Source organism: Paenibacillus sp. NPDC101420, from assembly GCF_050277435.1.
Taxonomy (GTDB): domain Bacteria; phylum Bacillota; class Bacilli; order Paenibacillales; family Paenibacillaceae; genus Paenibacillus_AQ.
Genome location: NZ_JBNNSE010000001.1, coordinates 288358 through 346028 on the forward strand (window position 1 = coordinate 288358; position 57671 = coordinate 346028).

General features: G+C 41.0%; 66 protein-coding genes and 1 pseudogene (2 of these 67 only partly in view). 8 read left to right on the plus strand and 59 right to left on the minus strand.

Features of this window, described 5'->3' with window-relative positions; all coding sequences use genetic code 11:
- From ACQKMP_RS01230 to ACQKMP_RS01270, 9 genes are all read right to left on the minus strand, one after another.
- Window positions 1–102 carry the 5' end (the start) of a hypothetical protein gene (locus ACQKMP_RS01230; RefSeq protein ID WP_427468682.1) on the minus strand. It extends 282 nt beyond the left edge of the window, so only the first 102 of its 384 coding nucleotides appear in the window; its start codon is at window positions 100–102; its stop codon lies beyond the left edge, outside the window.
- On the minus strand, window positions 69–506 hold the full coding sequence (locus tag ACQKMP_RS01235; RefSeq protein ID WP_427468683.1) for an LPXTG cell wall anchor domain-containing protein: 438 nt from the start codon (window positions 504–506) through the stop codon (window positions 69–71). The genes ACQKMP_RS01230 and ACQKMP_RS01235 overlap by 34 nt, the downstream gene beginning before the upstream one ends.
- 11 nt (window positions 507–517) lie before the next feature.
- The gene (locus tag ACQKMP_RS01240) at window positions 518–1234 is read right to left on the minus strand and encodes a hypothetical protein (protein ID WP_427468684.1); all 717 of its coding nucleotides are present in this window, start codon (window positions 1232–1234) and stop codon (window positions 518–520) included.
- 22 nt (window positions 1235–1256) lie between these two features.
- A complete protein-coding gene (locus ACQKMP_RS01245; protein ID WP_427468685.1) occupies window positions 1257–1769 on the minus strand; it encodes a TlpA family protein disulfide reductase in 513 nt (170 codons plus the stop codon).
- Between the two features lie 159 nt (window positions 1770–1928).
- Entirely contained in the window at window positions 1929–2456 is a 528-nt protein-coding gene (locus ACQKMP_RS01250; protein WP_427469197.1) for a ClbS/DfsB family four-helix bundle protein, read from the minus strand.
- A gap of 69 nt (window positions 2457–2525) precedes the next feature.
- On the minus strand, window positions 2526–3383 hold the full coding sequence (locus ACQKMP_RS01255) for a S66 peptidase family protein (protein WP_339247809.1): 858 nt from the start codon (window positions 3381–3383) through the stop codon (window positions 2526–2528).
- Between the two features lie 20 nt (window positions 3384–3403).
- Window positions 3404–4039, minus strand: coding sequence for a pyridoxamine 5'-phosphate oxidase family protein (locus ACQKMP_RS01260; RefSeq protein WP_042187839.1), 636 nt, complete (start codon window positions 4037–4039; stop codon window positions 3404–3406).
- Window positions 4040–4050: 11 nt separating this feature from the next.
- On the minus strand, window positions 4051–4812 hold the full coding sequence (locus ACQKMP_RS01265) for a class I SAM-dependent methyltransferase (RefSeq protein ID WP_427468686.1): 762 nt from the start codon (window positions 4810–4812) through the stop codon (window positions 4051–4053).
- Complete coding sequence (locus tag ACQKMP_RS01270) at window positions 4809–5795, minus strand: phosphotransferase enzyme family protein (RefSeq protein WP_427468687.1); 987 nt, start codon at window positions 5793–5795, stop codon at window positions 4809–4811. Before ACQKMP_RS01270 ends, ACQKMP_RS01265 begins: the two co-directional genes overlap by 4 nt.
- A gap of 147 nt (window positions 5796–5942) precedes the next feature.
- Between ACQKMP_RS01270 and ACQKMP_RS01275 the strand changes: the two genes are divergently transcribed.
- Window positions 5943–6437 (plus strand): hypothetical protein, encoded by a 495-nt coding sequence (locus tag ACQKMP_RS01275; protein ID WP_341125325.1) that lies wholly within the window; start codon window positions 5943–5945, stop codon window positions 6435–6437.
- A 97-nt stretch (window positions 6438–6534) separates the two neighbouring features.
- On the plus strand, window positions 6535–7293 hold the full coding sequence (locus ACQKMP_RS01280; RefSeq protein ID WP_341125326.1) for a hypothetical protein: 759 nt from the start codon (window positions 6535–6537) through the stop codon (window positions 7291–7293).
- Window positions 7294–7364: 71 nt separating this feature from the next.
- On the opposite strand, the gene ACQKMP_RS01285 is transcribed toward ACQKMP_RS01280, so the two are convergent.
- From ACQKMP_RS01285 to ACQKMP_RS01300, 4 genes are all read right to left on the minus strand, one after another.
- Window positions 7365–7838, minus strand: coding sequence for a GNAT family N-acetyltransferase (locus tag ACQKMP_RS01285; protein ID WP_341125327.1), 474 nt, complete (start codon window positions 7836–7838; stop codon window positions 7365–7367).
- A 24-nt stretch (window positions 7839–7862) separates the two neighbouring features.
- Window positions 7863–8558, minus strand: a complete 696-nt coding sequence (locus ACQKMP_RS01290) for an HAD-IA family hydrolase (RefSeq protein ID WP_341125328.1) — start codon at window positions 8556–8558, stop codon at window positions 7863–7865.
- A 78-nt stretch (window positions 8559–8636) separates the two neighbouring features.
- Window positions 8637–9683, minus strand: a complete 1047-nt coding sequence (locus ACQKMP_RS01295) for a Gfo/Idh/MocA family oxidoreductase (protein ID WP_341126763.1) — start codon at window positions 9681–9683, stop codon at window positions 8637–8639.
- Between the two features lie 18 nt (window positions 9684–9701).
- Window positions 9702–10589, minus strand: coding sequence for a sugar phosphate isomerase/epimerase family protein (locus ACQKMP_RS01300; RefSeq protein ID WP_042127341.1), 888 nt, complete (start codon window positions 10587–10589; stop codon window positions 9702–9704).
- A gap of 123 nt (window positions 10590–10712) precedes the next feature.
- Here ACQKMP_RS01300 and ACQKMP_RS01305 point away from each other — a divergent pair, with 123 nt between their 5' ends.
- Window positions 10713–11597, plus strand: coding sequence for an AraC family transcriptional regulator (locus ACQKMP_RS01305; RefSeq protein ID WP_341125330.1), 885 nt, complete (start codon window positions 10713–10715; stop codon window positions 11595–11597).
- A gap of 64 nt (window positions 11598–11661) precedes the next feature.
- On the opposite strand, the gene ACQKMP_RS01310 is transcribed toward ACQKMP_RS01305, so the two are convergent.
- The 6 genes and pseudogenes from ACQKMP_RS01310 to ACQKMP_RS01335 all read right to left on the minus strand — a co-directional run bounded on the left by ACQKMP_RS01310 (window position 11662) and on the right by ACQKMP_RS01335 (window position 17708).
- Window positions 11662–12489, minus strand: coding sequence for a hypothetical protein (locus ACQKMP_RS01310; protein WP_341125331.1), 828 nt, complete (start codon window positions 12487–12489; stop codon window positions 11662–11664).
- Window positions 12490–12564: 75 nt separating this feature from the next.
- Window positions 12565–13667, minus strand: a pseudogene (locus tag ACQKMP_RS01315) (Gfo/Idh/MocA family protein).
- Window positions 13668–13687: 20 nt separating this feature from the next.
- Window positions 13688–14410 (minus strand): ThuA domain-containing protein, encoded by a 723-nt coding sequence (locus ACQKMP_RS01320; protein ID WP_427468688.1) that lies wholly within the window; start codon window positions 14408–14410, stop codon window positions 13688–13690.
- Window positions 14411–14459: 49 nt separating this feature from the next.
- Window positions 14460–15620, minus strand: coding sequence for a Gfo/Idh/MocA family protein (locus tag ACQKMP_RS01325; RefSeq protein ID WP_427468689.1), 1161 nt, complete (start codon window positions 15618–15620; stop codon window positions 14460–14462).
- A gap of 1 nt (window position 15621) precedes the next feature.
- Window positions 15622–16722 carry a LacI family DNA-binding transcriptional regulator gene (locus tag ACQKMP_RS01330; protein ID WP_427469198.1) on the minus strand — a complete coding sequence of 367 codons (1101 nt, stop codon included), beginning with the start codon at window positions 16720–16722 and terminating at the stop codon, window positions 15622–15624.
- Window positions 16723–16832: 110 nt separating this feature from the next.
- Complete coding sequence (locus ACQKMP_RS01335; protein ID WP_427468690.1) at window positions 16833–17708, minus strand: LysR family transcriptional regulator; 876 nt, start codon at window positions 17706–17708, stop codon at window positions 16833–16835.
- A gap of 129 nt (window positions 17709–17837) precedes the next feature.
- Between ACQKMP_RS01335 and ACQKMP_RS01340 the strand changes: the two genes are divergently transcribed.
- Window positions 17838–18731, plus strand: a complete 894-nt coding sequence (locus tag ACQKMP_RS01340) for a DMT family transporter (RefSeq protein ID WP_427468691.1) — start codon at window positions 17838–17840, stop codon at window positions 18729–18731.
- Between the two features lie 84 nt (window positions 18732–18815).
- Here the strand turns inward: ACQKMP_RS01340 and ACQKMP_RS01345 are convergent, their stop codons facing one another.
- From ACQKMP_RS01345 to ACQKMP_RS01360, 4 genes are all read right to left on the minus strand, one after another.
- A complete protein-coding gene (locus tag ACQKMP_RS01345; protein ID WP_042187809.1) occupies window positions 18816–20315 on the minus strand; it encodes a DHA2 family efflux MFS transporter permease subunit in 1500 nt (499 codons plus the stop codon).
- Between the two features lie 244 nt (window positions 20316–20559).
- The gene (locus ACQKMP_RS01350) at window positions 20560–21309 is read right to left on the minus strand and encodes a stalk domain-containing protein (RefSeq protein ID WP_042187807.1); all 750 of its coding nucleotides are present in this window, start codon (window positions 21307–21309) and stop codon (window positions 20560–20562) included.
- Between the two features lie 126 nt (window positions 21310–21435).
- Entirely contained in the window at window positions 21436–22200 is a 765-nt protein-coding gene (locus ACQKMP_RS01355; protein ID WP_427468692.1) for a M15 family metallopeptidase, read from the minus strand.
- A 45-nt stretch (window positions 22201–22245) separates the two neighbouring features.
- A complete protein-coding gene (locus tag ACQKMP_RS01360; protein WP_379421730.1) occupies window positions 22246–23151 on the minus strand; it encodes a hypothetical protein in 906 nt (301 codons plus the stop codon).
- A gap of 234 nt (window positions 23152–23385) precedes the next feature.
- Between ACQKMP_RS01360 and ACQKMP_RS01365 the strand changes: the two genes are divergently transcribed.
- Window positions 23386–23919 carry a PadR family transcriptional regulator gene (locus ACQKMP_RS01365; RefSeq protein ID WP_427468693.1) on the plus strand — a complete coding sequence of 178 codons (534 nt, stop codon included), beginning with the start codon at window positions 23386–23388 and terminating at the stop codon, window positions 23917–23919.
- A 58-nt stretch (window positions 23920–23977) separates the two neighbouring features.
- Window positions 23978–24796, plus strand: coding sequence for an SDR family oxidoreductase (locus ACQKMP_RS01370; protein ID WP_427468694.1), 819 nt, complete (start codon window positions 23978–23980; stop codon window positions 24794–24796).
- 159 nt (window positions 24797–24955) lie between these two features.
- Here the strand turns inward: ACQKMP_RS01370 and ACQKMP_RS01375 are convergent, their stop codons facing one another.
- Together ACQKMP_RS01375 and ACQKMP_RS01380 are read right to left on the minus strand one after the other, a co-directional pair.
- Window positions 24956–26410: a DHA2 family efflux MFS transporter permease subunit gene (locus tag ACQKMP_RS01375; RefSeq protein WP_042193817.1), complete on the minus strand. Its 1455-nt coding sequence runs from the start codon at window positions 26408–26410 to the stop codon at window positions 24956–24958.
- A 49-nt stretch (window positions 26411–26459) separates the two neighbouring features.
- Window positions 26460–27029 carry a TetR/AcrR family transcriptional regulator gene (locus tag ACQKMP_RS01380; RefSeq protein ID WP_042187803.1) on the minus strand — a complete coding sequence of 190 codons (570 nt, stop codon included), beginning with the start codon at window positions 27027–27029 and terminating at the stop codon, window positions 26460–26462.
- Window positions 27030–27191: 162 nt separating this feature from the next.
- On the opposite strand from ACQKMP_RS01380, the gene ACQKMP_RS01385 reads away from it, so the two are divergent.
- Window positions 27192–27626, plus strand: a complete 435-nt coding sequence (locus ACQKMP_RS01385) for a DUF4395 domain-containing protein (protein WP_427469199.1) — start codon at window positions 27192–27194, stop codon at window positions 27624–27626.
- Window positions 27627–27629: 3 nt separating this feature from the next.
- Here ACQKMP_RS01385 and ACQKMP_RS01390 read toward each other — a convergent pair whose 3' ends face one another.
- The 19 genes from ACQKMP_RS01390 to ACQKMP_RS01480 form a co-directional block, all read right to left on the minus strand.
- Window positions 27630–28163 (minus strand): hypothetical protein, encoded by a 534-nt coding sequence (locus ACQKMP_RS01390; protein ID WP_042187799.1) that lies wholly within the window; start codon window positions 28161–28163, stop codon window positions 27630–27632.
- Window positions 28164–28266: 103 nt separating this feature from the next.
- Window positions 28267–29142: a serine/threonine protein kinase gene (locus ACQKMP_RS01395; protein WP_427468695.1), complete on the minus strand. Its 876-nt coding sequence runs from the start codon at window positions 29140–29142 to the stop codon at window positions 28267–28269.
- A gap of 22 nt (window positions 29143–29164) precedes the next feature.
- Window positions 29165–29401: a GNAT family N-acetyltransferase gene (locus ACQKMP_RS01400; RefSeq protein WP_379423465.1), complete on the minus strand. Its 237-nt coding sequence runs from the start codon at window positions 29399–29401 to the stop codon at window positions 29165–29167.
- Window positions 29402–29511: 110 nt separating this feature from the next.
- Window positions 29512–29781, minus strand: coding sequence for a PQ-loop domain-containing transporter (locus ACQKMP_RS01405; RefSeq protein WP_076286400.1), 270 nt, complete (start codon window positions 29779–29781; stop codon window positions 29512–29514).
- An 87-nt stretch (window positions 29782–29868) separates the two neighbouring features.
- Complete coding sequence (locus tag ACQKMP_RS01410) at window positions 29869–30843, minus strand: ROK family protein (RefSeq protein ID WP_427468696.1); 975 nt, start codon at window positions 30841–30843, stop codon at window positions 29869–29871.
- Between the two features lie 106 nt (window positions 30844–30949).
- A complete protein-coding gene (locus tag ACQKMP_RS01415) occupies window positions 30950–32458 on the minus strand; it encodes a PLP-dependent aminotransferase family protein (RefSeq protein ID WP_427468697.1) in 1509 nt (502 codons plus the stop codon).
- A 33-nt stretch (window positions 32459–32491) separates the two neighbouring features.
- A complete protein-coding gene (locus ACQKMP_RS01420; protein WP_042187788.1) occupies window positions 32492–32803 on the minus strand; it encodes an AzlD domain-containing protein in 312 nt (103 codons plus the stop codon).
- Window positions 32800–33543 carry an AzlC family ABC transporter permease gene (locus ACQKMP_RS01425; protein WP_149644341.1) on the minus strand — a complete coding sequence of 248 codons (744 nt, stop codon included), beginning with the start codon at window positions 33541–33543 and terminating at the stop codon, window positions 32800–32802. Before ACQKMP_RS01425 ends, ACQKMP_RS01420 begins: the two co-directional genes overlap by 4 nt.
- Before the next feature lie 147 nt (window positions 33544–33690).
- Complete coding sequence (locus tag ACQKMP_RS01430) at window positions 33691–34794, minus strand: PRK06851 family protein (protein ID WP_427468698.1); 1104 nt, start codon at window positions 34792–34794, stop codon at window positions 33691–33693.
- A gap of 91 nt (window positions 34795–34885) precedes the next feature.
- The gene (locus ACQKMP_RS01435) at window positions 34886–35341 is read right to left on the minus strand and encodes an NUDIX hydrolase (protein ID WP_427468699.1); all 456 of its coding nucleotides are present in this window, start codon (window positions 35339–35341) and stop codon (window positions 34886–34888) included.
- A 150-nt stretch (window positions 35342–35491) separates the two neighbouring features.
- Window positions 35492–36118, minus strand: a complete 627-nt coding sequence (locus ACQKMP_RS01440; protein ID WP_427468700.1) for a thermonuclease family protein — start codon at window positions 36116–36118, stop codon at window positions 35492–35494.
- A 171-nt stretch (window positions 36119–36289) separates the two neighbouring features.
- Window positions 36290–37468, minus strand: coding sequence for an MFS transporter (locus tag ACQKMP_RS01445; RefSeq protein WP_427468701.1), 1179 nt, complete (start codon window positions 37466–37468; stop codon window positions 36290–36292).
- An 82-nt stretch (window positions 37469–37550) separates the two neighbouring features.
- Window positions 37551–37862 (minus strand): ArsR/SmtB family transcription factor, encoded by a 312-nt coding sequence (locus tag ACQKMP_RS01450; RefSeq protein WP_060624147.1) that lies wholly within the window; start codon window positions 37860–37862, stop codon window positions 37551–37553.
- A gap of 47 nt (window positions 37863–37909) precedes the next feature.
- Complete coding sequence (gene mraY, locus ACQKMP_RS01455; protein ID WP_427468702.1) at window positions 37910–38863, minus strand: phospho-N-acetylmuramoyl-pentapeptide-transferase; 954 nt, start codon at window positions 38861–38863, stop codon at window positions 37910–37912.
- A 321-nt stretch (window positions 38864–39184) separates the two neighbouring features.
- On the minus strand, window positions 39185–39814 hold the full coding sequence (locus tag ACQKMP_RS01460) for a hypothetical protein (RefSeq protein ID WP_427468703.1): 630 nt from the start codon (window positions 39812–39814) through the stop codon (window positions 39185–39187).
- A 114-nt stretch (window positions 39815–39928) separates the two neighbouring features.
- The gene (locus tag ACQKMP_RS01465) at window positions 39929–40672 is read right to left on the minus strand and encodes an ABC transporter permease (protein ID WP_179085851.1); all 744 of its coding nucleotides are present in this window, start codon (window positions 40670–40672) and stop codon (window positions 39929–39931) included.
- Window positions 40673–40720: 48 nt separating this feature from the next.
- Window positions 40721–41470 (minus strand): ABC transporter permease, encoded by a 750-nt coding sequence (locus ACQKMP_RS01470; protein ID WP_042193809.1) that lies wholly within the window; start codon window positions 41468–41470, stop codon window positions 40721–40723.
- 127 nt (window positions 41471–41597) lie between these two features.
- Window positions 41598–42653 carry an ABC transporter ATP-binding protein gene (locus ACQKMP_RS01475; RefSeq protein WP_042187774.1) on the minus strand — a complete coding sequence of 352 codons (1056 nt, stop codon included), beginning with the start codon at window positions 42651–42653 and terminating at the stop codon, window positions 41598–41600.
- A 78-nt stretch (window positions 42654–42731) separates the two neighbouring features.
- A complete protein-coding gene (locus tag ACQKMP_RS01480) occupies window positions 42732–43511 on the minus strand; it encodes a GTP cyclohydrolase II (RefSeq protein ID WP_042187772.1) in 780 nt (259 codons plus the stop codon).
- A 193-nt stretch (window positions 43512–43704) separates the two neighbouring features.
- Here ACQKMP_RS01480 and ACQKMP_RS01485 point away from each other — a divergent pair, with 193 nt between their 5' ends.
- Window positions 43705–44031 carry a winged helix-turn-helix transcriptional regulator gene (locus ACQKMP_RS01485; RefSeq protein ID WP_042127276.1) on the plus strand — a complete coding sequence of 109 codons (327 nt, stop codon included), beginning with the start codon at window positions 43705–43707 and terminating at the stop codon, window positions 44029–44031.
- Window positions 44032–44122: 91 nt separating this feature from the next.
- Here the strand turns inward: ACQKMP_RS01485 and ACQKMP_RS01490 are convergent, their stop codons facing one another.
- From ACQKMP_RS01490 to ACQKMP_RS01560, 15 genes are all read right to left on the minus strand, one after another.
- A complete protein-coding gene (locus ACQKMP_RS01490; protein ID WP_076298894.1) occupies window positions 44123–45007 on the minus strand; it encodes an ABC transporter permease subunit in 885 nt (294 codons plus the stop codon).
- A complete protein-coding gene (locus tag ACQKMP_RS01495) occupies window positions 45004–45966 on the minus strand; it encodes an ABC transporter ATP-binding protein (protein WP_042187768.1) in 963 nt (320 codons plus the stop codon). Before ACQKMP_RS01495 ends, ACQKMP_RS01490 begins: the two co-directional genes overlap by 4 nt.
- Window positions 45963–47084, minus strand: a complete 1122-nt coding sequence (locus tag ACQKMP_RS01500; RefSeq protein WP_427468705.1) for a hypothetical protein — start codon at window positions 47082–47084, stop codon at window positions 45963–45965. Before ACQKMP_RS01500 ends, ACQKMP_RS01495 begins: the two co-directional genes overlap by 4 nt.
- Before the next feature lie 53 nt (window positions 47085–47137).
- Complete coding sequence (locus ACQKMP_RS01505) at window positions 47138–47656, minus strand: sigma-70 family RNA polymerase sigma factor (RefSeq protein ID WP_427468706.1); 519 nt, start codon at window positions 47654–47656, stop codon at window positions 47138–47140.
- Between the two features lie 173 nt (window positions 47657–47829).
- Window positions 47830–48147 carry a hypothetical protein gene (locus ACQKMP_RS01510; protein ID WP_427468707.1) on the minus strand — a complete coding sequence of 106 codons (318 nt, stop codon included), beginning with the start codon at window positions 48145–48147 and terminating at the stop codon, window positions 47830–47832.
- Between the two features lie 147 nt (window positions 48148–48294).
- The gene (nagE, locus tag ACQKMP_RS01515) at window positions 48295–49749 is read right to left on the minus strand and encodes an N-acetylglucosamine-specific PTS transporter subunit IIBC (protein WP_042187760.1); all 1455 of its coding nucleotides are present in this window, start codon (window positions 49747–49749) and stop codon (window positions 48295–48297) included.
- Window positions 49750–49796: 47 nt separating this feature from the next.
- Window positions 49797–50303, minus strand: coding sequence for a PTS sugar transporter subunit IIA (locus ACQKMP_RS01520; protein ID WP_042187759.1), 507 nt, complete (start codon window positions 50301–50303; stop codon window positions 49797–49799).
- A gap of 22 nt (window positions 50304–50325) precedes the next feature.
- Window positions 50326–51192: a PRD domain-containing protein gene (locus tag ACQKMP_RS01525; RefSeq protein WP_371916535.1), complete on the minus strand. Its 867-nt coding sequence runs from the start codon at window positions 51190–51192 to the stop codon at window positions 50326–50328.
- A gap of 221 nt (window positions 51193–51413) precedes the next feature.
- Window positions 51414–51800, minus strand: coding sequence for a DivIVA domain-containing protein (locus ACQKMP_RS01530; RefSeq protein WP_042187755.1), 387 nt, complete (start codon window positions 51798–51800; stop codon window positions 51414–51416).
- Between the two features lie 93 nt (window positions 51801–51893).
- Window positions 51894–52253: a helix-turn-helix transcriptional regulator gene (locus ACQKMP_RS01535; RefSeq protein ID WP_042187753.1), complete on the minus strand. Its 360-nt coding sequence runs from the start codon at window positions 52251–52253 to the stop codon at window positions 51894–51896.
- 308 nt (window positions 52254–52561) lie between these two features.
- Entirely contained in the window at window positions 52562–53578 is a 1017-nt protein-coding gene (locus ACQKMP_RS01540; RefSeq protein ID WP_042187750.1) for an extracellular solute-binding protein, read from the minus strand.
- 109 nt (window positions 53579–53687) lie between these two features.
- On the minus strand, window positions 53688–54770 hold the full coding sequence (locus ACQKMP_RS01545) for an ABC transporter ATP-binding protein (RefSeq protein WP_042187748.1): 1083 nt from the start codon (window positions 54768–54770) through the stop codon (window positions 53688–53690).
- Between the two features lie 23 nt (window positions 54771–54793).
- Complete coding sequence (locus tag ACQKMP_RS01550; protein WP_042187746.1) at window positions 54794–56449, minus strand: ABC transporter permease; 1656 nt, start codon at window positions 56447–56449, stop codon at window positions 54794–54796.
- Window positions 56450–56540: 91 nt separating this feature from the next.
- Window positions 56541–57578, minus strand: a complete 1038-nt coding sequence (locus ACQKMP_RS01555; protein ID WP_042187745.1) for an ABC transporter substrate-binding protein — start codon at window positions 57576–57578, stop codon at window positions 56541–56543.
- A gap of 22 nt (window positions 57579–57600) precedes the next feature.
- Window positions 57601–57671, minus strand: partial view of a DUF3919 family protein gene (locus tag ACQKMP_RS01560; RefSeq protein WP_042187743.1) — the 3' portion only. Its footprint extends 718 nt past the window's final position; the window shows 71 of its 789 coding nt (coding positions 719–789); its start codon lies beyond the right edge, outside the window — the gene reads right to left on this strand; its stop codon occupies window positions 57601–57603.

Sequence of the window (57671 nt, forward strand, 5' to 3'; positions counted from 1 at the left end):
TTTCCCTAAAGTAATTATTCCATCAGGCAAATGGTAAACTTCTTTTAGTCCCATTTCACCAATCCTTTCTACACCATTGATTTCTTTCGTTTCATTATCCATATTATTAATAACACAATAATTAAAGACCCTAGTATAGAAATCCAGATCGTTTTACTTTCCAATTGACCATTGGCATATTGACCTTTATTAATAGCTTTGACAAATTCAGCTTCGTGGGTCTTAATGGCAATGATTTCTTTTGGATCGATATTCTTTATTGAATAATATGGCGTGCCCTTAGGGTAAATATTTGAAAAGTTCCCGCTATACGTTCCTTCGTGGTCTGAATATCGTGTTACTTGCCCTATCTTCTTGTCAATGTCATTCGATGGGATGAGATCGTCGTCGGATATTTCATAAATATCACCTGAGTAAACAACAAAAGAATAAGCCCAGTCCGCATTCATTGAGCGCATTGGCATTAAAGCAACAATGGCTAGAATTACAATAATAAACTTCTTCATTACAACCTCCTCTATCTACGAGATTCTATTGCTTTATACAGTTCATTAAATGCTCCACCTTTATTTAATCCTTCAATAAGTTCTGCTAAGCCAGATTTTCCTACGATCCCAAACCATCTAGTAACTTCTGAATGGGCGATCTCATAATTTTCTTTTACTTGTGAGGGTTCATAAAAAGCATCTCTACTACTTAAGTCATTAATATGATCTAAGCTTAAATTTTCATTTCTTATATATCTATGATCAACTACGGTTGCTAACCCTTCATCAAACCATACAGGTACCTTGTCCTTATTCTTTAATCTCGTTCTTAATTCACTATGCAGCAGTTCATGAGCTATTACATCTTCATTAAATCCATCAGGACCAATAACGATGTAATGCCCCCAATATGTATAATAAGTCTGTCCCGTTCGATTCTTTTGAGCATACTTCTTCAGGGCTTGAGGAGATTGAACAAATAGCATGGTTGGAGTAGAATGTAATCCGTCAAAGATCTCTGAAATTCTTTCTTTCGATTGTTCGAGATTGTTTATAATCAAATACTCAATATTCTCAGAGATGTCAGGTTCTAGATAAACTTGTTCATCCTGTTCCTCCATACTAGAAAAGTCTACCATCATCGCATGAACGGGTTGAGGATTTAACATATAGCTAGCTATTAGTAACATTATAAAGATGGATAGGAATGCGGCGATGATGAATGTCTTTTTCCTTTTTTTTATCATACCAGTAGCTCCTTTTAGATTATCAAAAATACTCTATAAGAATATTTATCGAACTCTCAATAACCTCAAGATCAGATGAGCCTATAATTTGATCAAGCACTTCCCCTTCAGAATCTATAAAGTACAATGTAGGAAAACCTGGTTCCCCATAATGTTTATAGAAAGCTCCTGTTTCATCTAGAAGTACGGGATAATCAATTTTGTATTTCTTAACATACTGTTCAACTTCTGAAACATCATCACGATAAATTGGATTAATGCCGTAGATGTTCACTTTATCCTTATATTTTTCATACAAAGAAACAATCTTTGGAGCATCTTCATTACAATACGGACACCAAGAGGTGAAAAATACTAATACCGTTGGTTTTTCCGAAAATTTGATTTGTGTTACATCCGAATTTATTAGCTCCTTTAATTCAATGTTCTCTGGACTAACTGTGGGTTTAGTATTATTGTTTACCACGATATAAATGATAGTGCTTAATGCAATACATAATATAAGTGAACTGATTATTGTGATGCTTTTTCTCAAAAGATCCACCCTTTTCATCTTTTTTCGGGACTAGTATACATTCTCTTCCACTAATCCCATCTCCTCCACATCATGCCAATCAAAATTCCTTCTATGTATATGAAAAAAGCCTCTGCTTCAGAGATTTCTTCTCTTAGACAATGGCTTGGTCTGCGGTTATTATATTGAGCTAATACAATTAAGCCTTTTCCACTTACGAATCTTCGAACGAAAAGTCTTGAACGGTGCAACGGAATTAATATGAATCCATTTGACCATTGGCCATCTTGGATTGTATCCTGTCCATTTCCGCACGCCTTGCGTAAAAAGTTCTTCATCACTTAAAGAATCAATCCAGCTCTGCCACTGATGTTCTGTCTCTTGAAATAAAGATCTTAACTCGTCTAATGAGTAGGTGGCATATGTATGATAAAACGATTGATATAATCCGCCAAGCTGATTCCATTTATAATCTGGTGAAGGTGTAATAACGGTTATCCCTGCTTTTTCATCCTTATCCCATTTCATCACAAGATTCAACCAGCCCAATTGATAGGCAAGGATTTCTGCTGGAGTACGATCGACGCCTTCCATACGAGTGTCTTTTTGAGCATTCTCAATGCCCTCAAATTCAAGATCGAGAGATAGATAGGCAGTATGTATAGCATTTTTCAATACCTCTTTAGATGGGTAGTCGTGTGTGGACATCATAACTCTCTCTGACTCCTCTCTTATCAACATAAATCACCTTGAAAACCAATCATCCACCTTTAGCTCTTATAAAGTAATATTCTCACCCACAACAATACACTTACTGTCACTACCATGCCCGATCTCGTCCGTCTTCACGATAGGAATCCCGCTGATTTCCTTCAAGTACGCTTCTACGATTGAAAATTCATTATAGCTCTCAAGCTCAGTAAACGACCCAAGAATCACTCCAGCACATTTATCAAAAGTTCTAGCTTGCTGAAGCTGAGCAAATAAGGAGACGATTTTGTTAGCTCTGCCACTTAAACTCTCTAAGAATAAAATCTTGTTCGAAGGGTCTGGAAAATAACTTGTTCCTGCCAGCTTCATAAAACATCGAATATTGCCGCCAATTACAATCCCACTCATCTGGTTCCCACGGACCCAATGAAAGTCGAAATCGTAAAGATCGTTATGTCCTTCGAAAAATGTTCGATAGAAAGCAGCTTGCTGCTCCGCCCCATCAGAAGATACGAGATTCATCAACTGATAGTGATAGGATTTCGAATTACTTTGTGTATGTAAAGCGTTCAAAATAACGGACAAGTCACTCATTCCGAAAAAAGGCTTCGGATGCAATCGAATATTATCGTAGTCGAGATATTCCAAGATCTGGTTCGCGGAATCCCCACCTGAAATATCAAAAATCGCAAGAATTTCATCATTATTAAATAGACGATTCAACTCCGTTGCTCTTTCCTTAGGATTGCCACTGAAATAACCATCTCTTCTAAACAAGGTGTTAGACATCGCTACCTCTAGACCAACCGAGTTCAGAATTCTAATTAATTCTTCTACTTTAGGCAGGTTCTCCACTCTCACACCATCAGAACAAGCGATAAGTCCTACTTTATTCCCTGGAGTGAGTTTTAAAGCTTTGCTCATCTTAGTTAATCCTTTCATTTCTAATATAACCGATTCTCATAGCTATCCTTTAATCCCTTTGATACATCCTCTTGAGAAATCCCAAGCTCTTTTGCATGTTCTGCAATGATTACTGAGGGTTTAGGCAGCTCTGCTTTCAATGGCCAATACGTATCATCCCATAGATGTGATCTTTTAAAAGCTTTAGCGCAATGCATATAACACTCTTCCACTTCAACGGCAATGCCCAATTTCGGCAGTTTACCTTGAGCCTCCATATGAACCATTATTTCTTGATCTTTGATAATCCTTGCATGTCCATTTATTCTTAAGGTTTCTTCAAGACCGGGAATAATAAATATCAAACCCACTTTTGAATTTAAAAGGATGTTGCGCAAAGAATCAAACCGTCGATTACCAGGTCGCTCAGGAATCACTAAATGTTTGTCGTCTAACACATATACAAAACCTGCAGCATCCCCACGCGGAGATACATCACAATTGCCAGCTGAATCACTTGTTGCTATAAAGAGTAACGGTGATTTGGATATATAATCTCGGCAATGATGATCGATGAAGGTTATACTCTTGTTGTTTACCAATTCACTGGGATACCCATACATTGACCTTAACTCTTCTTCAGAGTCTATAACTTCTTTGAAAATGTTATGGTTCATCTTTCTCCCTCCTACTTTCGCAGTTTAAAAACCAAAAAATCGCTGCAACGAAAATCCTCTTCAAAAGACGGATACTTCGCAAGCATTTCAGCAGAGGGCTTCGGCTCGATCATTTCTTCAATTTGAAAGCCAGCCCGTACAATCGTATTTACATAACTGGATAACGTCCTATGAAAAATCAGAAACTTTTCCTCTTGATCTATAGGGAAGATCTGATTATAAGTGCCCTCGTAAAAATAATTATCTACTTTCCAATAAAGCTTCTCACCAGTATCCGACTTCACCCATCCGCTACCAGGGGTTACAAAGCAAGGATGTGGAATTGAGAATATAAACGTCCCACCATCAACTAACAACCGATACATTTCATGAATCGCTGTCTCATAATCAGATAAGTCATGAATCACCATGTTAGAAACAATGAGATCATAACTCTCATTCTGGAGAAAGCTGAGATCTTCACAATTGCCATGATGGAAGTTTATCTTTAATTCCTCTGGTGATTTACTCTTGGCTATCGTTATCATGTTCTGCGAGTAATCAACGCCAGTGACTGAGGCACCTGCCTTAGCTAACATTCTGCTTAAATATCCTTCACCACAGCCTGCATCTAGCACCTTCTTATTTTCAACAGAACCCATGAGACTGAATAAAGCTGGATTCAAAAAAATTTCTCGATGGATATCCCCGTTTTCGCCGTACGAAGTTGAGATTAGTTCTGCGTATTTATCCCATCTTATTATGGCTTCTTTACTGCCCAATTTATCATTCATTTAATCACCTCTAAATTTCTGAAATAATCCATTTTACTGTCGATAAATCCATTGTCAAAGTCAGCTGCACCGATAAGCTCACCTTCACTGAAACATAAAGCAAATAACCAAAGCTGTCTAAGCGCAACGAACATAGGAACAGCACTAATATCATTGTCACTGAGATCTCTTAAACTTTTATATCCATTTAAAAATGCTGCCCATAACCGTTCTACTTCATCTTTATCATGGCCACTATGAATCTCTCTTGCCAATCTAAACTCTGCGATATCATAGGCTCTCCATCCGTAACCACAAATATCGAAATCATAATGAGTTAATTTCCCTTCGTCCGTGAAAGTCACATTCGTATTCCCATGCAAATCGCCATGGCAGATGCCCCAGTCGAGCCCCGCTTCCAGCTGTACTTCAATCTGTGCTTTTAATTGTATGGCCAGGTCATACAGGAATTGATAATCCTCTTGTCGATGGTTCATATGCTGTTTGATCGTATGAAGCGGTTTCTCAATTAAATGTTCAAAATCAAGCTTACCTCTTACATGTGCACTCTTAAAGTTGTCCGTAGCTGTGTGAATTTGTGCAACTGACTGACCAAATAAATAGCTGTCTTCTACCGCATGAATAGGCTTTTCATTTCCTACAGCAAAACTAAACATAACGCCATACTTCACACCCTCAGGCACCAAAAATTCATTAAATATGATCCCATCTTTTCGAGGAATAGGAATGGAGACGTTTACACCTTTTTCGTGCAAATCGTTCAACAATTCTAATTCAAAATCAATCTCCGATCTACTCCGTCTATCCGCACGATAAACACGAAAGATGTATTTTTCCAATGCCGTTTCTAAGATGTATGTATCGTTCATGCCTCTAAGAAAATACTGCAGCTGTACTGGTTCTGGAATCTCATAATGCTCTTTAATATGTAATAATAATGCGTCTGTTGCCAACAGTGAGTATGTAATAGGAAAAAAATTCAAGTGTATCCCATCCCTTTAGGTTTTTGATAGTAATATTTACACCATACCATATTTAGGGAGTTGAATCATTTTCTTCTTGAAGCTGTGAAACCAATGTATGGTAATATAAGTATAATAATACAGAATCAATTACATGGAGGTGTTCGAATGCGTAAATCACCATTGATCTTGAGTATGATTTTATTATCCCTAACGTTAATTATGGGCTGTAGTTCAGAAGTGGATGATGCCACTAAAGCCGCTGAGAAGTACAAAAATGTTGAATATACCATTAAGGTTTCTGATGATTTATTTTCTGAGGAATCCATTCTAGCCCGAAATGAAGAAATGAAACCGTACTTTACTGAATACTATACCGAAAAAGCTATAGGAAGCCGAATCACAACTATCCCTTTTCAAATCGCTAATAAACAAAAGCTTTCTTTAAAACCAGATAATCTAAAGTTCACCCTTTCCGAACAAAAGAAAAATATTGTTGAGTTAAAATATACTTGTGATCTTGTTTTGTTGGATAAGGATGACAAAGAAAGTAAACGTGTCCCTTTGGAGGGAATACTGACTATGTTTGATGTGGATGGTCAATGGTTAGTGCAAGGAGATCGTTTTGACTCGGAGGCTTTAATGAAATTGATTTATAACTAAACACCCTTCATATACCATATTATTACTGGAACATATTGTCTAACAATAGTAATATTAATTTCCAGTACATAGTAATATGATAAGGAGCTAATGAGTCATGAAACGAACTGCATGGATCATAGTAACATTACTTTTATTATTGGGGAGCATTCCAATTACTGCGTCAGCAAAAGAAGCAACTGCAAAATCATGGAAGACACTTTACTCTGAGTATATCAAGAAAACGTTAATGGATGCTACTAGAGATAGGTCTTATGACGGTGACTTCAATTATTTCACTTTAGTAGATTTGAACTTTGATGGTACTCCTGAACTTATACAGGGGTATTCTTTACGATTCATTCAGCCCATCAACATTGCTCTAACCGTCCAAAATGGAAAAGTCATTCCATTCAATTATCAAGGAAAACTGAAGGATATTTCAGAGGGTATATTTAATGTAGGTATGGGTGGATTTCTACCGCGCGATGAAAATCGTGGCCTGCATCTCTATAAGAACAAAAAAGATGGAACATTACGTTATATCGCTTTTGTAGATGGCAGTGGTTCGTACAATTCTAATTTGCAGGTTTATGAGATTAGTATCCAAGGAACCAAATTTAATGACAAAGAGATATTCTTGGCCGACATTCCAGATCAAGAAAAAACGGATGATTTGCCAAGCTATTATGTAAATCAAAAAGAAGTGAATAAATCCGCCTATGATAAGGCGTATAAGCAATATTTTTCAAACTTGACGTTAGTACCAAGTAAAGTTATCACTGCAAACTATACAGACCTGTTTAATAATGAAGTTAACAAATTCGTTCCAAATGGAATCGCTAATTTTATAAATCGTTATTCTTCATCCAAATAAAGCTTGTTGATTGATCCTCCTTCATTAGATAAAAAAAGCAGACTGCTCACCATAGCAATCTGCTTTTTTGATTAAATTAGCTTTTTACTCATCCGATAATTAACTAACAGTACTCCTTTTCGTTCTACACTTTGTTTCATCATAAGCTGGTATCCCTGTTGTTCAAAAAAGGGTCTAGCTGTAATACTTGCTTCGGTATCCATTTCATGAAGACCAAGCTCTCTCGCCTTCATTTCAAGCTTGTTCACGAGAGCAGAGGCTACGCCTTGGCCTTGGAAATCTTTGTGGACATAAAGACGATCCAAATGTCCTTCCAACGTCATATCCGAAAAGCCAACTATGTACCCGTTAATTTCGGCTACATAAGTAATATTTTGATGTAAAGAAGTGCTCCAAGCATCAAGTTTGAGGGTCTTTTCCTCTTTAGGTGCCCAAGCATTAAGCTGTTCTTGTGAATAGTCTTGTTTGTTTACGAAATGAACTGTCTCATAGAACAATGAGATAAGCTGACTAATATCCGATTCTTGATAAGCTCTAATTTCCATTACTTGTTCTCCTTGCTGGCATTGCTACAACCCCACTACATCTTTAAGCTCCAGAAGAGAACTAATCATATAGTTAGGCTTGAGGTCTTTAGGAACCTCTATATTCTGGCGATTGTAATAGCAGAAGTCAATGTCAGAATTCACAGCACCATGGTAATCATCTTGTAAAGAATCCCCAACGAACAGCACTTCATGATTGCTTAGCTGTAGTTCTATTAAAGACATTTCAAAAATCCTTTTATCAGGTTTTCGGATGCCTACCTCATCAGAGATCATTATGGATTTGAATATTTCATAGATCTTACCGGCTTGCAGTCTTTTTCTTTGTGCCTCACTGATCCCATTGGTGATAATCCCCAGAGCATACTTATCTTTAAATGAAGTTAAGATCTGTTCCGCTCCTTCTTCAAAATAACAGGAATTGCAAAAATAATCCCAATAAGTATCTGACAGTTTGCTATGAAAAAGTTCCTCCTGTTTAAGAGTGTCTCTAAAAGAATACCTCAATACCTCTCCTATAGTCTTCACCTCACCACCACCCACAAAGTTCATCCAATGGCGAAAATTATGACCGGAAAACTCTCCATAAAATAAAGACCACGCCTCAATATCTTCTACGAAGAGATTATGATCGTTACAGGTTCTTTTCATCGCTTCGATTTCACAAGTACTATAATTTATTAATGTATTATCTAGATCAAATATAATGGCTTTGTACATAATATCCTCCCCGAATAATGTTCTTATCTATCATAACATGAACATTAAAGTTTGGATAAAATTAACAAAAGATTTTGATCACTCTGAGGTACTCATGAACTCTACTAGATCAATTTTCTGACCTGTTTTAGCACTTTCCAGCGCTCCAAATACCATTGCCATACTATACCGATTATCTCTACAATTCGTCTCTGCTGAACGCTCTTCTGCTAGGGACAGGAACATTTCCTCCAAACATCCTTGATGGAAGGTTTTGTCCATATCAACAGCTTCTCCATTTACACGCTCAACATCACGAATAAATTTATCACTCTGATCTCCTGCTACGACTACCTCTGCATATGGCATGTCATGACCATCCCAAATCGCAGTTCCTTTTTCCCCATTCAGACGCCAAGCTGCTTCCCAAGAGGTAGAGGCACCTTCTGCACACCAAGACCCCTGATAAGTAAATACAGATCCGTCCGACATCTCAAAGATACACACTGCCGACGCATTCCCCTTATACCATGATCCGGGAGGATTAAACTCCTGACAGTAAACGGAAATCGGATTGGCTCCACTAATAAATCGGGCCTGATCAAAGGTATGAATCGCCATATCCAGCAGCAGAGGACTTTCCATGACATCACGGAACCCTCCGAAATGAGCGCCGAGGAAAAAGCTAGAACTGATGTATCCTACTCTACCAATGGTGTCAGACTCGATTAAGTTGCGTAAAGAACGAATACGCGGATCATATCGGCGATTTTGCATCACAGAATGGGCATTTCCGGTTCTTTCTGAGATCTCAACAATCTTAGTGCACTCTTCCATAGTCTCGGCCAGTGGTTTCTCACTAAACACATTACATCCGAGTGCTAATGCAGTGCTAGAAATGCTGTAATGGCTTCCCGGAACTGTAACGTCAAACACAAGATTAGCTCCAGTCGCCTGAATCGCTTCTTTAATGTCAGTAAACGTTAGACAGGAAATCTCATGCTTTGCCGCCATCGCTTGTGCTGACTCCAATCGTATATCTACAAGAGCAACAATCTGAGTATCTGAACGTGATAAAGCGTATTCAATCCAGGCGTTAGCCATTCCTCCGCAACCTGCAACCGCTACACGGTACTGTGCTGTCATCATTCTCCCCCTCTACGGTTACAGCGGATTAGGTACAAAGCTACCGCCCCGGCATTGTTTTAAATAATTTAAAGCATGTACTTGTCCCATCATTTCCAGCTCATCCCGATAAACAGGATCATGCCAGCCTTCAATATCAATCGTACCTTTATAACCTGCCTGACGCAAAATAGAAATAACATCAGTCCAGTTCGTATCTCCAAAGCCGGGAGTACGGTGCCATACATAAGGATTGGGGCCATGAATTCCATATTCTTTTACGATATCCCAAGCGATGGTGGCATCCTTACCATGTACATGGAAGATCTTATCTGTCCATTTACGAAGCTGCGGAATCGGATCAATCAATTGGACCATCTGATGACATGGCTCCCATTCGAGTCCTATATTATCAGCAGGCACAGCATTGAACATCTTCTCCCAAGCTAATGGATTGTGAGCAATATTCCAGTCACCTGATCCCCAGTCTCCACCCATGGAACAGTTCTCGAAAGCAATTCGCAAACCGCGATCCGCTGCTCTTTTGGACAACTCTCCAAACACCTCGGTGAACTTCGGAATAGATTCATCAATGGATACCCCTGGTAACCTTCCTGTAAAACCTGATACCATATCCGTTCCGAACAAATGAGCATGATCAATCAGTCGCTCCCAGCTCGCGATTGCATCGGAATTATCACCAGTATTCGTCAAAGGATTGCCGAAGATCCCAACAGATGAGATCACGAAGTCATGTTCTGCTGCAAGCTCTTGCACACGCTTTCCAGTTTCCACGAGATCTGTTTCCCCTGTTGTTTGCCAGAAGGTTAAGCTAAAAGATTCAAATCCATGTCCTACAATTTGTGGAATCACTCTTACAGCGTCGCCGCCGCCTACTAATGTTCCAATTCGCATTGTATCCTTCATCTTGTGACCACTCCAATATTGGTTTATAGTAAGTGCTATAACCCGAGTATATACTGCTTCTGAGCTTAAAACTCTTATTATCTTGTGTTTATATAGTCGTATCTTGTGGGAGTTGAGTGATTTATGAGTTACCCTAATGATCTTAAAGAATATCCTCAATTAGAAGAAAAAACGTATCCATTCCGATTATTTTTTAATGAATGCAAGAACGCAAAGATCGGTCAGAATATCCTGTATTTACACTGGCACGAGCATTTCGAAATCATCATTATGCAAGAAGGCAGCGCCATTTTTCACATAGACAGCAAGCCCTATGAACTGCATGCCGGAGAGGTATTGTTTGTTCCCTCTGGAGGATTGCATGTTGGGTACAGTCTGCGGGATGATCATGTTCGTTTTATCTCCGTCGTATTCCATAGTTCTTTATTTAAGGATTGGAAGCAGGATCCTCAGCATGAGCAGTTTGTAATCCCTTATTTAGAGAATCGTTATCAGCTGCCGGTCAAACCTGCAGAGCTTGTTCCGACCTGCTCCACATATTTTTCTCTTCTGGATACCATCGTTGATGAAGTACTTCAGAAGGGACCTGCTTTTCAACTGGTCATCAAGAATCAACTGCATTTACTCTTTGTGCTGCTCTCTCGCACCTTTCTACCTGAACAAGTATCCGGTAGAACGAATGAGCGGCACTCCTTTAATCGCGAACGTTTTAAGCCACTACTAGAGTATATGGAGAACCATTTCGATGACAAAATGACCGTAGAAAGCGCCGCAAGATCCGTAAATCTAAATCCATATCATTTCTGCAAAACCTTTAAGAGGCTAACAGGTCGAACCTTCATCGATTATGTTAATCTTTGCCGAGTAAATGAAGCAGAGCGATTGCTTCTCGAGACCAATTTTACAGTGACTGAGATTGCAGGAAGAGTCGGCTGCGACAATCCCAATTATTTTACCAAGCTGTACAAGCAGTATAAAGGGATTACCCCTTCAGGGGTTCGAAAATAGGCGATTCTCTCTATTCACGAAAAATAGCACCGTTTGCCTCTCCCAAACGGTGCTGGCTATTGGATTATTCCGTAGCATTAAGCTGTAACCTCCGCACACTTGCAAGCGCGGGAAAAGATTCATCCACCATACCGGTACTCCATAGCTCAACCTGCTGGCCAACCTTCAAATCCTTAAAGCTAATCGATTCTCCAGCTTCATTAAACATTGTTGACTTCTGATTGAATGAGAACCAGTAAGAGGGATCTTCCATGCCAGGTTCAAGGATGAGAATCCGCTTCGCCTGTTTGGTATCGATATCTACGATTTGACCTATTACATGTGGTTCGCCTAGCTCTGAAATGTCGTAGGTCAACATATCCGGAGCGATCCATTTTTCTATCTCAAGTATGGCCGTGTCAGCATAATCAGATGGAATTGTGATCGTTACTTTATTACCAATCGTGTCCACACCGGAACCGTATAGATTAAGCTTCTGATAGAGTTCTTGTTTATGCAAAAGCTCTTGTGCAGCTAATAACTCTTGCATCGAATATTTAACATCATGGAGCTCATAAGTACCTGCCGCGAAAGTCTGAGCAAACCGCTGCTCAATCTGCGAGTTCAAACCCACTATATTGATATGAATCTTATTATCCTGTAGATAGATATCTCCGTTAGGAATCTTCTGAGCGGATAGGAAAGCTTTAATCGCTTCAGGATCACTGGAGTAAAGTACTTTTTCAGCTCTAGGATCTTCTATTCCAGCGCTCGCAGTAGGCAAGATATCTGGAGTTGCAGTAATTGCAGTAGCTGGGGCCGGCTCCTTATTCGATTGTTGATCTTCTGAACAACCAATTATGAAAAGAATAACAACTGAAATCCATATCCAGCCACCAAGCCTCTTACGCATCCTTGTCACTCCCTCACTCTTTATCTTCTCAAACGGAGATTGGAAGTGATAGGTTGCAGATTCAGAATGAATTCTCTAATCTAATGTGTAAGGAGCGAGTCCAATCGGAAGAGCTTCAGGACGGGTGCAGGTACTCTTCATTTCGTAGAATGAATGAGCATCTGAAGAATCATGAAATGCCCACATCGCTTCTAGTACATGATAAGCCAATTCTCCACTGGCACGGTGCTTTCTTCCCGTCCGAATGGCATAAGCCATATCCGCTGGACCAATCCCCCGTGTGTTCTGATCATATCCAGGTAGTAGCGGCTGTTCCGTCCAGTCATTCTCACCCATTAGGCGGTACTTCACTGGACCTCCAAAGTTATTTGGATCTGGAACCTGTATCGTTCCAAGTGTTCCATAGATTTCTATATGCGGCAGATTACTTCCGCCAAAGATATCAAAGCTTGTAATCAACGTTGCAATGGCACCCTTCTCAAATCTTAATGTTCCGGCAACGTGAGTTGGAATTTGAACAGGAATTTTATTACCCGATTTCTTCTCACTTGTAATCGTACGTTCTTCTAGTGCTTTTCCAGTCATCCCGCTAACCGTACGAATTGGACCCAATAACTGCACCAATGCAGTCAAATAGTATGGTCCCATATCGAACATTGGACCTCCTCCAGCAGCATAGTAGAATTCAGGATCTGGATGCCAATGTTCATGTCCACGACCCATCATAAACGAGGTGGCTGCAACGGGCTGACCAATTACACCCTCATCGATCATTTCAATACGGTTTGGATGCCCGATCCAAAGAATGTTTCCGGTGCGCTGCCTACTAGTACGCCCTTTTCTCGAGCCGCTGACAGAACTTGGCGTCCTTCTTCTCTCGTCACAGCAAGTGGCTTCTCAACATACACATGTTTACCCGCTTCGATAGCTTTCAGGCATACATCCGCATGAACAGCTGGAATCGTCAGGTTGATAACGATCTCTATCTCCGGATCATTCAGTAATTGCTCTGTGGTGTAAACGCTTGGAATATTGTATTTATCGGCTTGTTCCTTCGCTCTCTCCAAGTCCAAGTCCGCACATGCAACTAGATCAAGAATCTCGAACTTCTGACAGTTCTCCATATATATGCTACTGATTTTACCGCATCCGATAATTCCTACTTTGACTTTATCCATTCGTTGATCGCTCCCAGAGATTATTGACTGTCTGCCATTCCGCTATAGCTACTACTAACCGCTGAAATTTGGGATTGTGCGCGAACTTTACCCTCGGCAGCCCATAGCAGTCCTCTGCGCATCATTTCCTTTACCTGTGGCATAGCTACAATATCGGCATGATGTCCGAGTGAATTATAATACACTCTGCCATGACCCCACCGTTTGGTCCAGGCTACTGGCATATCCACGGCTTTGTTGAAAGAATGTGGGCCTTCAACAACTGGAAAACGAGTCGTTGCAAGTACTTCTACAGCTGGATCTACATGCAGATAATATTGCTCTGAACAAACGGTGAAGTCTTCTAATCCTTCTACGAGAGGACTTGAGCTTTGGCAAATCTCTACGGTGTAGTTCACACCATCATTGCCGGGATGAGCTACCCATTGCCCCCCGGTCATAAACTGCCAATCCACATTATTTCGGAAAGAATCACACATCCCGCCATGGCAACCCGCAAGACCCGTTCCGTTCTGAACAGCTGCCGAGACATTATTCACAAGATTCTGTTCGATTGTACCCATCGTCCATACCGGAACGATCAAATCTAGTTCAAGAAGCTTCTCCGCATCGGCAAAAGCCTCAAGTGTATTCGATACCTCAACTTCAAATTGTTCCTCTTGCAGTACTTTAGCGAATATATCAGCTACCTGTTCAGGCTCATGACCATCCCAACCGCCCCATACTATCAATGCTTTTCTCATCTTTCGCACTCCTTCTAATAGAGATTGTTCAAACACGCATTTTTGTTGATTACATCTCAGAGATATCGACCCACCGGCGCTGTTCAATAGAGCGTTCTACCGCTTCTAACACAGCTTGGCATTTCACTCCATCATGGAAATTAGGTACAGGCTGACGTCCTTCTTCAATCGCGTTAGAAAGCTCCAACATTTCGTGAATAAACGTATGTTCAAAACCAATCGTATGACCCGGCGGCCACCAAGCCTCCGCATATTCATGAGCAGGGTCCGTTGCCAGCACACGCCGAAAGCCCTGTACATCCTCAGCATCTGAGGTTAAATAAACCTCGAGTTCATTCATTCGCTCGAAATCAAATTTCACACTGCCAAGGCTTCCGTTGATCTCAAAAGAATTGGTAGAGCGATGACCTGCTGCGAATCTTGTAGCTTCAAAACTACCTAAGGCACCGTTATCAAAACGGGCTAAAAACAATGTGGCATCATCTACAGTTACCTTGCCCTTAGGAGCATCCTTATCCCCTTTGGCACTTAATCCGGTCATTTCAGCAGCAAGTGGACGTTCTTTAATGAAGGTCTCACTCATACCGATTACTTCCTTCACATCACCTACTAAGAAATGTGCCAGATCAATGAGATGCGCACCCAAGTCACCATGTGAGCCTGAACCCGCAATCTCCTTCTGCAATCTCCACACTAACGGGAACTCCGGATCAATAATCCAGTCTTGTAGAAACCAAGCCCGAAAATGATAGATCTTCCCAAGCCGCCCGCTCTCTACTAGCTTCTTAGCAAGTCTAACCGCCGGTGAAAAGCGATAATTAAAACCAACCATATGTGTAACCCCTGCATCTTCAGCGGCTTGCAGCATTTCACGGGAATCCGCCAAGGTCAGTGCGAGTGGTTTTTCACAAAAAATATGTTTACCAGCTTTGGCTGCTGCCAGAGCAATCTCCTTATGTGCATTACTAGGGGCATTTATATCAATAAGATCGATATCCTCACGAGCGATTAGATCTTTCCAATCCGTAACACAATCCGACCATCCTAATTGAGTGCCAGCCTCTGCAAGCGCTTCAGCATTCCGTCCACAAATCACAGACATCTCAGGTTTAAGCGCTTTCGGGAAAAACATTGGCAAACTGCGGTAAGCATTACTGTGCGCCTTACCCATAAATTTATAACCGATCATTCCAATGCGAAGCTGTTTCATCTTATTCCTCCTCAGATTTCTTAGATTTAGATGAAGCTCGTATTACTAGTTCAGTCGGTAATTTAATCTGGATGATTTGGGAGGGGGGTGATATTTCTGAGCGACTATTCCCGTGCAATTCTAATACCTTAGATACAGCAATTTCTCCTAGCTCATAAAAGGGAACACGCACACTGCTTAAGGCTGGTGTAGTAAGCTCAGCAGCATCTGAATCATCATAACCCACCATGGCTGGGATGCGATCTCTTGGGATGCCTAGTTCCTGTAGGCCTTGCTGCAATCCAATGGCCATTCGATCATTGGCCGCTACAATGGCATCAATCTCATTCAGCAGAGGCAACATCTTCTTGGCAGCAATAGCACCGCTTTTACGACTGAAGTTACCTTCGAATAGAAGTGATTCATCTAAAGGAAGGTTAGACTCCTCCAAAGCGCGCAAATAACCAGTTAAACGATCTCGGCTGTTCGAATAAGATGCTGGCCCGTTTAGAAAGGCAATCCTCGTAAAGCCCTGATCCAGTAAGTGCCTGACCGCTTGCCAGCTTCCTTCGACATGATCAGCATCCACCTCGTGAAAAGCCTCTCCTTCAAAATGCTGATTAATCAGGCAAAACGGATGACCTTCCTCCTTCAAACGTCGAAGTGAGGCTAGCTCACCTGGATCCTCTTTGGCACCGAGTACAATACAAGCATCAATCTTCCGCATCTTAAACAATTCGTTATAGTCCATAGGCTCTTCGGCATTTCGAAACAGCATTAACAGATCATAACCCTCTTCTCGCGCCTTACTCCCAATTCCACTTAATATTTCTGAAAAATAATAAGTGGAGAACAAGCGTGCATTTGGCAAATAAGGCATTACTACACCAAGGTGCCCACTTCTTCTACGAGCAAAGCTCTGCGCGAGTGAACTAGGGGTATATCCCAGCTTGAGCGCAGCTGCCAACACACGTTCCTTCGTTTCTTCCTTGAGCGGGCCTACGTTGTTTAACACGCGGGAGACTGTGGCTTCTGAGACTCCGGCAAGCTCGGCAACCTCTTTACGGCTGGCGATAAAAACCCCTCCTACGAAAGCGCATTCAATAAATGTACGCGCGTACATTCTCTCATGAACAAAGTCCCTCGTCAACCCTGATTTTGGATATTCATTCATAATAAAACCCCTAAATTAATCAGGGGTTTTGCTCATTCTAAACGGTGTATTCTTAAGGTTCAGGGATGCCCCATCAACCACGCTTGTACATGCTTTAGGAACTTTTTAGTGGCGGGAGAGGCGTATTTCATAGAATGTACAGCGATTCCAAGTGATCTGAAACTACGTTCTTCCAATTCAAGCATCGTTACATTATAATTCTGACGGGTTAATACAAGCTCTGGCAAAATACTAATTCCAAGTCCCTTCTCCACCATGGCCATAATGGCATAATCATCACCTGCTGAGAACTTAATATTCGGTTTGATGCCCGCCTTAGCCAGTACACGCCTTACATCATAATCTGAACCTGCCTTCGGGATGATGAAATCCTCTTTAGCAATTTGGGATAAGGAGAGAAAAGGTTCTGCACTAAGCGGATTTTCTTTGGATACGATTCCTAACATCCGGTCCTTTTTTAAGGGAATCACTTCGAACTTCTCACGCGTAGGCAGAGAAATAAAACCACAGTCAACCACTCCAGCCTCGATCCATTGCTCAACCTCTAAATAACCACCTTCCATCAACCTGATTTCGATATAGGGGTACTCACTGCGAAATTGCTTAATCATTCCTGGCAGCCAATGCACGGATACACTCGTGAATGTACCGATGGTAATGGTCCCAACCTCTAGCCCATGTATATCTGCTACTTCCTGCTTCAATTTTTCATTCCACTTCAGAATTTCACGGATAGGCTGTAGTACTTGCTCCCCGTTTACCGTCAATTTAACGCCAGATCTATTTCTAATTAATAACGTGAAACCAAATTCCATCTCCAAGCTACTAATCGTGTGGCTAATTCCAGATTGCGTAAAGCCCAGTACATCTGCTGCTTTTGTTAAGCTACCTAGCTCTACAACTTTTAGAAAAATCTCATACTTATTGATGCTCAACCTCTATCCCTCACCTTTTAAATTTACATAAGTTTTACTCATGTATCCTATGATAAACATTCAGTTACCTTATGTATAGAGCCGTATTATACTAAATTGAATTGAAAATGAAGAAGGATGGATGACGCGATGAAACCGCTCAAAGCTGAGCTGATGCTGTTAGTTGTAACATTATTTTGGGGTTCTTCCTACATATTTATGAAAATGGGGTTAGGTACGTTAGGCGAATTCAATCTGATTGCACTCCGCTTCGGACTTGCTTTTATATTAGCCACAGTGATCTTCCACAAACGTTTACGAAAAGTTGACATCAAAACATTGAAATATGGTGCTCTACTCGGATTCTTACTCCTCGGCGTGTTCACATGTATAACGTTCGGACTGAAGACTACGACAACCTCCAACGCTGGATTTTTAGTAGCCTTGACGGTCATATTTGTACCGATAATAGATCGTATACTTTTCAAAAAAAGAGTTGCACCTCCGCAAGTCTTTGGCTCCGTACTCGCTATAGCTGGCATTGGACTTCTTACATTAAATGCTACCTTAAAAATTGGACCAGGTGACTTCCTCTGTATTCTTTCGGCGGTGTTCTATGCGGTACAGATCTTATTTACAGGCAAGGCTGTAAAAGAGTGTGATTCGCTGAACATTGGAATCTTACAGTTGGGTTTTGCCGGAGGGTTTGCTCTAGTGTTATCTGCGCTATTCGAGACACCTTCGCTTCCTTCGACCTTACCAGCATGGATTGCGATCCTCGCACTTGGGATTCTCTGTAGTGCCTGTGGCTTCATCCTACAACCCATTGCTCAAAAATATACTTCACCTACACGCACCGGACTGATCTTCTCCCTTGAGCCGGTATTCGCCGCGCTGTTTGGCTATTGGTTCGCCGCTGAAAAGCTATCGATGCAAGGATATGCTGGTGCAGCCCTTGTTCTACTGGGGATTATAGCCTCGGAGCTACTCGGTAAAGTTACATTCAGCCCTAGGTGGGCTCAGAAGAAACCAGAACATCTATAGGATGATTTTCTCATACAAAAAAGGCGTCGTTAGCTATACAAGCTGAACGACGCCTTTTTTTATTATCTAAGATTATCGTATAAATTAATGTCCCATCATCATTGCTGCATCTGCTTTCTGACTCTCTTCGGAGGAGGAATCATTCGAGGAAAGCTTTGGTTTGCGCAGGATAATACTCATAAGTACACCGACTACAGCTATACAACCAGATAGAAAAAATACATCATCAAAACCTAGAACTGCTGCTGATAAAGGATTACTTCCTGCTTTCAATGCTCCCATATGCACAGTAATTTGACTTGTCAGATAACCCGTCAAGCCTGCTACGGCAAAGGCCACAACCACCTGCTGTGCCGCTGCTGTAAGCGATGTGACCCGGCTCACCAATTCACGCGGCGCTGCATTTAGAACATGTGTATTGAGTGGCATCATCGCTATACCCATCCCAAATCCTAATAAAGCAAGATACATCATAATGGTGTTTAGACTTGTAGTCATCGAAATCCCAGACAGTAGGAATAGGGTAACTGTAATGATGCTCAGACCCACAAAAGCCAGCGGTCGTGCCCCTATCTTATCAAACAATTTACCACCAAGCGGCATACCGATTACACAAGCTAAAGCTTGCGGAAGCAGAATCAGCCCTGTCTCTAGTGGTGTATAAGCCCGAATCTGCTGTAAGTATAGCGGCACGAACAGCATGGAACCAAACAATGCGGCTTGCATGACCCATGTTAAAATAATGCCGCGGGTGAAATCTGAGGAGCGAAAGACGCGCAGATCCAGCAAAGGCTGTTTATGCCGCAGCTCAACGATTATAAATAGAATCAGTGCAACGCCCCCAACAGATAATCCAAGGATTGCTGGAGTCGATGACCAACTATTCGACCCGCCTTCATTTACTCCATAAGCTAGCATGGAAAACGCAATCGGTGCCAGTATAATGCCAAGTATGTCGAGGTTGCCTTTACCGATCTTCTCTGTCTTGGGCAAATACTTAACACCAAGAATAATACCAACAATCCCAATCGGCACGTTAATCAGGAAGATCCAATGCCAGCTAACATATTCAACAAGCCATCCGGACAATATCGGGCCAAGTGCAGGTGCAAGCAGCATGGGAATCCCAAGCATGCCCATAATCGATCCTCTTCGTTCTGCTGGAGCTAACTTAAACACCATAGCCATCCCAATAGGAGCTACCATCCCCCCACCAAGTCCTTGGATCACACGAAAAATAACAAGCTGCGAAGAAGTTTGAGCCACAGAACATAACATGGAGCCGAGAATGAACAACGTGAGCGTCACCAGAAACACTTGTTTAGAACCGAAGCGATCTGTCATCCAGCCTGCGAGCGGTATTACAGCAGCTAAAGCTAACGTGTAACCTGTAATCGCCCACTGAATCGTTTTTAAATCTGAAGAAAAATAGTCCACCAGTTTGGGTATAGCCACATTCACGACGGTTCCATCCAGAATAACCATAATCATTCCGACGATAATAGCAAGAAGCGGGGGAAGGATCGCTCTTAGCGAGAAGGGCCGTTCTTCTGTCGGGCTACTCTGAGTAATTGATTTTGTCATCCAGTACTCCACTCTTTTCTCTAATTTAGTTAAATGCTTTAACAATTATTTCAAATTTTAATTTACCTTCGATGAATGTGAAAGTCAACAAATAAAACCCTTTTTTACAATAAAAATACATTGTAATCTCAGTATGTTTATTGAAACACAAAATAGGCTATGCATGGCTCCAAGAAGAAATCTCTTCTTAAGGGACGCACACATAGCCTGTTGTTCTAAACCTAAATCTTTATTATTCTCAAGATTAAATAGAAGGAAGGTTTCCTTTTAATTCAACAATCTTACCAGACTTATTGAGAACAAACTCAAGGGACGCATCCGTTACAGCAAAGCCAAGTACACATTGTATTGACATTTGATCTTCTTTTTGAATACTTTCAGTAGACTTTATCCCATGGTAAGTACCAGCTCGTGCAGTAAAATCAGCCCAATATTTCTGTAAACCCGTAGTGGAAAGCGAACGCTTCATTTCATCACTAAAGAACCGATTCTCTAACTCTTGAAATTGTCCAGTGCTCAGCAGTCCCGCTATCACACTTGCTGTAACCTCGGGCGCATAAACTTCCACTAGATTAGCTTCAGCATTATAAGAGGTTACCAGTCCAGCACTAGTGAAAAAAGAGAGCGGAACATATAAGTGTTCCTTCCTAAACACAACATTATCCTTAAAGTCTCTTTTCTCTTTATCATTAATGGTAATATAGTCGTTTCCTACTTTATATTCAATCTTTTGTTTGACTCCGCTTAATGTAATGGTGTCCGTACTTTTTTGATAAGTGGTTTGATATTTCAAGACGCTTGATGCCTCTCTAAGGGGTAGCATGACCGTAGAACCGTTTGGATACGCTGAATATTGATCTGATTTCAGAACCTGACCATTCAAAACCACCTTGACTTCACTAGCATCTGCCCAAGCCGTAGAAGAGGTAGTTCCTCCAAATCCATTTACCAATAACAGTACACTTAACACTACAACAACCGCGATTTTGTTCATCCGTTCGAAACCTCCCTTTTTTTGACTATTAGTATTATGTGCGTTTCCAGCATCTGCTAATCCTAATGGTAGTAAAGCTCAACAAAAAAAGTGAATCGCTTCTTACATGGACATTCAAGTTCTAGGTTATTCCACCTTGAAGTCAAAATATTGTTTAGGATAAGGTTCCTTGATCAGCGTAAAATGCCACCATTCTTTGCTGTAAGGTTTAAATCCCTGTTTTACCATCGCCTCTTTGAGTATCGCCCGATTTGCTTTCTGAGTCTTGTTGATTAAGGGCGTATCGTAATAGGAGATGTCTCCGAAAAAATCAAAAGGGCTGCCCATATCTACTTCAGCTCCCGTTTCTTTATTTACAATCGTTAAATCGACGGTGCTACCTCTGGAATGGCCTGATTTTTTAGCTATAAAACCAAGTTTAAATAGATTACGTTTATCCAGTCGCGGATAATATTGCTGTTTCATTTTAGTATCTACGGCATTCTGTGACCATCTTACAAAATGATTCACCGCCGTCTGCGGACGATAAGCATCATAAATTTTAAGAATATACCCTTTGTCCGCTAAATCCTCACTTACAGCCTTTAAAGCTGTAGCCGCTGTCCGCGAGAATATCGCTAAAGGCGCCTTGTAGCCATCAATCCGCTTCCCCACAAAATTATTATCTCCATAATATCGAATCTCATATTGTGCCGTTAGAATCACTTCATCCAGATAGACAAAACCTTGCGGTAAATGGTTCTTCTTCTCCATATGCATTTGCTGCAGCACTGAGTCTGTTGAAGAGCCGACATAAGCAGCTTCTGCGCTACCCATAAACATACTGTTTGTCCACAACAACAGCACAACTGCAAAAACTGCGATTCTTATTCCTTTTGATCCTAATCTCAATTAATCCAGCCTCTTCTCAGATGTTGTCTTTACATACTCTAATAATTACGAGTTTACGGTTTCAACTAGAAATTTTTCTATTACAGGAGTGAATTTATTATTCGTAGAATTAAGTAATTGTAGTAGCTTTTCTAAAATCGAAAGAATTCTAGTATCAACTTTGCTATTTTTTAGTGCATTCTCATACGCCTTTTTTACTTCTGGTTTGATAACTTGCTCATCATAGTCATATGCAGGTGTATTACTTGTTCCATATAATAAGCGAGACGTTGCAATGAGAAGTTCTTTCTGAAGAGCGGTTGAACGGTTAGAAGCAGGATATTTCGTCACAAAATCCTCTATTGCAAGCGCTCTATTCGTTAACTCGGTCCAACTGATTACAATCGCTGCATCAGATACACTCGGTTGATTAGATTCGGTAGCCATGATGTCAATATAAGCTGCGATGTCCTTCGTAATATACGGCTTAAAGATCTTAAATCCCTCATAATGCATCACCGGATAGTACATGCCCTCACTGGTCTCCAGCTTATATCCCTTATCCCGGCCTTCAATTAACACATTGCGTACGTTGGCATCTTTGATCGTATTAAGGAGTGAGGTATAGGTTAGATTTTTGCTTTTGGAAAAAGCACTGTTTATCTCTTTCTGCATCTTGTCCGGAAAAACCTTTTCTGAGTATACAGATAAATGTGCCTTCTGTGCATTCTCGAGCTGAAGTGTCATCTGAGTCGCTGTCCAGGTATCCACTTCTTTGATATGGTTAATTAAATAATTACGTGCGTTAGCAAGAGATGTCGGCTTCTGTACATACTGCTGGAATTGATTATAAACGCCTGCAGATTCCGTTGCCGTTGCTGCAGATACTGGCTCTATACCCAAAGTACTGAATCCTGTCACTGAACCAAGGGCTATAGCAATACTTAACAAGCCGGATTTTTTCCAGTTCAATAGATGACCTCCCTTTTGCCATATATGTAATTGTACTTAATATTTAGACATACGGGAATAACCTGAAACTAATTGGTTCATAGTACCCATTCCAAACAATCCTCAAGGATCAAGTGATTTATGATTTCGATAAAGTACCTGTATCAAAATAATATATATTGACACAATATATATCTAACCGATATATTATAAGCGTGATATACAAATATTTCTAAACAACAAGGAGGTTCTATTTTGAACAGTCAGGATGTTATTTTAGGCATGCTTATGAAAGAATCGAAGACTGGTTACGAAATAAAACAGTTATTGGAGGATGTATTCTCTAATTTCTATAGTTCTAGTTATGGAACGATTTATCCCACACTTGCTCGCATGGAAAAGGAGGGTTTGATAACTAAGGAAAATGTGCAGCAGGCAGGTAAGCCTAATAAGAATCTTTTAAACATCACGGATAAAGGAAGAGATAGTTTTAACGCCTATTTACTAGCCCCACTAGAGGCTGACAGTATTAAGAAATCTGATTTTATGATGAGGCTATACTTTGGTGAATTTGTTGGGTATGACAAGGTTATTCTTTGGTTGAAGCAGGTACAGGAGGAATCACAACATAAGTTGGATCAGTTACTTGAGCAGTATTCACTTTATAAAGATGAAATGCATCCAGCACAGATCATCTGTATCCAAATTGGCATTGAAGAATATAAAGCAAAGCTCAAAATCATTGCCGAAGGGTTGTCAAACATGGAGCAGTTAGTGCTTACGAAGTAAGTTTTGTACGTACCAAGTGAAGATGTAACGCTCAGAAAACTTTTAGGAGGAATTGTTAATGAAAACAATTTTTATAACGGGTGCTTCGTCTGGCATTGGGAGAACTACAGCAAAACATTTTGCTGAAAGAGGATGGAACGTCGTAGCCACGATGCGTTCCCCTGAACAAGAAAGTGAACTTATTACACTTGATAATGTATTGGTTTTACAGCTTGATGTTGAGAAATCAGACACAATTCAACCTGCGTTAGCGGAAGCGATTAAGCGGTTCGGTAAAATTGACGTGCTTCTCAATAATGCTGGTTATGGAACAATGGGTCTTATTGAAGTAGCTACAGATGAGCAGATCAGAAGACAGTTTGAAGTGAACGTGTTTGGTCTTATCAGTATGACTAAAGCCATATTGCCACATTTTAGGTCTAATCAAGATGGTTTACTGGTCAATATCTCTTCTATGGGAGGGAAAGTAACCTTTCCTACGATGTCTCTGTATCATTCAACGAAATTTGCGGTAGAAGGTTTTTCTGAATCCGTATCTTATGAATTAGCATCACAAAACATCAAAGTAAAGTTAATTGAACCTGGTGCCATTCAGACGGACTTTGGTGGAAGATCGATGGAATTCTTTTTTAATGAAGAATTAACGGACTATAAACCCTTTACAACTGCATTTTTGGGTAAATTGGGTGAGATGGAAAAACAACCTACCTATGCTTCGCCTCCAGAAATTGTTGCGGAAACAATATATCAAGCCGCCACTGATGGGACAAGTCAGTTCCGGTACATTGTTGGAGAAGATGCAAAAATGCTCATTCATATGAAAGAAAATACAGATGAAGCAGAGTATCTGACTAATATAGCCCAGCATTTTTCTTAAAAAGAAGTTAGGTGGCGGACGCTTCTCGGTATTCTACCGGGGAGAGGTCCCTCTTTCTTGTTATGATTAAAAAAATCCCCTCCGATTAACAGTGGTATGTTCATACGTACATGAACCTTCTCCACTATCTACTGTAAGGGGATTTTACAAATTTAATGATTAATGCATTGGTGTATTCATTTTATGATTAACAACTACTCTTTTCACGAAGAACGCAAGGATTAGACCTACAATCGCCATACTCATTCCAAAAATAAATGCATTTTGTACACCTTGCGTGAATGCAGGCAACATATTAGCTGGATCGGCAGGATCGGCCACAGTCTTCAAATAACTCTTAGAACCTGCGGACATAATGCTGACAGCTAATGCAGTACCGATCGCACCAGCAACTTGCTGCAATGTATTCATGATCGCTGTACCATCTGGATATAATTCTAACGGCAGCTGGTTAATTCCGTTGGTTTGTGCAGGCATAAATACCATCGACACACCAATCATAAGCGTACTGTGAAGTACGATTACGAATACGACCGTAGAAGCTACAGTAATACTGGAGAAGAACCATAAAGCTGTAGCTGCAATAATTAGACCCGGAATAACGAGCCATTTGGGACCGTATTTGTCGAACAGACGCCCCATGATTGGGGACATCAATCCGTTAATAATCCCCCCTGGAAGTAGCAGCAAGCCTGCCTTGAACGCTGTATACCCTTGACCCTGTTGAAGATACATTGGAAGAATCAACATGGATGACAGGATAACCATCATACAAATAAATACCATAGCCACACCAATAGAGAACATTGGATATTTAAAAGCTCGCAGATTAATCATAGGCTGCTTCATCTTCATTTGGCGCAAACCAAACAATAAGAGTGATACCACACCTACTACGATAGCAATGATTACTTTTGGACTTCCCCAACCAGCTTCTTCACCGGCGCTACTGAAACCAAACACGATTCCACCAAACCCGATTGATGATAACACTATGGAGAGGATGTCGATCTTCGGCTTCGTAACCTTCGTTACATTCTGCATGAAGAGGATCCCGAATATCAATGCGATCACCAGGAATGGCAGTGACAGCCAGAAGATCCAGTGCCAGCTAAGGCTTTCAATTAGAAGACCGGCAATAGTAGGACCGATCGCTGGTGCTACCATGATAACCAATCCTATCATCCCCATCGCGGCACCACGTTTTTCAGGAGCAATGATAATAAGGATCGTATTGAACATAAGTGGTAAAAGAAGCGCTGTACCCATTGCTTGTACCACACGCGCTGTTAATAGGAACTCAAAACTAGGTGATACTGCAGCTAAAAACGTTCCAAGTATTGAAAAACATAAAGCAGCAACAAACAACTGTCTAGTCGAGAACCACTGAAGCAGCATACCCGAAATCGGTACTAGAATTCCCAGTGTAAGCAGATACGCCGTCGTCAACCATTGTGCTGTTGCTGGAGTAATTTGAAGGACATTCATAAGATCACTTAAAGCTACATTCAGTGCGGTTTCACTGAACATTCCGATAAATCCTGCAAGTAGTAAAGAGACTAGAATCGGAATGGTTTTAAACTTCTTTACTTCCTTTTGTTGCTTTCCTTGCATAGTTGCTTCCACTCTTAATCCCCCTGATGTTCTTATCTATTGTCTATCTCTAACCAAGTATCGCTGGGATAATCTTCGCCGCCGCGAGAAGCGGCTGTTCATCCCGTAAAGTCAGCGTCTGAAGAAGCGCTCCTTCAAATAATGAGACTATTACTGAAGCCTTATCGGCTGCAGTGTTGCTCTCCACACCTTCTTCCAGAAGGCGTTTCTTGATCACATCCTGCAAGTCCATAAACACAGATTTACATGCAGTCCGCAGCTCCTCACTAATACAAGAGGTCTCCGCCGCTAACCAAAAACTAAATGGAACAATCCCCTCAAATGAAGATTCCACTGCATCCATAGCCATGCCTAGAATAAAATCCTCCATTGCTTCAGCTGCACTATTGCTGCTCTCCATATGACAGTTCAGCTTCTGAGCGACTGTTAGACTAGTCCGGTTAATGCATGTTAAAGCCAGCTCTTCTTTACCGTGAGGGAAGTAATAATAAAGAGATCCCTTCGGTGAATCGCTGTCTTTAATAATCTGATTTAGTCCTGTTGCATGATATCCCTGAGAAAAAAATAATTTCGAAGCGGTGTCCAGAATCGCCTCACGCGTATTCGGCTTGTTCGACAAGCTGACACTTCCTTTGCATTATAACAATTGGTCTACATAATAAAACCATATTTTTAAGAGATATGTCAACATATAAATTACTTAAATTCAAAGTAATCTACTTCCCATTCCCTCAACCTCAGCGTATACTATAATTATTCCAATGAGAAAGGTGTGAATAAAATGCAAGACGTGCCCAAAGGAATTCCACGACCATTAGTAAAGACTAATCAGGCGTTTATCGTCATTTCTGTAATATTGACATGGCTAACAGGACAGCACTGGATTCTTGCGCTGCCCTTGTTTGCCGGATTGCTCGGACTCTTGTTCGGCTATAATCCCATTATTAAACTGGCTGCTAAGTTTCTGACAAAAGAACGTTCGCACTATGTACTCGAAGACTGGTCACAGCAACAATTTAACCAAACGATTGCTGTCTTCTGCCTCACAGGTGGTCTGATCAGCTTCATCGCGGGGTGGACGATTGCTTCCTATATTTTCACAGCGCTAGTTGCAGTGGCAGCCACTGTTGCGATACTTGGATTTTGCATCGGATGTTTTATCCATTATCAGTGGAGAATGTACAATTACAGACGTAAACAGAGCAGCACACATTAAATCTTAATCTTTCTCTTCTCCAACAACATCCCAGCGATGGCGAAATTTTAGTAGCCTTGGATGAAGTGATGAAGGTGCAGATGGCAGCAATAAGCGGATCTTTACAATCCACTCTTCAAAAGAGGAGTAAGAAGCAAACTGATTCGCCACCTCAGGTGTTAAATACAAAAAAATCGGCGAAGGATAGATTTCTGCAAGATGTCTAAGCGCAGAATCAAGCGGAGTATATTTCTTTCGCTTTCCCTCCAAACTCTCTACCGTGATGAAGCTAAGTCCTTGCTCCCTCTTCCATTCATGCAGCCGGTCCTCACGCTTATAATAAGCGCTCACCGGCTCTTTGGTCATCCGTCTCACCGTTTCTTCATGAAGCGGATATAGCACTAGCTTAGTGAAACGCCGATCGGTGGCCGTTTTTGCCGCGATTACAAGTTCCTGATCTGTTATATGTTCAAAAGAATCGTAAAACACTAACGTCCCTTTACGTTGTTCAACCGGTGGCTCATAGCCGTAGGGAACATGCTGAATGTCTCTTTTCATTGAAATCCCTCCTGCTTGTTCTATTTATAAATCATATCATGTGACAATAGCAGGGCTATCATTCTTATCTTACAGCTTAAGCAGTTCTCATTTCCCACCTACCTCAAACAATTCCTGCTCTATCCCAAGCTAATTTAAATTCCGCCACACTCTGATACCGCTGCTCACGCTCCAGGCTAACCGCCCGTAAAGCAACCTCGTAGTGAGCTTCGCTCGCTTCCCATTTTGCAAACGACCGGTCGGAGGCTCCTCCTAAAAGAACAAATGAAGTTGCGCCCATATTGAATACATTGGTAACTTCATCAATCGGTGCACCCAAGATAAACTCTTCCGGTGACTTGAATCTGGATGAGCCCCAGAAGTTCTCTCCCAGATCATTTACAGTTGGCTTAGCTCTATAAAAATCAATATCACAAATCCTTGTTTCATCGTTCACGAAATTATAAAGAATACTTCCATCATAAAAATCGACAGCGACATAACCCTGCAACTCAACATGTTCATGAAACGCAAAGATTACGTCTAAGGACGCTAAACGTTTTTCAATAGATAGTTGCTTATAGCGGTAAAAAGGCGATTCCGGATGGTTCAACTTAGCTTCTCCCGCAAACAGCCAATGCGAATGCAAACATTCACCTTCAAACCATTCAAACACTGCTGCATATCCCACTCCAACTTCAAAATGTGACACCAGATAGATCAGCACTTCAGATTCAAGCTCTTTATATACCGGAATAGCTTTAATCAAATTATCAACAGCATCCGAGGGGTTTCCATCGTAAGTCAAAGGCTTTGCACCAGCAAATTTCACAAAATACCTCTGACCTTCCTTCTCCACACCAAAAGAAAGATTGCCCGAATCCTGCTGATCGAACACTTTGAACACCCTGCCAAGTTTAGATAACCAAGCAAAATCACAAGGCTCTTGCAATTGAAAAGTTACTGCATCGATTTCGTATGTAAAATATTTTTCGCTCAAATGTACCTCCGCATTTACTAACCTAAGTTAGCTCTATTCTCATAAAGATTCCGGCGATGATTGTTTCATGAGGACCTGTTCTTTTAACAATTTCATACGGCTTAAACCCTAATCTGGAGTATAATAACATCCCTTTAGTATTCACATTATGACAAACTAGATGTAACTCTTGAAGCTGTAAGTCCTCTTTAGCAGCAGCAAGCATGGTACGAATCAAATACTCCTCGGCTCCCTTACCTCTATAATCGGGTGAAACAATAACATTTCATAGCCAGTACAAATCTTGTTCTTGTCATATTGCGGCATAATCCGTAGATGCGGCTTTTCGATAACTGTACGTCATTCCGTTTCCTACCTTCTTAACTTCAATCATGATCTTGCTCGATATTTAAGCACTAGAATAATAACCAGCAACACAACACATAAGGACATCGTATTCGTAATCAAAAAAGCTAAACCTACTCCCGTAACCGCCAAACTTATCGCGTATGCTTCCATTAGACTAATCCCGAGCAGCATAAGTAAATACGACTTCAAATTTAAATCGGCTACGGATTTTGATTTAAGGATTTGAATAATTTGAGGAATCCATCCCAAAGACAGGATCACCCCACCTATTAATTGCATGATTGCAAACATATGAGCACCTCCACGGATTTTATTACTGTTGTATTCCGGGCGGCTCCATCTGGTTCCAGTTCATACTAAATTAACAATTATTTTTAGCTACTCTGCTTCTTTAAGTTTACTATATGCATAAGAGGCAGCACCAATAGTTCCTGCCCGACTCCCTAGCGAAGCTTGAACAATTTTACACTTACTGCCAGATAGCTTCAACGCATGCTGACTTACAGTTTTTCTTACAGGTTGGAGCAACTTATCGCCCGCTGCTGCCATCCCCCCACCTACAATAATAAGATCAGGGTTGAGCATATTCACTACATTCGCTAATCCAAAGCCAAGTATAGTCCCCGTCTCTTGCATGACCTCCATAGAGAGAGCATCTCCGAGTTCGTAGGCTTCAGATATCATTAGCGCGGTAATTTGCTCTTCTTGATCATTAGTCCAGGTCTGAATCATACTGGTTCGGCCTTCCTTCAGCTTCTCTTTAAAAGTGTTCACCATGCCAAGCGCGGAGACATATCGTCCCAAGCAGCCCGAGCTCCCACATTTACAAGGTCGTCCGTTCCTGTACATATTCATGTGCCCAATTTCACCAGCGCTATAAGACGTGCCGTAGATTACTTTCCCGTTGTTCACAATACCCGATCCTAAACCCGTTCCCAAAGTAATCAGAACTAGATTGTTATAACCTCTGCCTGCACCTTGCTGCCATTCTCCATACAGATTAACCCTTACATCGTTATCAATGAAAATAGGGAAATCATAAAACTTCTTCATCTCGTCAACAACATGTACTTGCTCCCACCCCGGAAAATTAGGCGAGAAAAAAGAAATGCCCGCTACCGGATCAAGTAATCCGGGCACTCCGATTCCCATACCTTCTACTAAATCTAACGAAATATCCGCTTCAACCGTAATCAAACGTACAGCTTCTCTAATCCGTTCCAGCACATGTAACGGGCCTTTGGCTGCCTCTGTAGGTGTAGATATTTCTTTTACAGCTATAAAATCGAAATCGTAAATTCCTGCTTTGATATTCGTTCCACCGAGATCAATTCCTATAATGTAGCGTTTCATAAGAACCTCCAGAATTAGAAATAACTTCACCTTTCATTATGAATGTCTGAAGGCTGAAACTATAGAGGGAACATACAAGTTATATGATAAAGTTCCAACATTTCTATTACAAATGACTACTACTAACTGTCGCTTCTACTTCGGCTAACATCAATCTGTTCACACCCATCTTAATCTGATTCTCAGTAAGATTAGAATAGCCTAGTAGAAACACAGGTCCCTTAGGTTTACTCTCCAGAAAATAAGAAGATGCAGGATATACACGAACTCCGTAATGGAGCGCCACTTCAGCTATACGATTCTCTTCGGCATCCGACTCCAGCTCAATCAGTAAGTGCAGCCCCGCTTCCTCGCCATAATATCGCACACGACTCCCAAATTCAGTATTCAAGCTATTTACGAGACAGGCTCTACGTGAGGCATACAGCTTACCCATCTGTGTAATATGCCTTGCATAGTGACCATTCTGTATAAATTCAGCTAACGCTTCCTGATCCAAAGCAGAAGACATGCGATCTGTAATCCATTTAACGGCCAAAAAAGGTTGAAGCAAAGCCGGAGGCAATACAACATAACCTATCCGCAGAGAAGGAAATAATACTTTACTAAAGCTGCCTACATAAATGACTCGACCCTCAACATCTAGACCAGCAAGCGCGGATAATTTCGGACCCTCGTACCTATATTCACTGTCATAATCGTCTTCAATAATAAAAGTATGATTAGCTTTCGCCCAATCCAACAGCTGAACTCTTCGTTTCAAGGACAGTGTCGTCCCAAAAGGGAACTGGTGAGAAGGCGTAACATAGACTAGCTTTGGCGATTTTTTAAGATTACCTTCTTTATCGTTATCACTGTTTGTCTGGATCTCTTCCACACAGATGCCATCTTGATCTACTTTAACAGGTATGACCTCTACCCCAGCAAAAGAAAATATTTCACGCACAACGCTATGTGATGGATCTTCAACAATGACTTGATCACCTTTAAATAAGAAAATCCTCGATAAAATATCAAGAGCTTGCGTAGCTCCAGAAGTAATCACGATTTGTTCTGGAACAACGGGCATAGACCGCGTGGAACGTAATAAACGAGCAATTTCTCGGCGTAGTCCCAGTGAACCCTCCGCAGGGCCATAGCCTAAAGTATCCGGTGAAGCGCGGCGGCAAGCATTCATTAGAGCTTTTTGCCATTGATCCATAGGAAACGCGTCCCAAGCAGGTACACCATGTCGAAAATCGCAAAATACCGGGTTCAAATGATCAACTTCTCTAGTAGCAGGAGGATTAAGCGTAAGGATATCAGGTCCCTTCGTTATAAAATTGTAAGGGCTCTCATAATCTTTTGTAATTTTCTCCTCCAACGTCAACTCCGCAATAAACGTTCCCGCCCCTTTTCTCATCTCCAGATACCCTTCTGCCTGTAGTAGCTCATAGGATTGAAGGACCACGCTTCTGGATACTCCAAGCTGATTGGCCAAAGTTCTAGACGGAGGCAGGGGATCCCCCCCGCTTAAAGCTCCTGAATGGATAGCATTTCGAACTTGCTCGTAAATTTGACGGCTAAATGGTATCTGTCGTTCTTTATCGAGTGTGATCAGCAAATCATGCTTCATAAGAGGTCCTCCCCTTCTGTTCCGACTTTTGATTTAAAAATATAGGGTTAGCATTTTTACGAGTATTGCTGCGGAAACAGAGCCTAGAATCACAAAGAGCAGCGGAATTTTTCTAATTAATACCAGTATAACAGCGACAGTCCCTGATGCGATACCCACAAGATTAACATCTGGGTCTACCTGAATAATTCCAGGTACCGTTAACGCACTAAGAACCGCTATGGGCAAATACTCCAGTAGCGCTTGGACTTTGGAAGAACCATTCGTATGGTTCGTAAGTAGTAAAGGCACAAAACGAAATAAAAATGTAATAACAGCCATACCTATGATGATTAATATAGTCATACGGATACCCCCTTCTCCGCTTTGACTTGCCCTTTAATTAAGGAACCCACTGCCATGCCGATCAACATAGCTATAAGAATCGAAGAGTTTCCCAGCAAAGGGTTCAGTAGCCAAGATGATCCTGCAGCTGATATACATATAGCCATATTCCTTAAGCTGCCTTTCAATTGAGGTACAACAAGTGCAATTAGTAAGGCATATAATGACGTGTTTAGCGCCGGTAAATATAAAGCTGGGATATAGGAGGCAAGGGTGATCCCCGAAGCTGTTGCTATCAGGTTAGCGACATAGGGAGGGATTTGTAGGCCTAGCAGATAAGGAAGTCCTAAGGGCTGATTCATTTTTTCATTCTCCGTTTTACGGTTTACTCCTTCTCGAGGAATCATACTAACGGCATATACCTCTTCTGTTAAACTGAAGCCAATCCAAGTTCTCGCTAGTACACTGATGTTACGATTTAACTGCCCTCCAAAGGATAAGCTGATAAACAAATATCTTAAGTTAATGATCAGAGTAAGCAGTAAAATCACTGGAGCGGCTGCTCCTGCGGCAAGCATTTTTACACCGATAAATTGACTAGCCCCCGCAAATACGAGCGCTGACAATAAGAATACTTCCAGACTTCCTAGACCTAACCCCTTACCGACCAATCCAAACGTAAAGCAAGCTGGGATAAATCCTGCAACAATTGCGATAGAATCTTTTAGCCCTGTTCTAAACATTACTTTTTGATCATTCATAAGTTTCTCTCCCTTATCGTTGTTACTAGAGAGAGCATACTTGGATACAGTTCCAGTGGAAATAACCACATTGGTGCGTATGTACCATACCAATTTCTTTTTTCACAAAAAAAGACCGCCCTCTAGAGAGCGATCTAAAATGTAGGTTTAAACTTCCAGTGGACTTTCAACAATCTCGTTGATTTCCTCTAAAATCTGCGATTTAATCTGGTCTACTCGATCAAAATTCAGGGTAGAAGTATAGATTTGCTTTAATGCAACTAGGAATACTTTTGCGTCTGTAAGATGTTGTGTGGATTGTTTCATGGTACTCGAATACCGCTCTTTAATGCCGGCTATAGCTTCGGAATATTCTTCATCTGTACCAGCCAGTATACAGCGGGAATACATATCGACGATCTCGTCGCTTGCCCGATCTGGGTAGTACTCATGTGGAGCCGTACTATCAAAAATAGCAAAGCCAAGCTCACGCACAATAATCATATCAAGGCTATTAGGATCGAAGCCACAGTGGTAAATCTCAACATCGAAACCACGTTTGATGCCTTCAGCCGCTATTTTCTTCAACAGTGTAGATTTTCCGGAGCCCGCACGTCCTTTAACCAGATATCTTTTTAGTCCTGAGGTTAGATTAGGAACAAAATCCACTGCCCCCTTAGGCGTCGCCGCACCTAAAAAACGATGATCTATCCGGCTGGATTTTTCAGATTTCTGATCACCATACAAAAGCTTAATATACTCCTGTGTCAGCTCGTCGGCTGCTTGAAAATCCATTTTCGCGATATAAATAGCTTCCCATTCGTCATGAATGCGAAGAGCTTCAGCAAAGCCAGCATAAGCTAATTCATGTTCTTGTTTAATGGCTCCGACTAAATTATCGATCTCCAACTTCTGCTGGCACAACTGGAACTGATCAGCGGCCTGCTCCAAATCTACGAATACGATGGACTCTTCAGGCAGTTCAGGGTTTATTACTCGCGGAGCTGTTCCATCCACTATTCCTATATTTAATTTGGGAATAATCACACCGTCGAATGAATCGTTATCTGATGCAGTGTGGATGAACCAGATCTCATAACCTTGTTGATTCAACTGCTCTCCAATTTCTCTAATCAGTTTGGTCTGCCCCGTACCTGGGCCTCCTTTTAAAACATATAGACGCGTTAAATTTTGCAATGACGACTCATAGAGGCTGTAAAAGCCGTGAGCCGTATTCCCGCCAGCAAAGAAATTGAGGATTGTTCCGTTCATAATCGCACACCTTTCCGGGCTAATGTCATGGTTCATATTTCATCGTATTATGGTTCCCTGGGAAAGGTGACACTTTAAGTGAGATGTGATCTTACTTCATAAAACGATCCATAAATCTCTTAATGACTGGAACATCAGGAGGTGACAACTCGCTAGGCAATTCTCCATAATTAAAAAAACGGACTTCTTGCACTTCAACTCCATCTTCTTTAAGCGCACCGTCAAATTCCGTACATAGATAAGCGGCTACAACATTATATACTTCATCACCGTTTGGATATTTGTAATAAAGCTCTTGTCCAGAAAACATGTCGAACAATTCAAGTTCCTTGGCCTGTAAACCTGTCTCCTCAAAAAGTTCCCTTTTAGCCACCTCTTCCAAAGTCTCCCCAAGCTCCATCGAGCCACCTGGCAACCCCCAGCAACCGTTGTCCGTTCTACGTTGTAATAGTAATTGCTGCTCGCTACACAACAAAACACAGGCTCCTGCCATAATAAGCGGCCTGGTACCTACTAGTTTTCTTAGCTCCATAATATAATTGCTCATTACACAGCATCCTTTTCGTTAATGGCTTGTTTTTTTGTTCATCCCCAAATATAATCACAGGAATCATACCACAATATTACATTTATAACATTCGAAAGCAAATAAAAAAGCTACCTCATGGTAGCTCTATAAATCCTGATTACTTGATATTTATTTCGTTTTAGGAACATGAAAACCATTGTTTTGCGCGTAATTTTCAATACTCCAGATGCCGATTCCCTGCTCTCTTGCTTTATCCTGTATAGCTCTAAATTGATCAACGTATTTCGTATTAGGTGCAAATACATATGCCACACGTGCATAACCCTGCTCTAGCAGAAGCTCATTAAACATTTTGCCATCGATATAGAGATAACAGAGTAGACGACCATATTTATCTCGTTCTGATACATCTAGTTCAATTTGTACATCTTTATTAGTAAGCATCTTTTTGGCATAATCAGAGGCTTCTATCGAAAATGGCTGTGGCTCAGGAATGTTCGGATTAACGGATTCAGGGGTATCGACTAGTAGCAAGCGTACTGTTTCTTTTTTACCGTCGATAGTCAGCTTCATGGTGTCACCATCAACTACCCGTGTTACCTTAGCATCTAATAAACGTCTGTTATCCTCTTGTGTATTCTTTGCCGTAGCATCAGATTTAGGGCTAGGACTTGTTGTTATAGATGGAAATGGAGCTTGATCTGAAGTAGACTGCTCGGTGAAAGTGCAAGCGGTAGCTGTTCCGAGTATGAGGGTGATGGCTAAGCAGATTTTTAATAGATACGTTTTACTCATGGATAAACCTCTTTCTTATACATATGTAATAGCTTCATGGGGTCTAATTAAAATAAATCAAAATAGTAAAAAACACAAGTTTGTAATACTTAATATAGAAAACAACGACAGCTATGTACCAGAAAAATAAGATACATGGCTGTCGCTGTTTTAATAATTTCATAATCTCGATTAATCACCCAGCTTAGCTTCTGTTACGTTTAAGTTGGAAATTTTTATTTTGATTATGATCGATAAGAAAGCAAGCAGGGAAAAAATAATTCCAATCCAGAGGAGTTCATGTATACCCGAGCGAGAAATAAACCAACCACCGATAGCAGTCCCTATAGTAATTCCAAGATTGGAGAATGAAATAAACAAGCTGTTACCGAATTCGGGAGCTTCTTTCGCCTCGGTCGTTAACCATGCTTGACTGACAATGAGTCCGCCGGAATGCACTGCCCCCCAAATGATTATGATAATAACCATCGGAATGAAATAAGATCCTAGATAATAAACGAAGAGGTAAGTTGCCGCATATAGCAGAGGAAATATGATGACGGTCTTTGAAATGCTTTTATTCAAAAGGCCCCCAAATAAAAAATTCCCAAAAATCATGACTATACCAAAGGCCATCAACATGATACTAATCCATGATCCATTCATCTGTGTTACTTGTCCAAGATACTCAGCGAAGTAACTATATACAGAAAACATAGCTGCAAAAATAAAAATAACAGTCACAATATTTAACCATAATAGGGGTTTGCGTAGTATACCAAGCTGCTTGCCATAAGACATTTTTTCTTTAACAGGCATGGAAGGAAGCCAAGCGAGTATCCCTAAAAAGGCAATTATACTTACAACAGCACCAAACAGGAAAGCAACTTCTAATGATATTTTGTCCGCAAGATAAGAAGTCAAAGGCACACCAAAAGCAAACCCGACTGTGATTCCGGCGAAAACCTTTGTAACTGCTTTAGTACTCTTTTCTGGTGGGACAAGTTGAGCAGCGGTCACAAGAGCAACTGAAAAAAAGACAGGATGAAAAATAGCAGGGATAATACGAAAAATCAACATTACTTCAAACATAGTTGTATAAGCGTACACAACATTTGAAATTGCAAAAATAAGTACAGCCGTTAATAGAATAACTTTACGATTGATACCAGAAGCCAGTAATGTTAGGAATGGACCAGAAATGGCAACGACTAAAGCAAATATACTTACAAGCCATCCAGTCTGTGAAGTCGATATATTAAATTTTTGAGTTATCTGTGGTAGAACACCTATAATCCCCATTTCCGTAGTGATAATACCAAATACACCTAAAGCCAGAATAATGATAAGCAACGGGTTAATCTTTTTCATTTTTAAAATAATCCTCCATTTATATTTACATAAACAGATTTGTAGATATGTACTATCAAAAAAAAGTCTTCCCTCCTCTCATTTATAGTTTCTGTTTAATATACTCGGAAAATTCCTGAATTGTCTTCTCGTTCCGACGATAGTACGTCCACTTCCCAATTCGCTCAGATTCCAACAATCCAGCTTTTTGCATTGTCAACAAATAACTCGAGATAACAGACTGTGCAAGTCCCGCTTTAGCTTGAATATCTCCCACGCATATTCCAGTTCGAAAACTTAGGCCTTGTTGTAAATAAGGCTTCTCATCAAAGAATTCCTCCGGAGTTTTTAACCACATCATAATCTGACTACGTGTCTCGTTAGACAAAGCTTTAAATATCACTAAAGGTTCCATGCATTTCATTATATCTACTTTTATAGATTTGTAAATGTAAAATTAATTTAGTGCATGAGATATTTCCAAATTAACCAGCAAATCAGTACGGATACCCACGAAATGAAACCGAAAATCATCACGATTTTATTTTCGCTCCATCCGTATTTTAAACTGAAATGGTAATGAATTGGAGCCATTCGGAACAGCCGCAGCTTAGTTCGTTTATAGTACCAAACTTGTAATATGACCGACAACTGCTCCGCAAAATAGACGAAAAACAAAATCGGAATCAAAAGTTCGACCTTCTCAATGACAGCTAAAATGGAAAGGGAACCACCAATCGCTAGTGAACCTGTATCGCCCATAAACGCTCTTGCCGGATAAATATTGTAAAGGAACAGCCCCAGCAGACAGCCAATCATGACAAGGGAAAATGTCTGCACTTCAGGTTTGTCCGAAATCATAAAAAAGAAAAAATACGTTGGAATGGCTACATTGATCAGTAGCCCATCAAGACCGTCCGTAAAATTGATGGCATTTGCGGAGCCCACCACAAACAGCAAAATGATTCCGACATAAAGGTACAAAGGCAATTGCAAATAGTGCCCTTGAAATAACCCAATATCGCTTGTCAGGCCGAACGAATGGAACAACATATACAAAATGGTTCCAGTAAAAATAAATTGTAACACTAGTTTTGAGCGACCGGTGATGCCGGACGGATTTTGCCAAAAAGCCTTTTTGAAATCATCGAGAAATCCGACTGAGCTGAACAACAAAAACGTGACGCATAAGAGTAACATTAGAGGTCCGGGATGAAACTGTAACGAGATCGCTATCCCGATAAGCAGGACCAACCCTGCCATAAGCGGTGTACCACGTTTGGCCTGATGATCCGCTGGTAACTCGGAGCGAATTGGCTGCGTTAGCCTCAGCCTGTGCAGTGTCCAGATCAACAACGGCGTAAATATCGCCACTAGAAGAAAAGACAGGCAGGAAATAGCCATAATTCCAAACATATAACAAACTGCCCCCTCTTTGAAAAACAATATTTTAATATTTCCACTCCAAATACTCTACTCTGGAACCTAACTCACACTCACGAAATTGATTTGAGAGTTATTAAGATCGCTTGAATTATGTAAAGTTTTATCCCTCTCACTTGTATCTTTAGTAAAATGATATATGTAAATAAAACTTTGATAAAGAGAAAGTATTCTGTTTTTATTTCCTATTTTCGCTCCTCATTAAGAAATACTTCCGATCAATAAATAAAGGACTGCCTATCGGCAGCCCTTCATTTATTTCGCATCCCTCTCTGTTTTCAAATCGATAATTACCTAAGAGTCTAGCTCTGCTAATTCCTGAAGGATTTTCTCAATATCACCATCAGGATTTAACGCTTTGATCATCTCTTTTGTAATAGCTGCACCCTCATAAACTTGTGCAACAACCTCTAAGGGGAGTGTGAGTTCAAAATAACCTTCGGCAAATTCCACAAAATCCTCAGCTGTGCGGAAAATAGTTCCTAGCAAAAAGTCCGAACCATCTTCTGTCCCCGCTGGAATCTCTACCTTCCCCTTTTGCCACGTCAAGTCATTATTTTCACGCCAAAAACAAAAAGTAACATCATCCTTAGTTATCGCCTCATCTTCCAGTAAAGACAATAGTGAGGTCGGGACTTCTTCATAGATTCCTGGCCAAACTTCATGTTCGTCGCGCGCATATGGACTTACTTCTGACTCATGATCAAATCCTTTCATTATCGTTCCTTGAGATGAAAAAATAATAAACAAATGATCACCTGATCCATTGTCAATCGATGCTAAGGAAACATTCTTATCGAATTCAGAAACAAAACTATGATAGCGAAGCCATTCCTCTGGACATAGGACAATATTTAGAGAAGCAAGTATTTTCATGAGTTTTTTTAAGTTTTCGGGTGCTGGTAAAATATTTAACACATTCATTTATGATTCCTCCCCATTGTAGTTATTAATGATTTTAGCATATTCATGAATTAGGTGTGAAAAAAAAGACTACCCGAAGGTAGCCTTTCCAACTTAACAAGACAATAGCTTAGCTTAAGATCCCGCGCCCTTATATCTTCTAACTCCATAACTCCAAGCTAACAGACCAATCCCAAGGAATATCGCACCTACAACAGGTGTCATCAACGCCAGGCTCGTCATTTCTTCACGCTGCAGGAAGAGCGCTGCTGGATAAACTCCGACGAATGCAAACGGGATAATCCAAGTTAGAAGTACCTGAATAGCACGATTGTAAATCGTTACCGGATAACGGCCATAGGTCTGAATATTGTACATTAGAGGAAGAATACCCGTTGGTGCATCGGAATAGAAAGACAACGAAGTCAATGTTGTATAAATTCCAGTATAGATGGCGACGGCACTTAATGTAAGAATGATCAGAGCCGGTATCGTCCACCATTCAAAGGGAAGACCCAGATTACTACCACTGATGGCCATAATAATAATACCTATGAATGAGCCCATTAGTGCTGGTGGATCAACATTTTCCAAGAAGATCTGGAACAGATTATGCGCCGGACGTGTCAAAATACGGTCCATCTCACCTTTGACGATATAACGCTCACTAAATCCCCATAGATTCACAAAACAACTAAACACCCCAAAAGGCACCATAAAGAACCCATAGACGAACACTACTTCGTTCTGATTCCAGCCGCCAAGGCTATCCGTATGCATGAAAATTACTAGTATAAAGATAAAGTTTGTAGCCTGAAAGAGCAAATCTGATATGACCTCTACCCAAAAATCGGCGCGATAGGTGAGCCGGGACTTCATATAGTTTTTAATGTATTCAATTAATAATCCAAGGTAATACACGTTTCCTCAACCTCCCTGCACGAAGAGACGCTGCCGCGCCGCATGATATAACCAGACAATTGGAATCAGTAATGCCAGGAACCAAACGATCTGTATCCCTAGTACATTCCAAATCCCAACCCCTTGCACCCGTCCTGTAAATACAGAACCTGGCAAGTAAGTAATCGCCTGAAACGGCAGCACCTTAAGTATAGAAGATAGCCAGTCAGGAAACAGACTGATCGGCACGATCAGACCAGAGAACAGATCAACAATTACCCGCTTCATACGCATCATGCCCTCATTATTCTCAACAAAGAAAGCCGAGAGCCCAGTAATAATATTGATCTGTGAATTAATCAAAAAGCTGAAAAAGAGCATTACAAGAAAACCCGCCCAAGCAGATGGTGCTGTCGGTAATTGAACCGGGAACAACAACATCGCTATAGCCATACCCGGAATCATAAACAAGAGGAAGCGGAACATTCCCTCTCCGAGTCCTTGCATCATTTTGACTAAGACATAGTTATAAGGCCTTATAAACTGGATAGCGATACTTCCGTCTCGTATATCCGTAGAGATCTCACGATCTAGATTATTAAAATAAAACGCACGAGCCATCCAAGAAACAGCGACATAAGACGTCATTTGCGTTGCGGTAAAGCCACCAAGTGAATCCCCATTACCATAGATGGCCATCCACGTGAAATAGTTAACCCCGATATTCAGTGAATAGATAAGAATACCTGAGTAGTAGTTAATCCGATAAGCAAGCATGGTAAGGAACCGGATCCGTATAAAATCTAAGTACGCCCCAAATAGTAATCTACGACTATTCTCTGGAGGACCACCTGAAGACGAACCTCCTGAGGACGAAGACATAGCTGTTGCAGCATTAAGCTTATCAGACATGTAAAGCCTCTCTTTCATCCTTCAGAGCGGCAGCTTGTTTCTCTGGTTTATCCGCAGACCCGGATTGATAAATACTGCGAACAATATCGTCCGTATTCGTCTCAATGATTTTGATATCAGTAATGTCGGCTTTCCCTACTACCCGTCCCAAAACATCGGATACATTTATATCCAGCGGTATCCAAACCGATGCTCCAAGATCGTTGTCTGCAGACCAAGTAACCGGCATCCCTTCAGTCCAAAGCTCAAGCAATTGCCGTTTCGTTGCATTTCCGAATTGAAATTGAACTTCACGTCCGGTTCCCCAGCGCTGTTTCAGATCTTCTAGGCCGCCGTCATAAATAATTCGACCATCGTCAAGCATAATCACCCGCGAGCAAAGGGCTTCAATATCTTGCAGATCATGTGTAGTCAACAGTATGGTTGTTCCATGCTCACGGTTCATATCTTTAAGGAATTCACGGATCTCTGACTTCACCACAATATCTAAACCAATGGTTGGCTCGTCCAGAAATACAATCGAAGGGTTATGAAGTAATGCTGCGACTAATTCACAACGCATCCGCTGACCGAGACTGAGCTTACGAACAGGACGATTCAGTAGTTCTTGCAACTGCAATCGTTCGACTAATTCATCCAGCCGTTTCTTGAAGTCTTGTTCAGATACCCGGTATACCTTGCGCAGCAGCTGGAAGGATTCAATGACCCCAATGTCCCACCATAGCTGGCTGCGTTGCCCGAACACCACACCTATATTTTTCACAAATTTCTCGCGCTCCAAATAAGGAACATAACCACCCACCGTAAGATTTCCTGAAGTTGGTACGAGAATACCCGTGAGCATTTTGATCGTGGTTGATTTCCCAGCACCGTTCTCGCCGATGTAACCACAAATCTCACCTTCGGGAATGGAAAAGGAAATATCCTTCACGGCAGTTACTTCCGTATACTCCCTTTTAAACAAATCAGCGAAGGCCCCTTTGAGACCTTCGCGGTTTTTTTGTACTTTGAATGTTTTGCGTAAGTCTTGTACTTGAATAGCAGTCATATTGTACCTCACTAAGCTTAAAGTTGGGTTCCAGTAACCCATTATAATTGAAGAAGTGCAAAAGCACTACCTCAATTTTTACTTAGCCAGTCTTCCTACAATTGGATTCCCTTCTTTCACTGCCTCTAAATGTCCTGAACGAGCCACTTTGGTGCGTAAGTATTTCTCGTTAAAAGAAGATACATCTCCCCACAGCGCTACTCTTTTCACAGCATTCATACCTGCAGTCTTGAGAGCTTCCAGTTTCTTCGGATTGTTAGTAATTAACGTGACTGGTTTTTGACGTAGCTGTTGTAGAACGCTGATCGCTTCTTCATAATTTCTTGAATCATCAGAAAAACCCAGTTCTAAATTAGCCTCAACTGTATCGTATCCTTCTTCTTGTAAAAGATACGCTAAAGATTTGCTAAACAGTCCAATGCCTCTACCCTCATGGTTAGCAAGATAGAATAACGCACCTGAACCGTGTTCGACAATCATTTTCATGGACTGATGCAGTTGGAAGCCACAATCACAACGTTTGCTGCCAAAAATATCGCCGGTATGACAAATGCTGTGCATCCGAATCAATGCTTCATCTGAGCCTTCGAAATCACCATATACTAAAACACTGGATTGCTGACCATCTGCGAGGCTCATGGATGGTAACTTTGAAATCAAAGCGGCTGTTGCTTCACTATTATCACCAAGAAGCTCTGCATCCGTAGTGTTCAGCCAGTTGTACCATTTAAAAGTAACAGTCTCTCCGTCTAAATTCACGGGTAAAGTAATCGGTCCAACTAATATATTTGTACTGTTTTCTAAAGGAATCCGAGTAATTTTATTTTGTAGGATAGAAATAATATCTGGTTTTGTCATGTGTAACACCTTCCTCAATTTCATCTGGTATAGCTATAGCTATACATAAGGATCGAATATTAGTTAAAATATAAGTAACTATTTGTAAGTAAGTTTATCATTGTAATATAACTTCGTCAAGTTATAATATATCTTTAAATATTTATAATTACTTTATGTAAGTTTATGATATAATGAATGTCGAGGTGATATTATGAATGATTTCAACATGTGTCCTCGCTTTGAAAAAGCGGTAGACTTGCTAAGTAAACGTTGGGTCGCGCTGATCGTTTTCGTGCTTATGCCAGGTCCTCGTCGTTTTGGCGAAATAGAAAGCTGTCTGTCCAATCTAAGTGGTAAAGTGTTATCTGACCGATTAAAAGAAATGGAAATCGAAGGTATTATTGAGCGAACCGTATATCCAGAAATGCCAGTACGCATTGAGTACTCCCTTACTCCAAAAGGAACCGCGTTGGCTCCTATACTTGGTGAAATTGGAAATTGGTCTACGGACTGGATTGAGCTTGGTGTTACAAATTAATTCGACTTATACTAACTTGAAGAGCCCTTTTTGTTCCGTAAATCCGGCAACAAAAAGGGCATTTTAAGTTCTTCGAAATATTGTTAAACTACTATAGATCTTTCCGTTGAAAACGATACAATCCGATTAAGAACGCGATAAGTGTATAGAAGATCGCATAGACGATAAATGTATTAGATGGGACTGAGGTGAAGTTATCTAACCCAAATAGACTATTGGAAGCGTTAAACATCCCGTTCATTTCGTTAATGCTAAACAGTTCAGCAGTCATTCTGCGCTGTAACCCATCTACAGGCATAAGTAAGGACATTATACCCGTCATATTATTTAGAGTGCTAAGTGCTTCGGGCTTAGATAATAATGAACTACTTACCTTGTCAATCATTCCTCCTAGCCATCCTGCTCCATAAAGCATCGTCATAAAGACTCCATTCCCAAGGGCTGAGAAGAATCCTGAACCCAGCATAGAAACAGTTATTAGCAACGGTACGATGGAAGAAAAGAGCAAAAATGATTTAAATAACGCTAATCCATCTCTTGGAATTGCGGTATGAGCTTGCGTAATTAGCAATATAGAAACAAATAAAATAAGTGCATAACCTATTCCTAGTGTTACATAACCAAGCCAACGACCTGCGTACCATTTCCAGCGTGGAATTGGTCTTGGAAGCAAGGCTTGCATCACTCCCTGCTCTGCCTCACCTGAAATGGCGGAAAACGAACTAAAAATTGCTAAAAAAGCAATTACAAATGCTCCGAAGAAAAATCCAAACGATAAAATAAATAAACCATTTGTAAAACGAATAAGGAGTTCTTCTCCGCTAGGAAAACTCGATCCGTGAGACATAGAACTTTGCCCGATCGTACCCGCAATAAACCAAAACCCAATAAGAAAGACCACGGTCATAATTAATGTCAGCACCATTACTCTTTTGCGCATCAGTTCTTTCCAGGTCATACCCATTATAATTCTCATTCGTGTTCACCTCTGTGGCTTAGTCCTGATACAGCATTCATAAACCACTCTTCCAGACGTTCTTGCTGATGTGAAACTTCATATAAGGTCATCCCTTGTTCTATAATCAGTGTATTCAGCCAACCCACCTGCTCTTCACTTTCCAGCTCCGCTTCCAACCAAACCCTACTACTGTCTATGGATTCTTCGGTATGGGAAGACACCCGGATCTGCAAGCCTGTCTGATCTTTTAGCCACGACAATAAAATAGGCGCAAAGCCGCCTACTTTAAATCGCCAGCTCATACGCTTGTTTAACACCTCGGACACTTTACCATGCCGGAGAATAACTCCGTTATTAAGTAGCGCCATTCGGTCGCAAAGTACTTCAACATCCTCTAACAGATGAGAGTTTAGAAATATCGTAACCCCTTTTTCTTTTAGATTCTGTAATATACGCCGGACTTCCTGACGTCCGATTGGATCTAGTGCCGATGAGGGCTCATCCAAAAAAACGATAGCCGGCTCATTAACAAGTGCACAAGCTAAACCCAGTCTTTGCTGCATTCCCTTAGAGTAATGCTTCACTCGGTCACGTCCACGCTTACCAATTCCAACCTCATCAAGAAGTTGTGGAATTCTCTTATCTGCCACAGACCGCTGCATTCCGCATAGTCTTGCATGCAGCCTCACTACCTCCTCACCCGTTAGCCATTCCTGATAACGATACAATTCGGGTAAATAACCGATTAGTGATTTAGCTTCTAGCGAACCAATCTTATGCCCGAACAGAGTTCCACTGCCACTTGATGGATGAATAAGACCTACAAGCATTTTTACAAAGGTGCTTTTACCTGCACCGTTAGGGCCGAGGAAGCCAAAGGCTTCCCCTTTCCCTACTGTAATACTTACATTTCGACAACCGCGTCCGTTATCATATTCTTTAGTTAGGGACTTGGCTTCAATTGCTGCAGTACTCATGATTCAATCAGCTCCTGAACCTTGGTGATAAGCTTCTCTTTACTCGAATAGAGCTCACCTGACAAATTGAATACCTGTCCATCCTGAATCCATGTGGCTTGATATACAGGACCGCGGCTGTATTCATAATTGTCAACTATAACTAAAGTGTCACCCACAGTTATTTGCTCCGTATTTTCACCAGCGATTAACGGCATTGGGATTTCTCCGGATAAGACCCTGCTTTGCATTAAGCTAGTCTTCAAGTAATCTGGGAGCAGTGGGAAATTCATTACAGCTTCCAAAGCCTCTTCCACTTTAATAGAAGGATCAACGTTAAGTACAGGCGCATTCATCTGCGACAGACTTGCCCAGTGCGTTTCGTCAGATGAGAGATTGTAATTCACAAATTCCGGGATATGAAGTGTAATTGGTTTACCGTCAATCGATTCGGGCAGCAGATGTTCTGCTCCAATTTTTTTCAGGGCTTTGTTCACTTCGTCCACTTTCAGATTAAGCGTGATATCTTGTGAAGCACCCACCGTAACTGAATTATGCCCTTCCACTAAAGCAGCGGTTTTCGCTGGATAGCCTAGGGTAGCCTTCAGTTGATCCGCAGGCAACTCACCAATGTAAGCTCCGCTAGCGTTTGTAAACTCACCGAATTGATTAATTGATCGATTAAGTTCACCGTCTTCAGCCACCTGTGTGAAAATATTACGCAGATCACTCTCATGAACAACTGTAACCTGTTCCATCCTGAACTGATTCAGAATGGATGCCATTGCTGTGTTTCCTATTGGGGTCGCGAGTATGACTGCAAAAACAGCTACACTCGCAGCTACAACTCCTAGCTTCCGACGACGGTTCATACGCAGCCGACGCGGACGTTGTACTTTCTTATCATGGGTAGTTACAAGTATGTCCTGTACTACCGTTGGTGTTGACTCTGATTCAAGGTTCTCTACATTTTCTACCTGACTTAAGTTAACAGAATCCTCAGTTTGGGCTTCCGTATTTTGACTCCATTTTGCCCATTGAGGATTATAAGGTTCATTCTCTAACTTACTCTTTAGCTTGGCCCAGGCTTCGTCTGTACTTTGCTTATCTTTATCTTGCTTTCCTGAATAGTTATTCATTATTATACCTCCTGATTTTAAAGATTACTTCGTAACTTCTCCTCAAAAGAAGTCTACTTCGTCTGGGGTATCGCCTTCGTTGCATTTTGTCTTAGTTTCTCTGTCGCTCGGTGAAGCAGGGTCCCTACTACTGGAGGCCTTACTCCAAGCTCTCCCGCGATTTCCACATAACTGTACCCCGAATAGCGAAGAAGAAGCGCTTGTCTGTCTCTTTCAGGCAATTCATTCAGCCAGATGTGTACATCTTCCTGATCTAGCTTACTAATTATGACTTCTTCACCTGAAGGGGGGGATTCATTAGCATCATAAAGCTGCTCTTGTTTATTCTGCAGTCGCCGTTCCCTTGCTTTTTTGTCCAAATAATCATATCCAATACGAGTTAGGACTCTATGAAGCCAGGCACCCAGCGCTGCTGGATCATCTGGTGGATTACGGTACAATCTCAGAAAAACTTCTTGAGCTAAATCATCAGCCGCCGATTCATCACGTACCAAAGCGGCAAGCTTACGGCGGACAACAGGGTAATGTTCATAAAATATTGTTTTAAAAATTTCAGATTCCGGAATTTCCATCGTGTAAATCCTCCTTATCAGCTGCAGCTATAAGTAAGACGACTGTCAGTACATTTTTGTATCAGAATTCTTCATAATTATCATAATGCATTATAAAACACACAAAAAGACAGCCCCTAATTAATAAGGTAACTGTCTTCATTATTGGTCTTACCTATCTGTTTTGATTCCAATTATCGAATTCGAATATATCGGTTAAGAATCTTCTTGGACAAAATACTCCGCTCCAGCTTAAGCTCCAGCAGTTGTTCTTTCCAATGTAACACTTCATCTGATTCTTCATTCTTAAGCAGCTTCTCAAACAACTTCATGATCAATATGTTAACGGAATCAAACCGTGACCATAATTCTATCACACTTTCTTCTTGAACCTGAGGTTCTTCCGATACTGCGTTAAGATTCTTTAAGCTCTCTATGATGTCAGCCTGCCACTGTCCATCGTTAATTGCTTTGGCATAATTTAAAAGGTCCAGATAATCGTCGACTGACATATGTACCGACTCCTTTGTATGGTTATACCAAGTATTATACTAGGTATTGTGTATATTGCAACACTTTATACCTGTAAGTATACAAAAAAAACAAGGGCTAGTATGCGGACTAGCCCTTGCTAATAAATTTAAACGGAGTACGTTAAGTTATAGTAACTTCTCGATTTCCTCTTTGTATTGCTCCGATTTCGGACCAAATACGATTTGTACAGCACCTTGACCAAGTCTCATTACACCGGAAGCACCGAGTTGTTTCAGTGCGGAATCTTTAACGGCTTTTTCGTCTTTAACGATCAGACGTAGGCGTGTAATACAAGCATCGATATTTTCGATGTTTGAAGGTCCGCCGATGTGCTCAAGAATTTGAGCAGCCTTGGAAGAAACAGCTGAACCTGTTCCGTTACCTCCAGTTGGTGCTACAAGCGCATCATCATCATCTTCGCGACCAGGGGTCTTAAGCTTGAACTTCGTGATGATAAAGCGGAACAACACATAGTACAGAACGAAGAAACACAGACCTACAGGGATAAGAATCCATGCATTGGTGGATAGCTTCATGTTTATCAGATAATCGATCAAACCAGCGGAGAAACCAAAACCAAGCTTAACATCCAGAATGTACATTAACGCCATCGAGAATCCTGTAAGTAAAGCATGAACTGCGTACAAGGCTGGTGCCAAGAACATAAAGGAGAACTCAAGTGGTTCTGTGATTCCTGTTAAGAAGGAAGCAATAGCAGAACCGATGAAGATGGAAGCTACCATTTTACGTTTTTCTGGTTTAGCTGTATGAATAAATGCAAGCGCTGCACCTGGAAGCGCAAACATCATGATTGGGAAGAATCCAGTCATAAACATCCCAGCTGTTTTGTCTCCAGCGAAGAAGCGATTTAAGTCACCGTTAACCAATTCACCCGCTGCATTCGTAAAATCACCAATTTGGAACCAAGCAATCGAATTAAGTACGTGGTGAAGACCTGTCGGAATCAACAAACGGTTAGCTGTACCGAAAATGAACGCTCCAACTGCGCCAAGTGACACTACCCAGTTTCCGAAATCACTAATTACATCTTGTACAGGGCTCCAGACCATCCCAATTAATACTGCAAGGACCATCGTGGAAGCTGCGGTAATGATTGGAACAAAACGTTTACCCGCGAAGAACCCAAGCCAATCTGGCATCTTTATATTGTGATATTTCTTATATAGAAATGCTGCCCAGGCACCGGCAAATATACCCCCAAGCACACCCATATTCAACTTTACAGCATCATCAATAAAAGAGAACTGAAGGGGTACGGCAATCAGAATCTTGTCTAGTACTAAGTATGCAATTACTGCTGACAAGGCTGCTACGGCGTCCTTGGCAAATCCAATGGCAACCCCTACTGCGAAGATTAGAGCAAGATTTCCGAAGATAGCACCCGAACCGGCATTTAGAAATGGAACAAAATAATGGTTCAGGAATCCACCTATCGTTGCCCCCAGAGGTATATCTTTTTCGTAGTTAATCAGACCTAATCCTTGAAGAATAGCTGCCGCAGGCAAAGTTGCTACCGGAAGCATAAGCGACTTACCTAATTTCTGTAGAAAACCCAACATAAAATATCATCCTTTCGATTCAATAGTAGTAATGCTGTATCAGCTTATTACTTTGAAGCCACTGTAAGAATCAGATCCTGTCCTGCTGTAACCTGACCATAATGTCCGTTCACTTGAGGTGGTGTTTCCTCCGTACTAGTCACGATTACAGGTGAAATTGTGTCACAGCCTGCTGCGCGAATAACGTCCAGATCAAATTCGATTAAGGTTTGACCTGCCTTCACTTGATCTCCAGAGGCAATATGACTAACAAATCCGTTGCCCTTAAGACTGACAGTATCGATTCCGATATGTAACAGCAATTGCACACCGGAGGAATGTTCCAGAATAACTGCATGACTCGATTTCACGATATGAGCAACCGTGCCATCAAAAGGAGCCTTTAGGATCCCCTCAGAAGGTCTGATTGCAACTCCGCTACCCATATGACCACCAGCAAAGGTTTCATCCGGAACCTCTGTTAATGAAACTGCTTCTCCACTGATTGGTGCCATGATTTCGATTGTATGTCCAGTATGTTTCTCTTCTTTTTTTGATTTCCATTTGGAAAACATATGCTCCACTCCTCTAAAGATGTTAGTTTTGTTTCACTAAAGTCTGAAATAATCGGTGTAAGTGCATCGCTAGGAAACACAGCTCTTCTTCCGGGATATCTACACCAAGAGATTTTTGCATCACTTTACCGAGCTTTTGAGATAACTTGTATTCCTCTTTGTATTCCTTCTTAATATGTTTCACAAAAGGATTATCTATTAGTGATCCTTTCAAAATACGTTCCAGCGAAAACCGCAAGTGGATCATTAATCGAATATGATTCATACTGCCATGCTCAAAAGTTATATTCCGTTCTTGCTGAATCATGTCTAGAAGTTCACTCACGATATTAGATGCTTTTACTAACTGACCCACCGATACATTGTTAACTGCGGAGTACACATGATAAGTTAGAAATCCAACCTCGTCTTCGGGAATTTGCACCTGAAATTCAGCATTGATCTTCTCTGATGCCTTGTAAGCGATATCAAATTCCTTCGGAAAAGACATCTTAGTTTCTTGTAAAAAAGGATTAATAATATCCATCCCGTTGCGCAGACGGTAAATGGTGAACTGAATGTGGCTCGGGAGTGCCAAATAAATCTTGTCGTTTAATTTGTCAGGAAATTGACTTTGGATATCAGCAATTATTTCATCAGTTATTCTCATCACTTTGGGATCTATGTCTTCCAGCAATATTTGATACTGACTCCAGGATTCGCGGTCTTCTAGACGAAACAATTTCTCAATACGAGGATCGTTTCCTTCAATCACACCTGAACCTTTCACAGCAAAACCAATGCCTTTACCGATAATGACATATTCCTTGCCGTTCTTGCTTCCCTGAACCATTACAACGTTGTTCCCAATCACACGCTGTACTTGAAATTGCTCGATCTCCCGCGACAAGCTCATCACTCCTTTCCCATATTATCGTCAATTAGGAACAAAAAAAGCCAAGAAATGTCTCATCGAGATGAAGACAATCCTTGGCTCATGCCCTTAACGGTAACACGCCACTAAAATATAAATGATCATTTATGAACATATCATAAATCATGAACTGCTAACTCGTCAATGGTAAATTTATAAATGTCAAGCGCAGCTCCTGAAACTCAAAAATCCACGAGTTATAAATAGCTTTCAATTTGGGGAAGCTTTTCTTTAAGCTGACGGACATTGGTCTCTAGTTTTAAAATGACCTCTTCTAATTCCTTTGGGTCGATGCCTCTAAGTACTGGGACCTGAATAACCTCTGTGGCTTTGGTTTCTGATTTTAATTCTCGCATCTCCAGCTGCTGTTCTTGCCATTTATCCATCAGATCAGCAATTGTCGCATAAAAACGCTCATAATCCTTGATTACGCTATCTAAAAATGTATCCACTTCCTCCGCATCGTAACCACGAAGCTTCATACTGAATTCTTTTTCATGTATGGTTAGAGCATCTAGAGTGATGCCAAGTTGGCTGAATAGCTTACGTTGTTTGTCCAATCGACGTTTCATATGTTCATCCATCATTTGTTACCTCCAAGTATATACTGCAATTATCCGGCAGTAACCATTATAACAGGGTGAGAGCATCCTGAAAATATAACTATAGTTCCAGTTCTAGAAGTTATCCGCAACCGCCTTGTTCAAAATACCTAAGCAGCGATCAAGATCCGTCTTCACCTGCTTCTTATATAGCTTCGCTTTCTCTTCTCCATCAGTTGTGAAATGGTATAAGACGATTTCTTGAAAATCCACCTTCGGGTCATTCCCTTTTAGCTGTTTAGTACGATATAAAATTCCTTGCTGTACCAGCTCATGCAGCGCGCGATAAATTTCGCTCTGTGGAGGGGAATATCCATGTGCCTTGAAATCTCGACGTAAATCCTCAAGCATTTGGTATCCATACCCGCGATGTTGTTCTACCATTGTTATAAGATACACCTTGATAAAAGCCCGTTGAGCAATCATAAACGCCATATAAACCCTCCTCATGTTGTGTTTTTTTTGGTTAATCTTACCTTCTATAACTCTAGTATAAGCACTATTTTCCAACTTTCACAACCTGAAATGTGGTAGTGGGTTCACTTTTTCCGATTTGTATAGAAATTTAATAGGGATAGATGATGAATTTATTGAAAGTAACTAGATAGAGTTGTTTATTTTGTGATTTTCTATTGTGAATTTTTCATATGATGAAAGTTGGTTTTCTCGAGTAATAAATAACGGCCATTGAGAACTTAACCATAAAGTTCTCGATGGCCGTTGAATAATGAGTGAACAATCCCTTAGCGTTTATTGGCCTCATGCCATTTAGCGAGTAATTCCTCTCGGTTCGCAGCAGCGATATCGAATCGATACGTAATCATTAATTTTTCCAGCTTAACAGAAGACAATAGCGGATGGATCTTAATATTCGGCATCACAGGTAAGGAAAATGCGGAATTCATATAATCTGTCTGAGCATCTGTTGACAGTACAAAATCTACCAGCTGCTTAGCAGCAGTCACGTTGTTCCCACCTTTCAAGATCGACACTGCACCTATCTCCCATCCAGCTTGTGGAGGAATAGAAGATTGTATAGCATATCCCGAATTCTTAAATCGAAGCTGGTCGCCCATAAAGCTGATAACAGCAGCAACTTCACCTACTGCAAGCCGCTGGGCAGAACTAATTCCTGAGAATGTAGTTGATGAACTCTGCTTCTTAAGAGCACTCACCAATGCTAGAGCTTGCTCCTCCCCACGTTCTTGTGCAAGAGAGGCTAGCAATGTGTATCCTGTACCTGAGGTTTCTGGGTCCGGAATTTCAATTTTCCCCTTGAGCTCGGGACGTAATAAGTCTTCGTAGCGTTCCGGAAGAGGTAAAGCTACAAGCTGAGGATCTTGATTCCAGACCTGCTCATTTACACCAATAGCCAATGCACCCATGTATATACCTGTCCAATAGCCCATTTTATCTTTATAGATGTCGGGGATCTCATCAGCAACATGTGATGAATAGCGAATTAATTTCCCTTTGTTCTTGAGCTGCTCATGAAGATCAGCAGGCCCACCGAGAACAACATCAATGCCTGTCTTATTGATCGACATCAAATGGTAGCTTGCCTCACCGCCAGACATGCGAATAAGCTCATAAGACTGTCCCGTCTTCTTCTTATATTTCTCCAACAGAATACGCGCTTCATCCTCTTGAAAAATTACATATACTTTGAGAGGCTGATTGCTTTTCTGGCCAGGATAGAAATATATTAGAAGAAGTATTGTTACCGCAACCAATGACAGGATAATTACCTTTGTTCTCAATTAGAACGTCTCCTCCCGCTAAACTAGCCTATAGCCGCCGTTCTATAAAAAAACGATACGCCAAAAAAGGAAAACGACTGTTTTCCTTTTTTGGAACATCTACTTCAGTTTACGGACTAACCTTTTTAATAATATGAATTTTGTCTATTGCCGCACTCATCCGAACTTGACCATCGAAAGTCTTTTGACCAATATCATAAGCATCGACAATCCATTCTTTGCCCCATTGATCTGCAAGGAAATATCTTTCCTTTTCTCCTAGAAACATCGAGGATTGGACTACTCCCATGATGTTAAATCCGCTAATGTCCGGATGATTTAGTCGCAATGATTCGGGGCGAACACTCAGAAGAACTTCCTCACCCTCTGTCAGCTTTTCATCTGTAGTAATAGTAACATTATCCCCTCCAAAGCCGTAGCTAACTGTTGCCGTACCCTCTTTACTTTGCATGACTACTGCCTCAATAAAATTGGTAGAACCAATAAAATCAGCTACATATTGTGTACGAGGTTTATAATATATTTCATGCGGCGTACCGTACTGATCAATAGCTCCTTTATTAAAAACAACGATCTGATCTGACATCGACAAAGCTTCCAATTGATCATGTGTTACATATATTACGGTTAGTCCAAGTTCCTGTTGAATTGTTCGCAGTTCAACGCGTACCTCTTCACGTAATTTAGCATCTAGATTACTTAGTGGCTCATCCAGGAGAATAATCGGCGAATTCATCACTAAGGCACGAGCCATAGCTACACGTTGCTGTTGTCCACCTGACATTTCATGGGGATATCGCTCTTCAAGTCCGGATAATTTGACCTGGGCCATAACAGCCATTACCCGTTCCTGTACTTCTGCTTCAGGTCTTTTCTTAATATCTAGTCCATAAGCAATATTATCAAATACCGTCATATGCGGGAACAAGGCATATTCCTGGAACACCATTGGAGTGCCCCTTTTATATGGAGGTAATTCATTAACCAAATTCCCGTCAATCCACACCTCACCATCATCGATGGTATAGAAACCCGCGATGGAACGTAATAAAGTCGTCTTCCCACAACCACTCGGACCAAGGAAGGTAATGAACTTCCCCCGTTCAATCTTTAGGTTGATATTTTTCAAGACATGGTTATTGCCGAACACTTTATTCACATTTTTCAAATCTAGTAGTATGTTGGATTCCATCGTGCCCACTCCCTTCAAAATCATTAGAAATCAAATATTTTCACTTTGGAACGGAAGATCAACTTGATCACTCCCAGTGTTCCGAGCGTTGCACCCATCAAACCCACTGCCACAGCGGCTGCCCAATAATAGGTTCCCGTTTCGGCATAGTTAAAGATCGATACTGCTGCAACAACCCATTTAGGGGTAATTAGGAAGATTATCGTACTCAAAGTATTCATATTTTTCATAAACGCATAGACAAAGTTCGCTACGACGGTTTTTTGCAACATTGGAAATACAATCGTTGTTAGCGTCTTACGGCTACTCGCACCCAGATTGGTGGCTGCTTCTTCGATCGATTTATCCACTTGTTTAAAAGACGCAGTCAATCCGCGATAACCTACAGGCATCTGTTTAAGTAACATCGCAATGACTATCAATGCTGCAGATCCCTGCAAAACAATCGGACCTTTACTAAACGCAACAATCAGCGCAAGACCAACGAATGTTCCTGGAAGCGCAATTGGAAGAACCGCGCTGAAATCTAGTAATTTTTTTCCTGGAAAAGGTTTGCGAACTACTATATAGGCGAGCACTAATGCAAGAGCCACCGCCAGCAACGCACTAATTAGCGATAACACTAAGCTGTTCAAAACGGCTGGACTAGATGAACTAAAGACAACTTTCATTATATGATCCAGTGTGAATGTATTATCTCGACCAAAGTTTTTCGTAAAGGCGAAAAGAATGGTGATCGCAAACATCGAAATAATGAACAATGAGATTAAACTGTTAAAAGAGAAAAGTAATGCATCTGTCTTCTTAGACGTAGTGATCCGTTTCAAACCAGATACCGGCTTACCAGTTATCGTTGAGTAGGAGCCTTTAGATAAAATCTTATTCTGAACCCAGAATACAATCAGTGCAGGAATTACTAAGATAATCCCCATGACCGAAGCTAGTCCTGCCTCGTTATTAATGATTTCTCCGTAAATTTCAACTGCTAAAAGTGAATAGTTACCACCAATTAGCTTTGGATTTCCGAAGTCAGCGAAGCAGTTAATCGCTACCAGCAAGAATGCGTTAATAACACCTGGAAGTGCAAGTTTCAGCGTAATCGTCCTGAATAATTTGAATCCTCTAGCTCCAAGATTCTGTGCTGCTATCTCCAGATTCGGTGATATAGCGCGGAGCACACCCGTTATAGTCATGTAGGCAAGTGGAAAATAGGATATCGTTTGAACAATCCACAACCCCGGTAATCCATACAAATCAAGCTCAAAATTAAAGTTGGTATTTAACCATTGTGAGATCATTCCCCCACGTCCAAAAAGCAATAGGAATGCTAAACCACTCATAACCGAAGGAGCTAATAATGGAATAAAGGCTATAAATCGAAAGAACTTCTTTCCTCTGATGTTACTGTAGTGAATTGCATACGCGTATATAAATCCAAACACTGTTGCTGTAAAAGCGGATAATGATGAGCTAACTACCGTATTTAATAGCGCTTTTCCATAACGGGGTTTACTAAAAAACGTTGCCCAATTATCAAATCCAGATGTAAACACAACGATTACCAGCGGATAAATAACAAATAGAATGAGAAATGCAAAGCTAGTCAGTACAAGTACGAGTGACGACGGATCTTTAAAGAGCCTGTTGATCGACTCCCCAATGCCTTTTTTTTCTTTCATAGGGGGCGACTCCCACCTTTCTGCCATCCAATTTGAGGGGCATTACAGTCATCATATATGGTACAGCCCTGCAATACCCCTATTGGCTCTTTTATTTCAAATCTTTTAATGCATTTTGCAACTCTTTACGCTGCGATGCTGCTTTTAACAAATCATAAGCATCGTTGTATTTCGTTGTTTTAATATCAATGCCACCTTTAGGAATCGGTACTGATGCTTTAACGGATACTGCGTATGCAGATTGCGTATACAACTCACCCGGTTCATTGGTAAGCATATAGTCCATAAGCTTCTTCGCAGCCTCTGTATTAGGCCCACCCTTAACAATGGATAAGGCTCCAACTTCATAACCTGCTGCTTCTGGAACAACACTAACAATTGGGTTGCCTTGGTATTTAATCTTCAATTGATCGCCTAGGAAAGTCACGCCAATTGTATACTCCCCTTTAGCAGCTTTCTGAATGGGCTCAATGCCAGACTTAGGTCTTTCCTTAAGGTTAGGCAGCAACTGTTTGATATAGTTCAACATCTCATCATCACCCCATACTTGGGCTAAAGAAGCTACTGCTGTATATGCTGTACCCGATGTTGCTGGATCGGACATACCAATTTCACCTTTGAATTTAGGATCAAGCAAATCCTTAAAAGTTTCAGGGTATGGATCACTACCATATTTCTCTTTCCAACGTTCTTCATTAATACCTATAGCGATTGGATTTAGATAAAACCCTGTCCAGAAGCCATCTTTGTCTTTCATATTGTCAGCGATGTCAGAAGCATTCGGAGAATCATAAGCTTCCAATGAACCTGCCTCTTTCAGTACTTGGTGCGAATCCGCTGGCCCTCCCATCAGAAAGTCGGCTTGTGGATTCGACATTTCATTCTGTACACGGGATACCGCTTCTCCACTTGGTAAACGTAGGATGTCATAGTCAATTCCAGTTTCAGCTTTGAATTTATCCAGAATTTTACGAGCCTCTTCCTCTTGAAAAATGGAATATACGGTGATTTTTTTCATTTCTTTACCGCCAAATACTCCTGATTTATACATGAAGAACCCCGCTACCAACACAACTACTATGACTGACAATAAAATGACTGACTTACTGTTTTTTTTCTTTCTCGCCATAGACTAAACCATCCCTTCAAGATCAGTATGAGGCATTATTTAGTTTGAAATAGACTCTTTGATTGGTCTCATCCAGAAGGTCATAGACCACGA

Bases quoted from the DNA above. Each gene is read 5' to 3' on its own strand.
- ACQKMP_RS01475 (WP_042187774.1), bottom strand. From the start codon at position 42,653: ATGACTGCTATTCAAGTACAAGACTTACGCAAAACATTCAAAGTACAA.
- ACQKMP_RS01530 (WP_042187755.1), bottom strand. From the start codon at position 51,800: ATGGATGAACATATGAAACGTCGATTGGACAAACAACGTAAGCTATTC.
- ACQKMP_RS01260 (WP_042187839.1), bottom strand. From the start codon at position 4,039: ATGAACCATAACATTTTCAAAGAAGTTATAGACTCTGAAGAAGAGTTA.
- ACQKMP_RS01325 (WP_427468689.1), bottom strand. From the start codon at position 15,620: ATGAAACAGCTTCGCATTGGAATGATCGGTTATAAATTTATGGGTAAG.
- ACQKMP_RS01375 (WP_042193817.1), bottom strand. From the start codon at position 26,410: ATGCAAGGAAAGCAACAAAAGGAAGTAAAGAAGTTTAAAACCATTCCG.
- ACQKMP_RS01340 (WP_427468691.1), top strand. From the start codon at position 17,838: ATGAAACCGCTCAAAGCTGAGCTGATGCTGTTAGTTGTAACATTATTT.
- ACQKMP_RS01445 (WP_427468701.1), bottom strand. From the start codon at position 37,468: ATGAAAAAGATTAACCCGTTGCTTATCATTATTCTGGCTTTAGGTGTA.
- ACQKMP_RS01350 (WP_042187807.1), bottom strand. From the start codon at position 21,309: ATGAACAAAATCGCGGTTGTTGTAGTGTTAAGTGTACTGTTATTGGTA.
- ACQKMP_RS01290 (WP_341125328.1), bottom strand. From the start codon at position 8,558: ATGTACAAAGCCATTATATTTGATCTAGATAATACATTAATAAATTAT.
- ACQKMP_RS01305 (WP_341125330.1), top strand. From the start codon at position 10,713: ATGAGTTACCCTAATGATCTTAAAGAATATCCTCAATTAGAAGAAAAA.
- ACQKMP_RS01535 (WP_042187753.1), bottom strand. From the start codon at position 52,253: ATGGCGTTTATGATTGCTCAACGGGCTTTTATCAAGGTGTATCTTATA.
- ACQKMP_RS01385 (WP_427469199.1), top strand. From the start codon at position 27,192: ATGCAAGACGTGCCCAAAGGAATTCCACGACCATTAGTAAAGACTAAT.
- ACQKMP_RS01495 (WP_042187768.1), bottom strand. From the start codon at position 45,966: ATGAGTACTGCAGCAATTGAAGCCAAGTCCCTAACTAAAGAATATGAT.
- ACQKMP_RS01295 (WP_341126763.1), bottom strand. From the start codon at position 9,683: ATGACAGCACAGTACCGTGTAGCGGTTGCAGGTTGCGGAGGAATGGCT.
- ACQKMP_RS01425 (WP_149644341.1), bottom strand. From the start codon at position 33,543: ATGAATGATCAAAAAGTAATGTTTAGAACAGGGCTAAAAGATTCTATC.
- ACQKMP_RS01440 (WP_427468700.1), bottom strand. From the start codon at position 36,118: ATGAGTAAAACGTATCTATTAAAAATCTGCTTAGCCATCACCCTCATA.
- ACQKMP_RS01345 (WP_042187809.1), bottom strand. From the start codon at position 20,315: ATGACAAAATCAATTACTCAGAGTAGCCCGACAGAAGAACGGCCCTTC.
- mraY (WP_427468702.1), bottom strand. From the start codon at position 38,863: ATGTTTGGAATTATGGCTATTTCCTGCCTGTCTTTTCTTCTAGTGGCG.
- ACQKMP_RS01510 (WP_427468707.1), bottom strand. From the start codon at position 48,147: ATGTCAGTCGACGATTATCTGGACCTTTTAAATTATGCCAAAGCAATT.
- ACQKMP_RS01550 (WP_042187746.1), bottom strand. From the start codon at position 56,449: ATGAAAGAAAAAAAAGGCATTGGGGAGTCGATCAACAGGCTCTTTAAA.
- ACQKMP_RS01470 (WP_042193809.1), bottom strand. From the start codon at position 41,470: ATGCTTGCTTATCGGATTAACTACTACTCAGGTATTCTTATCTATTCA.
- ACQKMP_RS01500 (WP_427468705.1), bottom strand. From the start codon at position 47,084: ATGAATAACTATTCAGGAAAGCAAGATAAAGATAAGCAAAGTACAGAC.
- ACQKMP_RS01460 (WP_427468703.1), bottom strand. From the start codon at position 39,814: ATGAATGTGTTAAATATTTTACCAGCACCCGAAAACTTAAAAAAACTC.
- ACQKMP_RS01450 (WP_060624147.1), bottom strand. From the start codon at position 37,862: ATGGAACCTTTAGTGATATTTAAAGCTTTGTCTAACGAGACACGTAGT.
- ACQKMP_RS01235 (WP_427468683.1), bottom strand. From the start codon at position 506: ATGAAGAAGTTTATTATTGTAATTCTAGCCATTGTTGCTTTAATGCCA.
- ACQKMP_RS01255 (WP_339247809.1), bottom strand. From the start codon at position 3,383: ATGAGCAAAGCTTTAAAACTCACTCCAGGGAATAAAGTAGGACTTATC.
- ACQKMP_RS01370 (WP_427468694.1), top strand. From the start codon at position 23,978: ATGAAAACAATTTTTATAACGGGTGCTTCGTCTGGCATTGGGAGAACT.
- ACQKMP_RS01285 (WP_341125327.1), bottom strand. From the start codon at position 7,838: ATGGAAATTAGAGCTTATCAAGAATCGGATATTAGTCAGCTTATCTCA.
- nagE (WP_042187760.1), bottom strand. From the start codon at position 49,749: ATGTTGGGTTTTCTACAGAAATTAGGTAAGTCGCTTATGCTTCCGGTA.
- ACQKMP_RS01520 (WP_042187759.1), bottom strand. From the start codon at position 50,303: ATGTTTTCCAAATGGAAATCAAAAAAAGAAGAGAAACATACTGGACAT.
- ACQKMP_RS01330 (WP_427469198.1), bottom strand. From the start codon at position 16,722: ATGTACGCGCGTACATTTATTGAATGCGCTTTCGTAGGAGGGGTTTTT.
- ACQKMP_RS01320 (WP_427468688.1), bottom strand. From the start codon at position 14,410: ATGAGAAAAGCATTGATAGTATGGGGCGGTTGGGATGGTCATGAGCCT.
- ACQKMP_RS01420 (WP_042187788.1), bottom strand. From the start codon at position 32,803: ATGACTATATTAATCATCATAGGTATGGCTGTTATTACATTTTTATTT.
- ACQKMP_RS01485 (WP_042127276.1), top strand. From the start codon at position 43,705: ATGAATGATTTCAACATGTGTCCTCGCTTTGAAAAAGCGGTAGACTTG.
- ACQKMP_RS01465 (WP_179085851.1), bottom strand. From the start codon at position 40,672: ATGAAGTCCCGGCTCACCTATCGCGCCGATTTTTGGGTAGAGGTCATA.
- ACQKMP_RS01435 (WP_427468699.1), bottom strand. From the start codon at position 35,341: ATGAGCAATTATATTATGGAGCTAAGAAAACTAGTAGGTACCAGGCCG.
- ACQKMP_RS01280 (WP_341125326.1), top strand. From the start codon at position 6,535: ATGAAACGAACTGCATGGATCATAGTAACATTACTTTTATTATTGGGG.
- ACQKMP_RS01310 (WP_341125331.1), bottom strand. From the start codon at position 12,489: ATGCGTAAGAGGCTTGGTGGCTGGATATGGATTTCAGTTGTTATTCTT.
- ACQKMP_RS01240 (WP_427468684.1), bottom strand. From the start codon at position 1,234: ATGATAAAAAAAAGGAAAAAGACATTCATCATCGCCGCATTCCTATCC.
- ACQKMP_RS01545 (WP_042187748.1), bottom strand. From the start codon at position 54,770: ATGGAATCCAACATACTACTAGATTTGAAAAATGTGAATAAAGTGTTC.
- ACQKMP_RS01555 (WP_042187745.1), bottom strand. From the start codon at position 57,578: ATGGCGAGAAAGAAAAAAAACAGTAAGTCAGTCATTTTATTGTCAGTC.
- ACQKMP_RS01480 (WP_042187772.1), bottom strand. From the start codon at position 43,511: ATGACAAAACCAGATATTATTTCTATCCTACAAAATAAAATTACTCGG.
- ACQKMP_RS01390 (WP_042187799.1), bottom strand. From the start codon at position 28,163: ATGAAAAGAGACATTCAGCATGTTCCCTACGGCTATGAGCCACCGGTT.
- ACQKMP_RS01250 (WP_427469197.1), bottom strand. From the start codon at position 2,456: ATGTCCACACACGACTACCCATCTAAAGAGGTATTGAAAAATGCTATA.
- ACQKMP_RS01275 (WP_341125325.1), top strand. From the start codon at position 5,943: ATGCGTAAATCACCATTGATCTTGAGTATGATTTTATTATCCCTAACG.
- ACQKMP_RS01265 (WP_427468686.1), bottom strand. From the start codon at position 4,812: ATGAATGATAAATTGGGCAGTAAAGAAGCCATAATAAGATGGGATAAA.
- ACQKMP_RS01490 (WP_076298894.1), bottom strand. From the start codon at position 45,007: ATGAGAATTATAATGGGTATGACCTGGAAAGAACTGATGCGCAAAAGA.
- ACQKMP_RS01300 (WP_042127341.1), bottom strand. From the start codon at position 10,589: ATGAAGGATACAATGCGAATTGGAACATTAGTAGGCGGCGGCGACGCT.
- ACQKMP_RS01505 (WP_427468706.1), bottom strand. From the start codon at position 47,656: ATGGAAATTCCGGAATCTGAAATTTTTAAAACAATATTTTATGAACAT.
- ACQKMP_RS01430 (WP_427468698.1), bottom strand. From the start codon at position 34,794: ATGAACGGAACAATCCTCAATTTCTTTGCTGGCGGGAATACGGCTCAC.
- ACQKMP_RS01410 (WP_427468696.1), bottom strand. From the start codon at position 30,843: ATGAAACGCTACATTATAGGAATTGATCTCGGTGGAACGAATATCAAA.
- ACQKMP_RS01415 (WP_427468697.1), bottom strand. From the start codon at position 32,458: ATGAAGCATGATTTGCTGATCACACTCGATAAAGAACGACAGATACCA.
- ACQKMP_RS01405 (WP_076286400.1), bottom strand. From the start codon at position 29,781: ATGTTTGCAATCATGCAATTAATAGGTGGGGTGATCCTGTCTTTGGGA.